The organism is Atlanticothrix silvestris CENA357, from assembly GCF_016056295.1.
GTDB classification, from domain to species: Bacteria; Cyanobacteriota; Cyanobacteriia; order Cyanobacteriales; family Nostocaceae; genus Atlanticothrix; species Atlanticothrix silvestris.
Window position 1 is genome coordinate 1 of record NZ_JAECZB010000067.1, and the last position, 57,671, is coordinate 57,671.

General features: G+C 41.7%; 41 protein-coding genes and 1 pseudogene (1 of these 42 running past the window's edge). 19 read left to right on the top strand and 23 right to left on the bottom strand.

Annotated features, from left to right (window positions below; all coding sequences use genetic code 11):
• Positions 1–43 precede the first annotated feature (43 nt).
• The gene (locus I8751_RS17760; RefSeq protein WP_214440448.1) at positions 44–898 is read right to left on the bottom strand and encodes a phosphate/phosphite/phosphonate ABC transporter substrate-binding protein; all 855 of its coding nucleotides are present in this window, start codon (positions 896–898) and stop codon (positions 44–46) included.
• A 188-nt stretch (positions 899–1,086) separates the two neighbouring features.
• Here I8751_RS17760 and I8751_RS17765 point away from each other — a divergent pair, with 188 nt between their 5' ends.
• Positions 1,087–1,989, top strand: a complete 903-nt coding sequence (locus I8751_RS17765) for a c-type heme family protein (RefSeq protein ID WP_214440449.1) — start codon at positions 1,087–1,089, stop codon at positions 1,987–1,989.
• A 17-nt stretch (positions 1,990–2,006) separates the two neighbouring features.
• On the opposite strand, the gene I8751_RS17770 is transcribed toward I8751_RS17765, so the two are convergent.
• Together I8751_RS17770 and I8751_RS17775 are read right to left on the bottom strand one after the other, a co-directional pair.
• Positions 2,007–3,356 carry a serine/threonine-protein kinase gene (locus tag I8751_RS17770; RefSeq protein ID WP_214440450.1) on the bottom strand — a complete coding sequence of 450 codons (1,350 nt, stop codon included), beginning with the start codon at positions 3,354–3,356 and terminating at the stop codon, positions 2,007–2,009.
• Positions 3,357–3,507: 151 nt separating this feature from the next.
• Positions 3,508–4,356, bottom strand: a complete 849-nt coding sequence (locus I8751_RS17775; protein ID WP_214440451.1) for a helix-turn-helix domain-containing protein — start codon at positions 4,354–4,356, stop codon at positions 3,508–3,510.
• A gap of 199 nt (positions 4,357–4,555) precedes the next feature.
• Here I8751_RS17775 and I8751_RS17780 point away from each other — a divergent pair, with 199 nt between their 5' ends.
• Entirely contained in the window at positions 4,556–5,449 is an 894-nt protein-coding gene (locus I8751_RS17780) for an alpha/beta hydrolase (RefSeq protein ID WP_225894225.1), read from the top strand.
• A gap of 7 nt (positions 5,450–5,456) precedes the next feature.
• Here the strand turns inward: I8751_RS17780 and I8751_RS17785 are convergent, their stop codons facing one another.
• The 3 genes from I8751_RS17785 to I8751_RS17795 form a co-directional block, all read right to left on the bottom strand.
• The gene (locus tag I8751_RS17785; protein ID WP_214440453.1) at positions 5,457–6,095 is read right to left on the bottom strand and encodes an antibiotic biosynthesis monooxygenase family protein; all 639 of its coding nucleotides are present in this window, start codon (positions 6,093–6,095) and stop codon (positions 5,457–5,459) included.
• Positions 6,096–6,293: 198 nt separating this feature from the next.
• The gene (locus I8751_RS17790) at positions 6,294–8,405 is read right to left on the bottom strand and encodes a M3 family metallopeptidase (RefSeq protein ID WP_214440454.1); all 2,112 of its coding nucleotides are present in this window, start codon (positions 8,403–8,405) and stop codon (positions 6,294–6,296) included.
• A 254-nt stretch (positions 8,406–8,659) separates the two neighbouring features.
• Positions 8,660–11,263: a M1 family metallopeptidase gene (locus tag I8751_RS17795; protein WP_214440455.1), complete on the bottom strand. Its 2,604-nt coding sequence runs from the start codon at positions 11,261–11,263 to the stop codon at positions 8,660–8,662.
• Positions 11,264–11,620: 357 nt separating this feature from the next.
• Between I8751_RS17795 and I8751_RS17800 the strand changes: the two genes are divergently transcribed.
• Positions 11,621–13,309 carry a DUF3352 domain-containing protein gene (locus I8751_RS17800; RefSeq protein WP_214440456.1) on the top strand — a complete coding sequence of 563 codons (1,689 nt, stop codon included), beginning with the start codon at positions 11,621–11,623 and terminating at the stop codon, positions 13,307–13,309.
• A 117-nt stretch (positions 13,310–13,426) separates the two neighbouring features.
• Here I8751_RS17800 and mscL read toward each other — a convergent pair whose 3' ends face one another.
• A complete protein-coding gene (mscL, locus tag I8751_RS17805) occupies positions 13,427–13,855 on the bottom strand; it encodes a large conductance mechanosensitive channel protein MscL (RefSeq protein WP_214440457.1) in 429 nt (142 codons plus the stop codon).
• A gap of 289 nt (positions 13,856–14,144) precedes the next feature.
• Here mscL and I8751_RS17810 point away from each other — a divergent pair, with 289 nt between their 5' ends.
• Together I8751_RS17810 and I8751_RS17815 are read left to right on the top strand one after the other, a co-directional pair.
• A complete protein-coding gene (locus I8751_RS17810) occupies positions 14,145–15,065 on the top strand; it encodes a class I SAM-dependent methyltransferase (protein ID WP_214440458.1) in 921 nt (306 codons plus the stop codon).
• On the top strand, positions 15,058–16,026 hold the full coding sequence (locus I8751_RS17815; RefSeq protein WP_214440459.1) for a PrsW family intramembrane metalloprotease: 969 nt from the start codon (positions 15,058–15,060) through the stop codon (positions 16,024–16,026). The genes I8751_RS17810 and I8751_RS17815 overlap by 8 nt, the downstream gene beginning before the upstream one ends.
• A gap of 120 nt (positions 16,027–16,146) precedes the next feature.
• On the opposite strand, the gene I8751_RS17820 is transcribed toward I8751_RS17815, so the two are convergent.
• Positions 16,147–17,508, bottom strand: a complete 1,362-nt coding sequence (locus I8751_RS17820; protein WP_214440460.1) for a sensor histidine kinase — start codon at positions 17,506–17,508, stop codon at positions 16,147–16,149.
• Between the two features lie 1,218 nt (positions 17,509–18,726).
• Here I8751_RS17820 and I8751_RS17825 point away from each other — a divergent pair.
• The 4 genes from I8751_RS17825 to I8751_RS17840 all read left to right on the top strand — a co-directional run bounded on the left by I8751_RS17825 (position 18,727) and on the right by I8751_RS17840 (position 24,441).
• Positions 18,727–19,782 carry a permease gene (locus I8751_RS17825; RefSeq protein ID WP_214440461.1) on the top strand — a complete coding sequence of 352 codons (1,056 nt, stop codon included), beginning with the start codon at positions 18,727–18,729 and terminating at the stop codon, positions 19,780–19,782.
• 137 nt (positions 19,783–19,919) lie between these two features.
• Entirely contained in the window at positions 19,920–20,696 is a 777-nt protein-coding gene (locus tag I8751_RS17830; protein ID WP_214440462.1) for a TIGR03943 family putative permease subunit, read from the top strand.
• A gap of 136 nt (positions 20,697–20,832) precedes the next feature.
• Positions 20,833–22,326, top strand: a complete 1,494-nt coding sequence (locus I8751_RS17835) for an Ig-like domain-containing protein (protein ID WP_214440463.1) — start codon at positions 20,833–20,835, stop codon at positions 22,324–22,326.
• 522 nt (positions 22,327–22,848) lie between these two features.
• A complete protein-coding gene (locus I8751_RS17840; RefSeq protein WP_214440464.1) occupies positions 22,849–24,441 on the top strand; it encodes a hypothetical protein in 1,593 nt (530 codons plus the stop codon).
• Between the two features lie 231 nt (positions 24,442–24,672).
• Here I8751_RS17840 and I8751_RS17845 read toward each other — a convergent pair whose 3' ends face one another.
• Both I8751_RS17845 and I8751_RS17850 read right to left on the bottom strand, forming a co-directional pair.
• Positions 24,673–25,482: a DUF1194 domain-containing protein gene (locus tag I8751_RS17845; RefSeq protein WP_214440465.1), complete on the bottom strand. Its 810-nt coding sequence runs from the start codon at positions 25,480–25,482 to the stop codon at positions 24,673–24,675.
• 635 nt (positions 25,483–26,117) lie between these two features.
• Positions 26,118–28,190, bottom strand: a complete 2,073-nt coding sequence (locus I8751_RS17850) for an NAD(P)/FAD-dependent oxidoreductase (protein WP_214440466.1) — start codon at positions 28,188–28,190, stop codon at positions 26,118–26,120.
• 160 nt (positions 28,191–28,350) lie between these two features.
• Between I8751_RS17850 and I8751_RS17855 the strand changes: the two genes are divergently transcribed.
• Positions 28,351–28,584: a hypothetical protein gene (locus tag I8751_RS17855; protein ID WP_214440467.1), complete on the top strand. Its 234-nt coding sequence runs from the start codon at positions 28,351–28,353 to the stop codon at positions 28,582–28,584.
• A 314-nt stretch (positions 28,585–28,898) separates the two neighbouring features.
• On the opposite strand, the gene I8751_RS17860 is transcribed toward I8751_RS17855, so the two are convergent.
• The 3 genes from I8751_RS17860 to pheT all read right to left on the bottom strand — a co-directional run bounded on the left by I8751_RS17860 (position 28,899) and on the right by pheT (position 32,301).
• Positions 28,899–29,297, bottom strand: coding sequence for a hypothetical protein (locus tag I8751_RS17860; protein WP_214440468.1), 399 nt, complete (start codon positions 29,295–29,297; stop codon positions 28,899–28,901).
• A gap of 231 nt (positions 29,298–29,528) precedes the next feature.
• Positions 29,529–29,798, bottom strand: a complete 270-nt coding sequence (locus I8751_RS17865) for a YciI family protein (protein WP_214440469.1) — start codon at positions 29,796–29,798, stop codon at positions 29,529–29,531.
• 67 nt (positions 29,799–29,865) lie between these two features.
• Positions 29,866–32,301, bottom strand: a complete 2,436-nt coding sequence (gene pheT, locus I8751_RS17870) for a phenylalanine--tRNA ligase subunit beta (protein WP_214440470.1) — start codon at positions 32,299–32,301, stop codon at positions 29,866–29,868.
• Positions 32,302–32,635: 334 nt separating this feature from the next.
• On the opposite strand from pheT, the gene I8751_RS17875 reads away from it, so the two are divergent.
• Both I8751_RS17875 and I8751_RS17880 read left to right on the top strand, forming a co-directional pair.
• The gene (locus tag I8751_RS17875) at positions 32,636–37,621 is read left to right on the top strand and encodes a beta strand repeat-containing protein (RefSeq protein WP_214440471.1); all 4,986 of its coding nucleotides are present in this window, start codon (positions 32,636–32,638) and stop codon (positions 37,619–37,621) included.
• Positions 37,622–37,631: 10 nt separating this feature from the next.
• The gene (locus I8751_RS17880) at positions 37,632–40,211 is read left to right on the top strand and encodes a CHAT domain-containing protein (protein ID WP_214440472.1); all 2,580 of its coding nucleotides are present in this window, start codon (positions 37,632–37,634) and stop codon (positions 40,209–40,211) included.
• Positions 40,212–40,284: 73 nt separating this feature from the next.
• Here I8751_RS17880 and I8751_RS17885 read toward each other — a convergent pair whose 3' ends face one another.
• Both I8751_RS17885 and infC read right to left on the bottom strand, forming a co-directional pair.
• A complete protein-coding gene (locus tag I8751_RS17885; protein WP_214440473.1) occupies positions 40,285–41,820 on the bottom strand; it encodes a phytoene desaturase family protein in 1,536 nt (511 codons plus the stop codon).
• Between the two features lie 482 nt (positions 41,821–42,302).
• Positions 42,303–42,791 carry a translation initiation factor IF-3 gene (infC, locus tag I8751_RS17890; RefSeq protein ID WP_214440526.1) on the bottom strand — a complete coding sequence of 163 codons (489 nt, stop codon included), beginning with the start codon at positions 42,789–42,791 and terminating at the stop codon, positions 42,303–42,305.
• Positions 42,792–43,231: 440 nt separating this feature from the next.
• Here infC and rpaB point away from each other — a divergent pair, with 440 nt between their 5' ends.
• The gene (gene rpaB / locus I8751_RS17895; protein WP_214440527.1) at positions 43,232–43,960 is read left to right on the top strand and encodes a response regulator transcription factor RpaB; all 729 of its coding nucleotides are present in this window, start codon (positions 43,232–43,234) and stop codon (positions 43,958–43,960) included.
• Positions 43,961–44,059: 99 nt separating this feature from the next.
• Here rpaB and I8751_RS17900 read toward each other — a convergent pair whose 3' ends face one another.
• Positions 44,060–45,424 (bottom strand): MATE family efflux transporter, encoded by a 1,365-nt coding sequence (locus tag I8751_RS17900; protein WP_225894227.1) that lies wholly within the window; start codon positions 45,422–45,424, stop codon positions 44,060–44,062.
• Positions 45,425–45,914: 490 nt separating this feature from the next.
• Complete coding sequence (locus I8751_RS17905) at positions 45,915–47,870, bottom strand: amylosucrase (protein ID WP_214440475.1); 1,956 nt, start codon at positions 47,868–47,870, stop codon at positions 45,915–45,917.
• Between the two features lie 441 nt (positions 47,871–48,311).
• On the opposite strand from I8751_RS17905, the gene I8751_RS17910 reads away from it, so the two are divergent.
• Complete coding sequence (locus I8751_RS17910; protein WP_214440476.1) at positions 48,312–48,701, top strand: hypothetical protein; 390 nt, start codon at positions 48,312–48,314, stop codon at positions 48,699–48,701.
• Here I8751_RS17910 and I8751_RS17915 read toward each other — a convergent pair.
• The 3 genes from I8751_RS17915 to I8751_RS17925 all read right to left on the bottom strand — a co-directional run bounded on the left by I8751_RS17915 (position 48,698) and on the right by I8751_RS17925 (position 49,739).
• The gene (locus tag I8751_RS17915) at positions 48,698–49,102 is read right to left on the bottom strand and encodes a DUF4112 domain-containing protein (RefSeq protein WP_214440477.1); all 405 of its coding nucleotides are present in this window, start codon (positions 49,100–49,102) and stop codon (positions 48,698–48,700) included. The two genes, I8751_RS17910 and I8751_RS17915, sit on opposite strands and share 4 nt — an antisense overlap.
• A 23-nt stretch (positions 49,103–49,125) precedes the next feature.
• On the bottom strand, positions 49,126–49,290 hold the full coding sequence (locus I8751_RS17920; RefSeq protein ID WP_214440478.1) for a hypothetical protein: 165 nt from the start codon (positions 49,288–49,290) through the stop codon (positions 49,126–49,128).
• A gap of 218 nt (positions 49,291–49,508) precedes the next feature.
• A complete protein-coding gene (locus I8751_RS17925; protein ID WP_214440479.1) occupies positions 49,509–49,739 on the bottom strand; it encodes an EF-hand domain-containing protein in 231 nt (76 codons plus the stop codon).
• A 137-nt stretch (positions 49,740–49,876) separates the two neighbouring features.
• On the opposite strand from I8751_RS17925, the gene I8751_RS17930 reads away from it, so the two are divergent.
• From I8751_RS17930 to I8751_RS17940, 3 genes and pseudogenes are all read left to right on the top strand, one after another.
• Positions 49,877–51,469 (top strand): alkaline phosphatase D family protein, encoded by a 1,593-nt coding sequence (locus I8751_RS17930; RefSeq protein ID WP_214440480.1) that lies wholly within the window; start codon positions 49,877–49,879, stop codon positions 51,467–51,469.
• A gap of 413 nt (positions 51,470–51,882) precedes the next feature.
• Positions 51,883–52,584 carry a serine/threonine-protein kinase gene (locus I8751_RS17935; protein ID WP_214440481.1) on the top strand — a complete coding sequence of 234 codons (702 nt, stop codon included), beginning with the start codon at positions 51,883–51,885 and terminating at the stop codon, positions 52,582–52,584.
• A gap of 45 nt (positions 52,585–52,629) precedes the next feature.
• Positions 52,630–52,892 (top strand): annotated as a pseudogene (locus I8751_RS17940) (HU family DNA-binding protein); the annotation flags it as partial.
• A 13-nt stretch (positions 52,893–52,905) separates the two neighbouring features.
• Here the strand turns inward: I8751_RS17940 and I8751_RS17945 are convergent.
• On the bottom strand, positions 52,906–53,292 hold the full coding sequence (locus I8751_RS17945) for a DUF2795 domain-containing protein (protein WP_214440482.1): 387 nt from the start codon (positions 53,290–53,292) through the stop codon (positions 52,906–52,908).
• 360 nt (positions 53,293–53,652) lie between these two features.
• Here I8751_RS17945 and I8751_RS17950 point away from each other — a divergent pair, with 360 nt between their 5' ends.
• Entirely contained in the window at positions 53,653–53,874 is a 222-nt protein-coding gene (locus I8751_RS17950; RefSeq protein ID WP_214440483.1) for a hypothetical protein, read from the top strand.
• 128 nt (positions 53,875–54,002) lie between these two features.
• Here the strand turns inward: I8751_RS17950 and I8751_RS17955 are convergent, their stop codons facing one another.
• Positions 54,003–54,905 (bottom strand): LysR family transcriptional regulator, encoded by a 903-nt coding sequence (locus I8751_RS17955; protein ID WP_214440484.1) that lies wholly within the window; start codon positions 54,903–54,905, stop codon positions 54,003–54,005.
• 105 nt (positions 54,906–55,010) lie between these two features.
• On the opposite strand from I8751_RS17955, the gene ilvD reads away from it, so the two are divergent.
• On the top strand, positions 55,011–56,723 hold the full coding sequence (gene ilvD, locus I8751_RS17960; RefSeq protein WP_214440529.1) for a dihydroxy-acid dehydratase: 1,713 nt from the start codon (positions 55,011–55,013) through the stop codon (positions 56,721–56,723).
• Positions 56,724–56,733: 10 nt separating this feature from the next.
• Here ilvD and I8751_RS17965 read toward each other — a convergent pair whose 3' ends face one another.
• A protein-coding gene (locus I8751_RS17965; RefSeq protein WP_214440485.1) for a transketolase crosses the window boundary here: on the bottom strand, positions 56,734–57,671 show its final stretch. It continues 952 nt past the right edge of the window; the window shows 938 of its 1,890 coding nt (coding positions 953–1,890); its start codon lies beyond the right edge, outside the window; its stop codon occupies positions 56,734–56,736.

Consider the following 57,671-nt stretch of genomic DNA (forward strand, 5'->3'; position numbering starts at 1 on the left):
CCCTTTCCCCCTTACCCCTTCTTTCCCATGCCCCATGCCCACTTCAAAATAAGCGAACAGGCTTGTTTTGCAATTGGGGAGCAATTAGTTTTACGCGTTCCACTACATCCATCATGTATTTATAATCTGGTACTTGCCCATTGGGTACGTACCCGATTTCTTGAGCTAAAACCGCAGGAAATTCACTCATGACTTTGCGGATATATTTTTGACGGTTAGGTTCAACAGTAGATCCAATTAAAACTACACCAGGTGGAACATAATGAGGATCTGTGTAGAGGATACGGAACTGAGCCTGCTGTAACTGTGGACTGTAGAGATCCAACTCTGCTACAGAGACAGCTCCAGCAGTGGCTTTGCCTTCAGCTACCAATTCCAAAACGGTTTTAGGTGTAGGTGCAGATAATATCTCAGCTAGTGTTAACCCATAAAGGTTGTAAAGAGGTAAGTAATATCCTGTGACTGAACCTTGTTGACCTAAAGCAACTGTTTGATCTTGTAGTTGTTTTAATTCCTGAATTGGATTATCTTGGCGAACAACTAATACTGAGCGCAAATTACTGACACCTACTAAAGGAAACACAGGTATATATTTGTAACGAGCGATCGCCACAGCTGCTAACCCCGGCGGCGCAAATACTAATGACCACGCTTGAGACTCCAAGCGCTCAATCGCTTTATTTTCATTAAAAGCAGGCTCTAGCCGAACGCGTGCTTTTGTTTTTTCAGCCAAGTAATTATTAAATTTAGCATATCGATTAATTATTTCTTCGTCCCCACCATAATTGAGGACACCAATGGTTAATACGCCTTCAGATTTTGGTGTTGGTTTGCAGCTAGCAACTGTCCAATATAACAACTGTAAAATAAACAAACGACGTGAAAATTTCCAAGACATCACTAAATTTTGGTTAAATAAATAATCCTGTGATCAGGGTTAATCTAGATAGGCTAAACTGAATTAAAGCCTAATTATCTTACCCTAAGAAATTAATATTTCTTAATTTTTTGAACAGTATCTATAAACATTTTTTAAATACAGTATAGATGCTAATTTCGTATGTAAACTTTTATTATCACAATAATATGTTAAAAAACTTAAAAATAGGTACTAAATTTAACTTAATTTTGATGTTAGTTTTTTTAGTTAGCATTTTTGTGAGTGGTGCTATTCTATCTAGAGTACTTGAACAAAGAGCGCAAAATGAAGTAACCTCTCAAGCGCAAATTCTGATTAAAACGATGAATTCAGTCAGAAATTATACCCAAAATAAGGTGAACCCCTTATTAGCACCTAGGTTAGAAACCGAATCAGTGTTCATTCCAGAGACAGTACCAGCCTTTTCAGCAACAGAAGTATTTGAAACTTTTCGTAAGAACGAAGAATATCAAAATTTTCTTTATAAAGAAGCAACTCTTAATCCCACTAATTTGCGGGATAAAGCTGACAGTTTTGAAACTAAACTTGTAGAGCGCTTTCGTAACGAACCCAAGACTAAAGAACTTTCTGGCTTTCGCACATTGCCTGAAGGCGAAGTATTTTACATCGCGCGCCCACTAGCCATTACAGAACAAAAATGTCTGCGATGCCATTCCACACCAGATCAAGCTCCCAAGAGTCAATTAACAACTTATGGCACAAAAAATGGTTTTGGTTGGCAACTCAATGAAATTATTGCTGCCCAAACCATTTCTGTTCCTTCCGAAGATGTTTTTCAGAATGCCCACCAAAGTTGGCTGTTGATTATGGGGCTATTAATTACTATCTTTGCTATAGTCATTCTTTTAATTAACTTTTTGATTAAAAAAACTGTGATTCAACGGATTAGAAAAATAGAAAAGATAGCTCAAAAAGTAAGTACTGGTGATATGAGTGCTGATTTTGATGAAAAATCTCATGATGAGATAGGTGGGTTAGCAGCAGCTTTTAATCGGATGAAATCTAGTTTAAAAATAGCTATGGATATACTTAATCAACAAAATAATTGATTTTATAAATTTAAATTCTAACCAAGTAAGCGCTGCTGAAACTGCCCGGCTTGTTGAGGGTCACTAATATGGCCAGCCAAAGTTCGCACAAGTTCGGTGCGAGAAGTTTGTGGAGAATTTTTTATAGCTTTTTGGACAAGAAAAGTAGCTATAGGCCCGATAACATTAGCTAATTCTTGCTCACACTGATGTACAAAACTATCATTGATAATTGTGATTTCTGTTATTGGTAAATTGCTTATATTTATTGATTGCTCTGTAGATTCTTCAAATAATAAAGTTGCTTGTTTCTTAAACTTAGTTTGTTGATATTCTGTCAGGTGAATGGCCAAATTATTTATTAATTCTTCATAACTGTATGCTGATGCTTTAACTTTTCGTAATAATGTTGGGGCTACGGGACCAACAAATTCCAAAAGCATTTTTTCGAGTTTATTGTATTGTGTTGGCGACAGAATATAACCAGGCGAATATACAGTTGCATTCTGTGGAAAAAACTGTGTCGGAGGTAATTCTACTTGAGTGAATGCCCTATTCGCAACAGCATCAATTTGCCCAAGTTCCTCTAAAACTTCAGTTGCAGATTGATAGCGTTCCCTGAAGTGATGTAACACCATCTTAGAGAGTATAGATGCTAGATCAGAACTTATACTAGTAGCCAAATGCTGCCAGAGAATTTCTCCTGTATTCTGGTCTTCCTCAAGCTGCCTGGGATGTAATCCTGTCAGTGCCTGGATACTAATAACACCTAAAGAATAAATATCGCTGTTAGGACGCGGTTTGCCTCGTCCCTGTTCTGTGGACATATATCCTGGTGTACCAATCGCAATGGTAGTTTCTGTGCGTCCTGGAGCTGAGAGTAATTGAGTTTGGACTTGCTTGACTGCGCCAAAGTCAATTAGCACTAACTTCCCATCTTGCTGCCGTCTGATAATATTTTCTGGCTTGATATCTCGATGGATGACTTTGTGACTGTGAATAAACTCCAGGATTCCCAAAACCTGTTGCAGAAGTTGAATTACTTGGTCTTCTGTCCAAGGCCGATTTGGTAACAGTTCTGCTGTCAGAGCATACCCTTTAATAAACTCTTGTACTAAAAAGAACTCTTGGTTATCCTCGAAATAGGCTAAAAGCCGAGGAATTTGGTCATGGTGTCCCAGTTCTTCTAGAGTTTCTGCTTCACTAGTGAATAGCCGTCTAGAGGTTTGGAGAAATTCCGGGTTGTGAGTAACAGGTTTAAGGTGCTTGACAACACACTTAGGGAAACCAGGCCGATGGGTGTCTTGAGCAATGTATGTTTGACCAAATCCTCCTCCACCTAAGACCTGGAGGACTTGGTAACGCCCGTCTAGTAATTTTCCTAACATTGTATTATTTGCCTAAGTCCTCATCTTAATCTTGACATAACCACCAGTGTTGGTAGTACCAATCTAAGAGGAAAATAGGATACCGCACTTTATACCCTGGCTTGTGTGATTTAAGTCCTCTGGCTATTGACTATTAACAGTTGATTATTGATTAATTATTCACTTCTGGAGTAAATGTAACTTCTTTAATAGCGCCAGCATCCCCGAAAGGTATTGCTGGTTGATTGTTAACAGAAATCAACACAGCACCAGCATTACCAGAGCGTATAATCAACTGTTCTTTTGCCGTCCAAGTTCTCCGTTCTCCCTTTGTTAATTCGCCGACAAATTCAGTCTTGCCATCCACTTGCACTCTCAGCCATGATTTACCTTGAAGTTCTAAAGTGACTTCGACATTTTGATTTGTTGTGCTTATAAAAGGTTCTAAAGCCAATGGAGATTCGGGTGATGGCGCTGTTATCTGTCTAGGGGTGGGTATTGAATTTTGTTGCTGAGTCTGGGATTCAAGCTCAGACAACGAAGATTCAGATGACGGTGCTGTTTTTTGAGTAGAAGTAGCGATTGAATTTTGTTGCTTGGTTACAAAATCGACTATCAGTCGAGGATTGAGTATGTAGATGAGTCCGATGGCGGCAATTATTAGTAATAAAGCGTAGGGTATGAAAAGAGGTATATGGATCTTTGCTCTTTTATCTAAATTTTGACTATTATTAGGACTGGTGTTGGTATATGGAGGTACAACATTAATTGTGAAAGTGTTTGCTAAAGCAGTACCATCCAGCCCTAAGGCATCTGCGTAGCGACGAATAAATCCTTGGACATAAACAGGTTCAGGTAGTTCTTCAAAGTGACCTGTTTCTAAAGCTTGTAAGCAATTTTTTTGAATATGTGTTTTTGCTGCTACTTCTTCTATACGTATAGATTTTTCTTGTCTAACTCGCAGTAAATATTGACTTATTTCCTTTAATTGCTCGGTTTGAGCCTCATTTAAGAGATTCACGTTCTTCTCCCGGTAGTTATTATTTTTACTATATGCTAGTTAAATTGTTTAAGTAATGTAAATATTTCTACTATCTTGCTAAATCGTTTGAATAGTCTAATTTTAATTTGAAAACACCAATATTGCTTGACTAATTAATAATTACTGTCCTTAACAATACTTATAAAAGTATAAAATGTTGTGCATGATCATCAACAAAATGAAAATTATAATACAATTATGGTTCCAGCTACTACTATGGGTCAGTATAGTTGCAGCGATCGCTTATTTTGCTATCTGTCTATTTCTTTTTGTGCAGCAACCGAGATTTATCTTCTTTCCCTCCAGTGTGATTGAAAAAACACCAGAGTTTTTCAATATCCCCTACGAAGAGGTTTGGTTGCCTGTACCAGTGGATTCAGGTAAAGTGGAGCGTATGCACGGTTGGTGGCTTAAGTCCAACCAACCCGATGCCAAGGTTTTGTTATATCTGCACGGTAACGGGATCAATATTGGCGCTAATTTAGCTCATGCCAATCGGTTTCATCAATTAGGATTTTCGGTTTTGCTGATTGATTATCGGGGGTATGGTCGCAGTGAAGGTGATTTTCCTAATGAAATGCGCGTTTATCAGGATGCATTTACAGCTTGGAACTACCTAGTAAAACAGCAGCAGATTCCACCAAGCCAAATTGTGATTTACGGACATTCTCTAGGGGGTGCAATAGGCATTGATTTGGCGCTCAAACACCCAGAAGCAGCCGGATTGATTGTAGAAAGTTCTTTTACTTCTATCCGTGATTTAATCTCTTATCGAAATTTATTTCAGATATTTCCCGTCGATTTAATTCTTAATCAGCGGTTTGAGTCGATTCAAAAAGTACCACATTTGAAAGTGCCAGTTTTATTTATTCATGGTACTGTCGATTCTACTGTCCCATCTTTCATGAGCCAAAAACTATATGCTGCTGCTCCTGAACCAAAGACACTGATTTTGGTTCCGGGTGCAGAACATAATAATACAGCTGTAGTTGCCAACATGGAATATCTGCAATGGATTGAGTCTTTTGTCCATCAAATATATGCTCGTATATTGTTCAATACTAGACAATAAAGCATTACTAATCATTGGGTACAGTCAAAACAACTTCGTAGAGATGATGTTCGTTTTCGGCAATACCTTCCCAATATTCAAAGTCTTTGCCAAATCCTGGCTGTTTTTTGAGGTTTTCGATACTTTCTCTGTCCAGCCATTGCCCATAATTGATTACACGAGTGCCATCAAGACTGCGATGAAAATTTGCTGAAATCAGGCTTGGTAACTCCATTGCTTTGCCAACGTTTTCTTTTGCCAGTTCTATCATGCGCGGTTGATTCTCTAGCGGCATCCGAAATTCCGCAAAATGAGTTATGTATTGCCCTTGTCGAATTTTTGGTATGCCTTGTTTAGACTCAGAAATAACCACTTCATAAATATGAATATCTGGTGGATTAAATTCTCTCAGTTTGGCTGCTTTTGCTTGTAATTCAGTATTATTAATAAAGCTATTGTAGTCTGCTTGGTTTTGCCATTGGGCATAGTTAGCGACTTTTAAGCCATCAATACTTTTATGAATATTGGCAGAAACAAAACCAGGTTGTTGCTTGACTATCTCTACAAATTCAGCGATCGCATCTATTAATTCTTGCTGTTGTTCTGGCTTGACTGAGAAAATGATGATTACGGTAATAACTTCATTCTTGGTAGCAATTGTCGCCATAATTCTATATATTTTTTGATGAATTGTGGTTAGACTATAATTGAATCATCTTTTTGTCAATCATCAAAAGTCGTACTTTCTGATTTTAGTTTGTAATTAAGCGATCGCTTCCTCCTTTGATTGTTAATGTATAGTCAAGACTTTAGTGCTTGCAAAATAATAACTAAAGTCCTGACTACAAATAGACTACTACAGTTATCAGTTGCTGTTTGCTAATAAGCCATTGTGTTTAAGCAAAGAAACCGTACTTGGTTCACGACCCCGGAAGGATTGAAACACCTCCATTGGATGCTTGCTACCGCCGAGAGCCAGTACTGTATCTCGATAGCGCTTACCTGTAGTTTTGATTGCCTCTTCATCTTCTAACCCAGCTTCTTCAAAAGCTGCAAAAGCATCAGCACTCAATACTTCTGCCCACTTGTAACTGTAGTAACCTGCGGCATAACCACCACCAAATATGTGTCCGAAAGCACATAAAAAAGCATCTTCTGGTAGTGGTGGCAAAACAGTAGTAGTTTTAGCAATGCGATGGCGCACATCTGCGGGAGTTTCATCACTATCTGGGCGATAACGGCAATGCAGTTCCAAATCAACGCTACTAAAGTGGATTTGCCGCAATGTGCTGCTACCACTCATATAATTACGTGCCGCTAGCAATTTTTGGTAATAATGTTCTGGTAAAGGTTCACCAGTTTCATAGTGCTTAGCCATGCCAAACAAAGTAGGTCGGTCATAGCACCAGTTTTCCATGAACTGGCTGGGTAGTTCTACCGCGTCCCATTCTACATTGTTGATGCCTGCTGCTCCAGGGTAGTCTACCTTAGTTAGCATGTGATGCAAACCGTGACCAAACTCGTGGAACAAAGTTTCTACTTCATAGAAAGTCATCAAACTTGGCTTATCGTCTACTGGGGGAGTTTGGTTACAGACCAAATATGCCACAGGTAAACGGGTACTAGGTACACCATTCTCAGTCATTTTTCTGCGATTGATGCACACATCCATCCAAGCACCACCGCGTTTTTCGGCTGGTCGGCTGTAAGGATCTAAATAGAAGTAGGCTATGGGGCTACCAGTTTCATCAGCAATTTGGAAATAACGCACATCTTTATGCCAGACTGGGGCTTGGCCATCGGCAGAAGTCACAGTAACACCAAATAGCCGCTGCACAAGTCCAAATAAACCATCCAGAACTTGAGGGAGGGGGAAGTAAGGACGTAATTCTTCGGCGGTGAAGGCAAATTTTTCTTCTCGTTGACGTTCTGCCCAAAAACTAATATCCCAGTGTTGTAAATCTTCAGTTTCTGCTGCTTTTTTGGTAGCTGCAAAAGCTTTGAGTTCTTTTAAATCTTTGGTAGCTGCATCGTAACTGGCGCGACGTAATTCTTCTAACAGTGCCTCGACCGCCTCAACGTTGGGAGCCATTTTACTAGCTAAGCTCAACTCAGCGAAATTCTCAAAACCTAATAAATCATGGGCTAATTCTTGCCGTAACTCCAAAATGCGTTGAATTAGCGGATTATTATCTAACTCACCAGATGAGGCACGAGTTATATAAGCTTTGTAAAGCTGTTCGCGCAAATCACGACGGGTGCTGTGCTGCATGAAAGGCCCATAACTGGGAATATCTAAAGTGATGCGCCAAGGGCCATTTTCGGGTGTGGCATTTTCTGACCCAGCAGCACGGGCAGCTTGTGCCGCCAGACTGAGTAGGCTATCGGGTAAACCCTCAATTTCTGCTTTGGTTGTGAGAGTTAGGCTAAAAGCTTTGGTGGCATCTAATACATGATTAGAGAACTTGGTAGAAAGTTCTGCCAATTCCATTTGAATAGCGTTAAAACGTTCCCGTGCCTCTCCTTGTAAGCCAACACCAGCAAGTTCAGCATCACGGATGGCAGCTTCCACAATTCGCTGTTGGGCAGATTCTAAAGTATCCCATTGTTCACTGGCGCGCAGTTTCTTGAAAGTATCATAAATGGGTTGACTTTGACCAAGCCTATTGACAAAATGCACTACTTCTGGCTGGACTGTTTCGTAAGCTTCGCGTAGTTCTGGGCTATTTTTCACACCCATTAAATGGTTGACTACGCCCCAACTCCAAGTTAATCGTTCTGTTAGTTCTTCTAGAGGTTCTACTAGACCACTCCAAGTAGGTTGGAGATTAGCCTCCAAGCTGGTTAATTGTTGGTCGAGTTCCGCCAATAATTCTTTAAAGGCTGGTACTACTTGCTCTGGCTGAATCTCTGTGAAGGGAGGTAAGCCGGAGCCTTTGAGTAAGGGGTTTTGAGAAATGTTGACAGTTGTACTCATAGTTTTTTAGAAGTCACAAATAAATATTTGCAATGGTATTGTTATGATTAGGGGCTGGTTTGACTCACGCAGAGACGCAGAGGCGCAGAGAGTATTAGGAGTTTTTCTATATCTCTAATGTAGCGATCGCTGCGTAATTTTGCTTTGTCACAATGCCAAAGCTGTCAAAGAAGTCAAATTTAACCATTAAATCACCAATAGGGCGGGATAAAACACCCCACCCTGGATGGTAGATTGATTTACGCCGTAATGCACTAAGATGTAGTAGTTTTAGATTTAGCTTCTAAATTTTCTAAGCGGCTGACCAATTCTTGGTTTTGTTGTTTGAGTTGATTGAGTTCCTCGCGCAACAAACGCAAGGCGCTTTCTGTACCCACGTTCTTTTGCACGTTCGCAATTGATTCATCAGCATAGCGCCGGACACGCCCGTCTGGCGTTTGGTCAGCTAGCGACCGCAAAATCCCCATTGCTTTGGGAGTTTCCATTTGTCCCAAGGCTGCAACTACTGCTATTTGGGTTAAAAAGAAGGTTTCTTTGGCTAATTCGGCTAATTTCTCTAAAATTCGTTCTAAATTGACTGGACTTTGACCTACAGAAATCTTGCCTAAAGCTCGGATTGTAGATAGACGCAGCGGTTGCGGGACACCAAGTCTGGTGTATTCGAGTAGCAAATTTAAAGCTGCTTCAGAGGTTTTGAGTTCAGCTAAACCTGCAACTGCACCACTCCGCACCACTTCATTCCAACCTGCCTTTTCTTCTAAAACAGATTTCAGCAGTTTGAGAACTTTTTCTTCTTTGGACTTTTCGTCTAAATTAGCAGCCGCAATACACCCAATGGTACGAGCAGCCATTGATTCTACGTAGTAGCTGGGATCACCGTCCTGCAACAGTCCTTTTACAGCTTTATAACTTTCATGAGTTTTGATTTGAGCTAGTGCTTCCACTACAGCGCGCCGCACCAGAGCATTTTGATCTTTCAGCCCAGTAACTAATCCATCAAAGGCTTGATCCAATTTAACTTGAGCTAATTGTTTCGCTACTTCAATCCGTACACCCCAAAATAATTCGTTTTTCAGCGATGCTGATAAGGCTTTAGTTGCTTCTAACCCACCTTTTTTTGCTAAAGCTTCTGCTGCATAGATGCGAGAAATTGGGTTAGGGTCAAATTCTAACTGTGCTTTCAACTCTGGTACTGGGTATTCCAAAGACACAGTTTTTAAGAAATGATTCCCCACATCAAAGCTAATAAACTGGGGCTTTTCTGCTAGGGGGAAGTAAAAGCTTTGTTCTTTTTCATGTACCCGTACAGTAAAAGTTTGGAGTGGCGCTGCTTGTCCCTGTTGGGTGTAGCCAAAACCAATGGGAATTTTTAAGTCAAATAACTCCTTACTACCATTTTTGTCTGCTGGGACTTGGGTTTGAGTTACTGTCACTTTTGCTAACTTAGCATCTGCATCCCAAGAGTAGGCAACTTTAAAATCAGGATGACCGCCACGATAAACGTACTGGTCAAAAAGGAAGGTGAGATTACGCCCAGTTGCTTTTTCAATTGCCCGTAATAAGTCTATTGTTTCGACGGTTTTGTGGGCATTATCCTGCACAAATGTGTGAATTGTCTGCCAAAACAACTCTTCTCCTAATTCTGCCCGGATCATGTGATAGACACAAGACCCTTTTTCATAGATGTGGCGATCATAAAGTTCAATGGCTTCTCGGTAAACGTGCGTTACCATTGGCCGACGGTAGCGGCTGCTATCTTCGTTCAAATAACTACGAGCTTCTAATAACCGATAATATGCGGCTTCTTGTTGCCCATACTCATGTTCTGTCCACATCACTTCAGAATAGGAAGCCATTCCTTCTTTTATCCAAGCATGTGACCAGTGCTTAATCACCAACAAATCACCAAACCACTGATGCGCTAATTCGTGAACAACTAAACTTTCGGTGTTGCGATTATCTAAAGCGGCGCGTTCATCTAGCAAACATCTATCGGTTAATAGAGTTGTGGAAGTGTTTTCCATTCCTCCAAAGATAAAGTCATCAACACAAACTTGGGCATATTTGGGAAAAGGGTATGGATAGCCATACTTTTCACTCAAAAATTCCATCATGCGGGGAGTTTTGCCCATGCTGCGTTTAGCATCTTCCTCCCTTCCCTTTTCTACGTAGTAGGTGACTGGTTTTCCTTGCCATTCATCACGAATTTCCGCAAAGTCACCTACTGCTAAAGTCATTAAATAAGTAGGATGAATTTGCTGTTGTGACCAGTGATAGATTTTGCGATCGCCATCTTTTTGAGTATCAATTAGTTCGCCGTTAGAAATGGCAACTAAGTGTTTGGGAACACTAACGCGAATTTCAGAAGTAGATAGTTGTCCTGGGTAGTCAAAGCAGGGAAACCAAAAACGCGAGTCTTCGTCTTCTCCTTGAGTCCAGACTTGGGTGGGTTTATGGGGATAGTGTTTGTCTGGTTGAATAAAGTAAATACCGCGCTGGGGTTTTTCGACCGAGTAGGCGATCGCAATCAACAATCTTTTACCAATTTGAGTTGGTTGAGCAAGTTGAATCGTCAGCTGTTCGCCATCGTAATCAAAGTTTTGCGCCACCTCGTCTACTTGTACAGACTGGATATTCAAATTGACAGCATCCAAAGTTAAGCGGTCAATACCATTACGGACAGGTAATAGGCGGATACTGCAAGTACCGTGGTAACTCTGGTTAGGAATATCCAAGCTGAGGTCAAGAAAAATATGCTCTACCTGTCCGGGGCGATCGGGATTGTAGTGTGGTTTCGCTCCTGGTAGTTCAAAAGATTTGTGTCCGTTATTCTCTGTATCAAAATAAGAGTGCGACATTGATGTTTACTGACCTTTTTAATCCGTGAAAAATCTTGCTGGATGTATTTAAAAAAAATAACGCTATCTGGTTTATCTGAATTTATCTATGGAATTTCTGCCCTAATTTTTCTACGCTTTTTTTGACCTTAAATATCCTAGGATAGCTTGCCAGCTCCAAGCACGCTACTTTTTTGGTCTATCATTTACGGATTTACTCCTAACCGCATTGAAGTACTTTTTGAGTCATCTTGTGTATAACTACTAAATTTCTCAGTAAATACCAGTAAATGAGTAGCGATTGAGAATAATTCCGAGAATTCTATAATGACGTTTTTACTAACCTCGGTGACAATTTGAGGAAAAGAGGACACAACCATGCCTGAACGTAAATCAAAGTTTTTAATTCCTGTGATCGGTACTGCTGTCTTGGTGACAGGAGGTGTAGTTGCTTACATGTATTTGAAAGGGCCTGCTGGTGATATCTCAGACGCTCTCGGCAGTGCTAAATTAGTACCTTCAACAGCAATCATGGCAACTTACATCACAACTGACCAGCAAGCTTGGTCAAATTTGCAGCAGTTTGGCACTCCAGAAGCCCAAAAGTTACTGACAAAAGGTCTAGAAGACTTGAATCAGGATATGTTTAAGGGTAGTGATATTTCTTATGAAAAAGATATAAAACCTTGGGTTGGTGGTTTGATGTTTGCAATGCTACCGCCAAACCCAACTAAACCCGCACAATTAAATGAGTCTTCTAAGGAAGCGAATCCTGTTATCCCATCACAGCCAGAACCGAAGATCCTTATGGTAGTGGGGATTAAGGACAAAATTAGCGCTTTGAATTTTGCTAAAAAACTCAAAGAACAGAAAAACGTCAAAAGCCAGGAATCTGACTATAAAGGCGAAAAAATTACAGAAACCATAGAAAATGGTAAACCAACATATAGCGTAGTTTTAAATAATAGTCATTTGGTATTGGCTCCCGAAAAGCAAGCTGTAGAAAATGCCATTGACACCTTTAAAGGACAGCCCTCTTTTGCTAGTAAAGAAGGTGCAAATAGTATTTTGAGTAAAAATGTAGATGTAAAAAATACTCTTGCCCAAATTTACGTACCAGATTATGCCGGCATGGTACAGCAATTAATCGCCGCCAGTCCCCAAGCCAAGCAGCTGCCTCCACAAACCTTGTCACAGTTGAAACAAATCAAATCTGTGGTTGCAGGTGTTGGCGTGGATGATGCCGGAGTGCGGCTAAAAGCGATCGCCAATTTAGATCCGCAACTCAATAAATTTCAGTATCAAACAACTCCCGCCAATATTGTCGGCCAGTTTCCTGTAGATACCTTTGCTTTGATTAGCGGCAATGGCATCAGCCGTGGCTGGACATCCTTAGTAGAACAATCAAAAGATTATCCAGAATTTAAACAAGCACTCGAACAGGTGCGAGGACAACTAAAATTTGTCAATCTTGACTTGGATAAAGATATTTTTGGGTGGATGGATGGGGAATTTGCCTTTGGTGCTGTTCCATCTAATCAAGGTGTATTAGCAAGTTTGGGTTTTGGGGGAGCATTAGTATTTGATACAGGCGATCGCAAAACTGCGGAAGCCACTTTTACTAAACTGGATAATCTGGCCAAAACACAAAATATCAACGTTGCTCAAAGAAATATCGGCGGCAAAAATGTTACTGAATGGCAAATACCCCAACAAGGAGCCTTATTAGCCCACGGTTGGCTAGATCAAGACACCATCTTTTTGGCAATTGGAGGCCCCGTTGCTGAGTCCCTAACAGTTGCCAAAAAATCATCTCTTGACAATAGCGACACCTTCAAAGCTGTAACTAGTTCTTTACAAAAACCCAACGGTGGCTACTTCTACCTAGACATGGATAAAACCGTATCTTTAGTAACCCGTTTTGCAGCACAAGGGCAACCTATTTCACCTGAAGCCAGCGCTGTCTTAAGTTCGATTCGTGGTTTTAGTGCTACTGCCACTAGCCCCGATAAGTCTATCAGTCAATTGGAAATGTTGTTGGCTCTTAAACCGACTACTGCAAAGTAGGGCATGGGGAAGAAGGGTAAAGAGAAAGGGGTAAGGGGGAAAGGATTTGTTTCCTCATCCTTTACCCTTTACCCTTTAACCTTTTCCCAAGATTGTTCATCCCCTGCTCCCCAGTCCCTAAACTTGGGTATTGCGAGATTCCAACGTGCACGTCAGCCTATCTAATGCGTTAGTCAGTCTTTCTTGAGCTACAAGGTTAGGCTCTGGTGGGGGTTCGTCGACGACTTCTTCTTGCCTTTTGAATTTTTGTAAAGCTTGGATTGCCAAAAATAAGATCAGGGCAATGATCACAAAATCAACTATAGCCCCGAAAAACTGACCAATAGCAATTCCTGGGCCAATTGTGATTGTTCTCCAGTCTTTGCCTCCTACAGCAATCAAAGGGTTAACCAATGGCATAATCACATCTTCAACCAAAGAAGTGACAATCCTGCCAAAAGCAGTACCAATGATGACAGCGATCGCTAAATCGACTACATTACCTTTGAGGGCAAATTCCTGAAAGTCTCTGAGAAATCCACTCGCTCTTCTTCTTGCTCTTGCCATAATTGACTATAAAAGAAGTTAGTTGTAATTTTTTTTTAAATGGCACTCAACTTTTTACCAACTCCTATGAGATAGATATTGCTGAGTAACCAAATCTTATCAGTCTAGGATGAATCCCTTTGATGAAGATGTATTGAGACAATAGTGTGATTAGCCTCTCCTGAAACTCAAAAACCTTCACATTTTCTAGGTGGAAGCAGATGCAAGCTGCCATTAAGCAATTTAATTTGCTTCTAGACTAGCTTGCAGAAATTATGTCATAAGTAAAAAAGACTGTTCACGCAAACTTATGACCGCTGCTGTACAAACCTCTCCTAACTTAGCTTCTCGCTTAGTAAATGGCATTTTGGCAATCAAACCCTTAGCCAACCTAGCCAAGCACCAAGCCCGACAAATGATGATTAAACGCGCCGAAAAAATTGGCGTACCTTGGACGAAAGAAGTACAGAAATTACAAGCACTAGATTGGGCAAATGATTTAGCTCAAGTCCAAAATCCTGAGATTTCCTACCCAGATTACTATCTCACTTCGTTTCACGCCTATGAAACCGGAAATCTCAGCTGGCAAGCTGCTTTTGAGGTAGAACCTGCTGCTCATGCTGTTCACGCTAAAATTTGGCAAGGTGCTAACGCCCAAGGTGATGCCAAACTACGCCAAAGTTACCACGATATCCTCAAAAGCTCTCTTCTTCATACACCACAAGATATCTTGGATTTGGGTTGTAGTGTAGGGTTAAGTACCTTTGCTCTGCAAGAAGTTTATCCCCACGCCAAAATTACAGGCTTAGACTTATCTCCCTATTTCTTAGCCGTTGCTAACTACCGCGCCCAACAGCGTCAAACTAAAATCGACTGGGTTCATGCTACGGCTGAATCTACTGGGCTACCAAACGCCTCATTTGATTTAGTCTCCATTTTTCTGGTTTGTCACGAATTACCACAATTAGCAACCCAAAAAATTTTTGCTGAAGCACGGCGTGTATTACGTCCGGGTGGTTCTTTGGCAATCATGGATATGAATCCTCAGGCTGAAGCGTACACAAAAATGCCGCCTTACATTTTGACACTGCTCAAAAGTACGGAACCTTATTTAGACCAGTATTTTGCTTTGGACATTGAGCAAACTATGATTGAGGCAGGTTTTCAGACCCCCACGATTACCAGCAATAGCCCTCGTCATCGCACTGTAATTGCTCAAGTGAGTGGCTGATGTCTCTTTAGTCCTGTGGGCAGCAATTCCACCACTGTTGTTTTTAGGCTTTTATTATTGCCGTGTTCAGTTTGCCCCCTCCTGGTTGAGGTTGGTTTTGTTATTTATTTTTGGGGCTATATCTGGTTTTGCTGCCCTCGGCTTAGAATGGGTGTTTGAAACTGTAGCCAACTGGGTTGTTAATTGGCAAAATACCAAATATTCGCTTTCTGGTATTATTTTGCGGCAGCTTGTGGAAGTAGGGCCGATTGAAGAAGGCTGCAAATTGGTAGCGGTTGTTGTTCCTACCTGTGTTCTTCAACGCAAATATCGACTACGTTCTAGTAGTATCTTCTTATTTACCATAGCCGTTGCTCTGGGATTCACCGCCGAAGAAAACTGGATTTACCTTTTCCACGGAACAGCATCAGTTCTTGATCGGATTATCGGTACGCCAGTCCACGCCATGTTCTCTGCCCCTTGGGGATATGCTTTAGGAATATATATTTCTTCGACAATGCGGTTACACCAAGATAGGAAATTGATTCCTAAAGCTTGGATAAATTCAGTAATTTGCCATGCTTTAGTGAACGTTCTCTCTAGTGCTTGGGGTTATTCGACACCAATACGTTTTCTTAGTTATGGTTTATTTCCATTTTTGTTGTGGATGTTTTGGCGAATGGAGCAGTTATTGCGAAAAGTGCAAGGCAAACGTCCTACTATCTTAATCTCTGGGTATACGTCACAGCACCGTTATTGGCAGCGGGGTTTAGTCATATTTGCTTTAATTCTGGGGGGAAATGCTATTTTTGGGTTGTTTCTTTTAGCACAAACCCTCAGCCCTTTGAGTCCGTCGCAGCTTTTTTACCCTGATATTTTATGGTTTATACTTAGCCGCTTGCTGATAAATTTGGGTTTTGCAATTTTAGCATGGTTAATTTATCGCTATTTACGACATTCAGCCCGTCGTCATTATCTTTAAAATAGCTAGCAATTTATTTATAGGACTTTACGCACTATTTATGGAATAACGAACCGCAGAGGCACAGATGACACTGAGAAATGAGAGTTTGAGAGATATTTTGCGTAAGTCCTGATTTAATTAAACTAAGGGTAATAATATTTCAAATTCAGTACCTTTACCAACTTGCGATCGCAAATTAAATTTACCGCCATGTCTTGCGGTAATAATTCGATAACTAACCGCTAAACTAGTTTCTTTGTCAGCCCGTTTTTCTACCGAAAAAGATTCTTGAATTTGCTGCTGTAACTCCTCAGATATTCCCGAACCATTATCAGCAATGCAAATTGAAACCCAGCGTGAATCTGGTGCATTTGGTTTAGTTGCTTCTTGAGATATGACTTTTGTCGTCACCTCAATTTGCGGTTTTGTAAGAGTTTTATTGGACTCGGAATTAACTTGTTGTCGTGCAGCTTCATCAAGCAAATCATCTACGGCTTGACCAAAAAGATTCATTAATACTTGATTGAGTTGACCCATGAAGCAAGAAACGGGTGGTAGTTTGCCGTAGTTTTTGATGATTTCAATTTCTCCTTTTAAACGGCTTTTAATTAATAAAACAATATTATCTAAACAAGCATGTAAATCTACTGGTTTGGGATAAATTTCGTCGATATGACAAAAATTTTGTAAACTGGCGACAAGTTTTTTTAATCTTTCTGCTCCGGTGCGGATACTAGTAAGTGCCTTTGACAAATCTTGTTCTAAAAAATCAAATTCAATCTGTTCTTTAAGATTTTCAATTTCTTCTGATCTATGAGCTAAATTTTGCTCGTAAGCAGCTATTAGCTTCAGTAAGTCTTGACTATAGTTGGAGACGTAAGTTAAGTTACCCCAAATAAATCCAACTGGGTCTAAAATTTCGTGTGCTACTCCATCAACTAAGCGCCCCAGACTTGCCATTTTATCATTTTGAATCATTTGCGCTTGGCTGCGTTCATACCGCACCTGGGTTTCTATTCCTTGAATTTGCCACGAAGCAAGATTCAAGTCATGCATATCTAATAATCTGTAGTTATTGGCAGATGTTTGCACTACAATTGGTTCTGCTAAAAGTTCGGGCGATCGCCTCCTCAAAGTATGTTGCATCGCTGTCAAAATTGAGGTTGTTTCAGGAAGCAACACAATAGCTGTACGCGCATAACTGTAGAGGACACCCAAATTTTCTTGAGTAAATAACTCTTGTCCACGAGGGCGAATTAAAAACTCCAGCAATCGCCGCCGGGAAATCATCCCGATGAATTGTCCCTGTTCTAGCAATATTGCTCCCGGTAGCATGGAATATTTTTCCAAATAATGAGCAACTTCGGTGCCTGTACAACTTATTTCCACCTCAAAGGTGTACATTGGCAATTCTTGGAGAGTTGATTCTAAACCGAGATCGCGATCGCTACCCAGAGATAAAAATGGCGGTGATATGAGGGAATTAAATTCTTGTGGCACTGGAGACCCTGATTTATACAAACACTGGTAAGCAATAACCTAATATTTTAACTTCTGCCATGAGACTCATATTTGATTTTGGAAAAAAACTCAGTACACTTTAGTTGCTCTCAAGGGCAGCCACTGCGTTGGGCCGTGAGTTTCCTTATATCTTGCACTAGTAGTACGCCAAGGGAACTTGGCGGGGTAAAGGGTAAGGGGGAAGGGGGAAAGGGTTTAAATCCCTTACCCTTTTCCCTTTCCCCTTTCCCCAGCCCTCACAAGCGCATTTTTGGGTTGGCAGACTACTAGACAGTCGCGGCTACACAGACAGGACGCGTAGCGGCTTCCCGGAGGGAAGGCTACCTCCGCAGGTTGAAAAGCTTTGATTTTGTCTTAGTCCGCGTAGGCGGTGAGTCCAGCGCTGCGGGAGGGTTCCCCTCCGCAGGCGACTGGCGAACCCAAAGGGACTTCGTTTGTATAGCCGCGATTTCTAATCGCTAGGGCTAGGTGCAAGATGTAAGTTTCCCGCCCCTGGCAACTGGCGATCTTCGCAGCGGTAGCGACGTTAGGAGCGTCGCTACCGCTGCGATAGGAGAAGGGTTCTGCCGACTTGAAGCATCAGGTGTGAAACCTTAGACACTCGCAGACTCGCGCTTGGCTGTGCGATCGCGCATCATCTCCCCAGGGGAGAAAACCATACTTCTCTCCTGTTGTCCATTCCCTGTTCCCTTTTATTGTATTTATTTCGTTTTATACTTGCAGTTTGAGAAATTATGTAGTACAAAAATCAACCAAAGCTCATATTCAATTTTGCTAAAAAATAGTTAAAATCACAATTGCTAGTAGACCAAAAACGATCCCCCAATGTTTAATAACTATGAATAGTTTATGAAAATACGTGGAAGATAACATCCTAAATACTCAGTCCAAAGTCAGTATAAATCAGTATAAATATTAAGCAATTAACGTTACGCTGACAAATGTTTAATTCCCATAACTAGGAACTATTTCGGAAATGAGACAATCTTAGAAATAATGATCATCAGTAAATGCACTCAGGTAAAATGACTATCCATGACTTACTGTCGCTCATTAGCGCTAAAGCATAACTACAAATTTCATACCGATTTAATGTTTAAATGATGCTGTGCTGTCCATACATGCTTTTGATCCCCATTTCGATAGAATGACTAGGCATAACTTAAAAACTTCAAACCGCTTTTGACTGCGACACCCATGAATCAACTGAAAAATGGTTTCACGATATTTCTGAGTCTGCTAGTCGAGGCGATGCCGTTTTTGCTGCTTGGGGTTTTATTCTCTAGTGTGCTGCTGTTTTTTGTTGATGAGCGCAAATTAGTAGAAAGAATGCCTAGAAATCCGCTGTTGGGCGCTTTAGTCGGTAGTATGATCGGCTTTTTATTTCCGGTGTGTGAGTGTGGTAACGTGCCAGTAGCGCGGCGATTTTTAATGCAGGGAGTACCTACGCCTGTGGCAATTGGTTTTTTACTAGCAGCACCAACAATTAACCCAATTGTAATTTGGGCAACTTGGACGGCATTTCGAGATCAGCCAGAAATAGTAGTTTTAAGAGTGGTATTTTCCCTATCAATCGCCACAATCATCGGTTTTGTTTTCAGTTTTCAAAAAGACTTAAATCCCATCGTTCAACCTGCGATCGCTCGCTATCTAAAATTTAATCCCCCAGCGCAACCTACAACTAAAGGACGCGGTAGACGTTACCAAGTACAACAGGCAGCAACTGAACCTAGTTTATTGCAATCTGGGACTTATATTTTAGGAGGAAAAGCAGGCTTTCCCACGCGAATTGAAACTAATTTAATCGAGGCAAATACCTCAAACTCTAATCCTCGTAAACCATTGGCCGATAAACTGCGTTTACTGGTGGATAACAGTATCCAAGAATTACGAGAATTGGGAGCAGTAATGATTATAGGAAGTGCGATCGCTGCTGCTATTCAAGTGCTAGCTCCTCGTGATTTGATCCTGAGTTTAGGTGCTGGCCCTATTAGCTCAATCGTAACTATGCTGATATTAGCTGTAGTAGTATCAATTTGCTCTACAGTCGATTCATTCTTTGCTTTATCTTTTGCCTCAACTTTTAGCACTGGTTCCTTGTTGGCGTTTCTGGTATTTGGGCCAATGATTGACATCAAAAGTGTTGGTTTGATGTTATCCATTTTTAAACCCAGAACTATTTTTTACTTATTTGCTTTAGCAGCACAATTGACATTTTTGTTCACTCTTTTCATCAACTTGCACGTCCTTTAAAAATTAGTCAACATTCCAATGTCTAAATTATTGACTTCTGACTATGGCGGTTTTCACATCAATAGAGTAAGTAAATCTTTCTAGCCCCTAGTCCCTAACCTCTGTTCCCTACAAAGCGCTATATTGATTTTTGACTAATGGCTAACCCAAATCCCAAATCTACAATAATCCCAAATCTCTTACTCCCTTGGCTGGATGTGCTAGCAATTACAGCTTGGGGAATTTTGATGTTGAGATACTGGCTGACTGGCAAACTAAACTTATTGATTCACCCAAATTATTTTGGGTTAGTCATAGTGTGTGGTATTAGCTTGCTAATTATTAGTGGCTTTAAAGCGCAAGAACTTTGGCGACGGCGACGGCGTAACACTGTACAAAACGTTCAACATATTACTTTGTTTGCCCCTGGCTGGGGTGGTGGTTTGCTGCTAACCGCAGCAATTTTGGGTTTCATTATTACACCGCAAGTTTTTGCCAGCGACAAAGCCCTGCAACGGGGTGTGACTACTGATTTATTAGGAACTAGCCGCATTAAACCTCAAGCCTTTCGGGCGACTGTTAACCCAGAGGAGCGATCGCTTGTAGACTGGGTACGCACGCTTAACGTCTATCCAGAACCAGATTCATATACAGGACAAAAAGTTAAAGTACAGGGATTCGTCATCCACCCACCAGATTTAGGTAAAGAATATTTATTCTTGGCGCGATTTGTCTTATCTTGCTGTGCAGCAGATGCCTACCCTGTAGGATTACCTGTCAAACTAGAAAATAATCAAGATCGTTATTCTCCAGATACTTGGCTGGAAGTAGAAGGACAAATGACGACCGAAGAACTGGGAGGTAAACGCCAACTTACCATTGCTGCCAGCTCTCTCAAAAAAATTCCTCAACCGCAGAATCCTTATAGTTATTAGTCAGTAGTCAATGGTTAACAGTCAGTAGCAAAACACAACTGACGACTGACCCTTACGGGTTCGCCAGTTACTCATGGGGGAAACCCCCAAGACCATACTGGCTCACAACTGACAATTAACAACTAACAACTAACCAATGACTAAAAAAGTACTTATCCAACCATTGGATCGCATAGCGATCGCCTTAATGCTGCTGCTGAGTCTGCTGATTGGATTTATGATTTTGCAAGGTGATGTAGTGGCAGCTCGTGTCCGAGATTTTACTTGGCAAAATCAACAAATTGGCTCAGAGGATATTTCTTTTACCCTCACCTTTAGCCGGCCAATGGATACAAAAAGCGTAGAGGATAATTTGAAAATTGAGCCGCCTTTAGCAGGTAAATTCAGTTGGGCAGGGCGGCGAATGGTTTATACACTAGTAACACCAGCACCTTATGGCACAAACTATAAAGTGCAATTGCAGGGAGCTAAGGATAGTTTTGCTAAGCAAGAAGACAAAAATCTGCTAATGCAGCCCTTTGCAGGTAACTTTCGTACACGCGATCGCGTTATTAGTTACATAGGAGCAGACCCAGAAAACCAAGGGCAGTTAATTCTCTACAACTTGACTGAAGAACAAAAAAGAACACTTACCCCTAAAGACTTGGTTGTGATGGATTTTAAGCCATTTCCAGATGGGGAAAAAATCTTATTTTCTGCTCGCGCTGCTAATAACCAAGACTTGCTTTCAGCTCAGTTGTACACAGTGACAACAGGTATTCCTGGAAAATCGGAAAAACAAGCAGAACCAGCTGGGAAAGTTGACCTGATTTTAGATAATAAAACTTATCAAAACCTGAAATTTGACTTATCCCCAGACGGTGAAACACTCGTAGTTCAGCGAGGAAGCAGAGCTAATCCCGGCGACTTTGGGCTGTGGTTTATGCCAGTAATCAGCGATGAATCAGCTCCAAAACCCACTCCTCAACGCCTGCAAAGCCAGCCTGGAGGAGATTTTATGATCACACCCGATAGTAAAGCCGTAGCAGTTGCCCAAGGGCAAGGGGCAGCTATCTTACCACTACAAACCGATGCCAATAAACCCTTAGATTTTTTACCACAGTTTGGACTGGTGCAAGCGTTCTCTAAAGACGGCTCCCAAGCGGCGATGGTAAAATTTAACACAGATTACACACGAGATTTGTTTTTGGTAACAAACCAAGGTATCCAGAAACCACTATTAAAAACCACAGGCTCCATTATCGATTGTCAATTTGATCCTGCTTCACCCACCCTTTACTGCTTACTGACTCAGCTAGTATCGAAGGCAGAATATGTAGAACAGCCCTATGTAGTAGCAATCCACCTCAAAACAGGAGATCAAAAACCTTTGCTGGTACTACCCATCGAACAGCGGAATGTGCAAATGAGCTTATCGCCTGATGGTTTGGGCTTGTTATTTGATCAAGTGATGCCACAGACAGATTCTAATGCTTCATCTGCAAGCGTTTTGAAAACTGACGATGGAGAAGCGATCGCTAGTAGTAGTTTGTGGTTAATGCCTCTATTACCCATCGCTGATGCTGCAATTACTACAATCAGACCTGAAAAACTGCCTTTAGTGGGCTTTCATCCCCGTTGGTTGCCATAATAGAGCAATCCGATTTGATTCTTGAATCACTCATAGAGGTAGAGAATAAACAAAAAGAGAAATTCCTGCCCCCTGTAGGCTGAGCGAAGTCGAAGCCTGCCTCTTGATACTCTTGGTAAATCTTAGTATCAAATTAGTTTCTTTTCCAAGCCCAGTGTTTGCTAAATTGTATACAGCGCTAATGTTTATCTAGCGTGTAAATTTCTGCCAATAAATTATTACCAGACAAGTATTTACCAACGCTAAGCGGGATAAAACCTTTGCTAAGCATTTGTACTGAAGCCGATATATTGGTAGCATTTAAACTAAAAAACCCCATGATTCCGAAGGTTGACGGACTATAAGCTCATAATGTTATAACGGCATCAGTTATAGATGCAAAATAGGGAATACTAACTAATGACTAATTCTTCATGGTAAGAGAGAGTCAAACTTGGCTTCTAAAGTAACCCCTAATTGAACGTATTAAGTGATGCTAAGGCTAGCACTGCTAAATACTATGATGCGGGCGGGTCAAGAGTGATGAATGAAGCTGACACCTCAACCAACAGGGCTGTGATGGAATCCCCAAATTCTGCTAATTCGCTACAACCAGAGCAGGCGAGCTGTCCCTTTTACTCAGTGATGCCTTCTGAAAATACGGCAATGACAAACTTGCCACTTCTAAAACCGGCAGAAGAAGGACAGCACGAGACGCGAGCTAACCAATCCCCGCCAGATGCAAACCAGAAGGACTGGGTTGCAGAGCCTGACAATGAGCAGCAAAGCCTCATGAATGCTGAATTTCAAAAACTACTGGCATTGAATGAGGAGTTACGTGCTGCTAACAATGACTTGTATGAGCAAGTAGAGCATCTTAAAGATGACCTAGCTGAGTCGGAAAAAGCTTTGCAGTGGCAAAAAAGACGCTCCAACGTTACTGAGTCAATGCTTAATCAACAAACTCAAGAACTTGCTGCCGCGCAAGAACAAATTAAATCCCTATTTCAACAGTTAGAAACTGCTGTACAAACTGTACAGCGTCAAGAAATCTTTATTGAAAGTCATAAAGCACAACTACAAATTAGTCAACAACGTCTTGCCCAGTTAGAACGGGAATGTGCGCTACTGCAAACGAACTATAGTGAACAGTCTCAGCAGGTGTTGCAATCAGAAAATGCTTGTCGGGAGCTACGTACTAGGCTGATGCGACAACAACGCCAAACTCTGCAATTTAAGGCGGCTTTAGAAAAATGTTTAGAAACACCAGTTCCTAGCGATGAGTCTCTAGACGAAACAAGCAATAATTCCCAGCACACAGCCAGCCCCCAAACGAGATTTTCTAAAAAAGCTCGGTCTTTGTTTCCCAATGTGCAACCAATTAGACCGTGGTCAGTAGAACCAGAATCCTTGACTAATAATCAAGATCATCCTTGGGATCGGTCTTCCTCAACACCCCCAAGAAACGATAATCCTCCTCCCCACCCATCATCTCCTTGGAACTGGCCAATAAAAGAACAGACACCCACCCCTTTTCAGCCAGATATATCTTCAGAAACAGAAACTGATGACTCTCCAAATACACCAGAAATAACTTCATCTCTGGGTTCATCGAAATTAGATGAGCAATTGGATAGCCTAATTCAAATGTTCTTCAACTCTCAGTCTGCATCGCCAGAGTCGTCATCGGCTACCTTTGACACAACTGTAGACATCAGCCAGTCTGAAACACCTTTGTGGGAGACGTGGGCAACTACTCTTGAGGAGGATGATGAACCAGAAGTTTTATCAAAAGAGTCGTTGGAAGCATCGGCAGAAGAAATAAATCCCCCTAAAACTATCTCCACTCCTTTAGCTGCGGAAGAATCTACACTTTCATCAACAAATTACTCACCAGTCTCATTCACCTTACCTGTTACCAAAACGACTATTGAAGAACCGGACAATGATTATTCAGCAACTTCACAACCAAATCAGGTAGACCTGTCAGAAACTGATTTGCCTCAAGAGTCATCTGAGGAATTGACGAATGAAACACAATCATTGTCGCCGGTGGTGTATCCGGAGCGTCCGCCCAAGGGACGCAAGTCTTTAGCATGGGTAGAACTGCCGAATTTTCGTCCCAATAGTGAATAATAAAAACTCCACCCATAAAGGAATGGAGTTTTGTCAGTGGTTAGTGGTCAGTGGTTAGTAGTAAAAATGTTTTAACAGTGAACAGTGAACGGTAAACAATTATCAGTTATTGCGGTTTATAACTGATAACTGATTTAAGACCACTCACTAGGGGATGGGGTATTAAACCAGATCCAAAACAACTGACAACTGACAACTAACAAATGACACACGCAGTGGAATAAATTTAGATCAGCACTTAACTGACTGCTTTTGAATACGCTTGAGCTTGGTGGTTACACCGAAAGCGCCTAGACCTAGTAAGCCAATTAGAGAAGCTGGTTCGGGAACTGATCGAGGATTAGTAGGAACACTAATCTCTGTCTGAATTTTCTGTTCAATTGTACTAGCAAAATCTTCAAAGCTATTGGCTGACAAAACAAAAGCACCCGTACCGCCCTTCACGTTATTGTCATAGAAGTTGAACAGTGCAGATCCCCCGCCAATTACTATACCGTTGATGGCATCAACACCCGATGCTAGGGCATTATCCCTGGCAGCTGCTGTATTAGCACCCACATTTTGAACACCATCACCAGATACGTCAATAACTAGGCGTGTACCATCGAAGTCATTATTAAAGAAGCGGGGTGTAGCAAAATTAATTGCAGAACCAGGAGCAGTGCTACCACTAAAGGGACGAGTAGTCGCATTAATAGCATCAGAAAAACTCTGTAATGATGCCACGCTATCGATTAAAGTCCAACCTACAACTTCTTGTTGCTGATTTGCTCCAGACCAGTAGATTAAGTTAGCAGCAATCTTTCCAAGATTTCCTTTGGAGATGAAATCATTGAAAAGACTACTGTTGGCGAAAGCATCTACATAACCTTGTTTTTGGAGGTTGAACTCAGTAGTACTTATACTTCCAGATACATCAACTAACAAAGATAGTTCTAAATCGACAAGGGTCGCAGCTTTAGCACTTGCGGATATAGCTAAAGCTGACAGGGTACCAGCTACTGTTATAAGTGTTGCCTGAAAAACGTAAGAAGTCTTCATTGATTGATGTAGTTACACTAAAAAACGTAGATTTTGGCTGTTGTAATAAATAGCCCATTGGAAAATTTAGGATAAAGTTGCTCATAAGACCAATCTCTGCAAAAAACTCTGGTGTTTTTGCAGCGATCGCACATAAAACTAAGATAAAAAATGATTTACATTAGAAACTTTTCTTATCTTTATAGTTGTTGTATAAGCGAAACTTTACCCCGTGTTTTCTCTAGATTAAACATTTAATAAAATACAGTGAATCTACTTAATTTTTCTAGTAGTAGCCCTACACCTTAACCAAAAAAAAATATTGTAAAATTTTCTATAACAACAGCTATAAATCCTAATATTTAAGGTTTATAGAGGTTTTTTGAATTTAAATTTAAAACTAAAATCATGAACTTTCTATGTGGTTATAACTTATGCCTTAACAAATTAGACACTAAAATTCTATAAGACATTAAAACCAAGCACTTCTTATCAAGCAATTAAAATACTCAAAATATTCTTGAAATACATTTTATTACTTGTTGAAAGATTTTTACCTATAGAAAGAAGTGGCGTGTTTTCCACGCCACCTGATGGTACTTTCTAGCGCTACGCTAACTCACTACGAACATTTTTTATTAACGGGCAACTCTTGACTAATTCAAAATTATTGCTTCTGGTTTGACTGTTGTTACTTGATTTCGCGATCGCGGTTTACCAGTGGCGATCGCATAACGAATCACCAGCAGCCGCAACCACAACGCCGGATAGCGGGGTTCCAGCCAAGGTCTAATTCGCAGCAGAAACCGTGGGAACCATGTACTCAGCAGGGTACTAACTAGAGCATGAATGCCAAAGTTGAAATAATTACCCAGCCAGCGCACTAGATCTTTAAACCCAGCTAGTTGCCAAATCCACAGCAACAAGGCAGGATTTTTACGAGCTGCTTTGAGTGCTAAGCGGTTAAAGGTGAACCAGTCGCACCGATCTTTGATAAAGTTATCTGCGACTTCTGGGGGTTCGTCTGCTAATAATCCAAAGAAGGTATTCAGCATCGAGTTAATCCGCTGGGGTGGTAAAAATTTCCCAGTCGGTACCATCATGCCTTTGGAGAATAGCCAAGTTACGGAAACATTGCTTTGGTAGGCACGAATGCGGTTTAAGTTGCGGACACTTAACAAATTATGCTTGAGGGCTGTATCCAACAGCGTAGTTAAACGATCTAAATTACGTACCAGTGAACCAAACCCTGTAAAGACTAGGGGCGACTGGAGAGATGCAGCATCACCGATCGCAATCAATCTATCAAAGGCAACTGTGCGATCGCTACTCCCCACACTAAAGTGACCAGGTATATAACCAAATGTCGGTTTTTTCCACACTAGTTCATCCAAGTTGCAACGGCGATACTCTGGCAAAATCGCAAAAAAGTCTTCATACATCTCTAGCAATGAGCCGGGATTTTCTCGATTGACTTCATGGTAGTGAAATAAGTAAATCGTTAGTTCTTCACCTTCTGCGGGAAATAATTCCCAAATCAGCTGTCTTCCGCGGGAAATATCTCCGTGGCTGTACAGCACATCTCCATAATGAGAGTCCCAAACTCCCGGCTCAAATCCCCTTTCGACTACTGCTCCTACTGTCGGACATACACTATCAAAGGCACGACCACCATTTAATTGCCAAGCGATAGGAGAAGCAGTTCCCATCGCATCTACCAACAGCCGTCCACTGACTTGCTGCTCATTTTGACTAGGTAAGTGCTTGACTTTAACTACAACTTGTGTTTTATTAGTATCCGCACGGATAAACTCTGTTTCATCCCAGATTTCACCACCTGCTGCCCGCAGTTTTTGCCCACACATTTGCAACCATTTGTCTGAGTCTAAGGCTACATTTAACACGGTGGGTGTGTGTAAGACAGGCGATCGCAATTTTGGTGGATTATTGCCGTCAAAAAATTTATTGAATCCGTCTTTGTAATCTCTGACAATTACGGTTTCTAACTCGGCAGCTGTCACCAAACCCAGATTAATTAAGCTTTGAATTTCATCGCGGGAAATATTCCATTCCCGGTTCATCCGCCCAAAGGGCAAACGCTCGATGAGTAGGACTTTATATCCTAGTTTGGCCATAACTGCCGCATGAATTGCCCCTAATGCACCACCGATATAAATTAAGTCGTATTGGGCATCAGAATTTCCTGTTGTCCTGTCTCCTTTAAAAATTACCTGCCTTGGCTGTTTAGGGTTACGTACCCCTTCGCGCCATCTTTGCTCCCACCAATAGGCACGCTTTAGGTCATATTCCCCGTTGGGCATTCGCTGAAAGTACTTGACTGTGAGGGGGTAATAGGGCGCTAGCGCTTCAAAAATTGATTGTTGGGAATCAATCTTTGGTGGTTCGGGGTAGTGATACGGAAAACGCTTTCTAATTTCAGCGGTCAAACGTTGTAGAATCTCCCTCTCTCCAGGAAAGGGTTTATCTGCCCAACGGAATACTTTTAAATAAGTGGTGCGCTGTACTGACCAGACAAATACAGAAAGTTCAGTCGGTAATTTTTCGGAAATAGCCGTGTCAACAGTTGTAGTTTCAGCAGGTATTTTTAAGCGAAAGCCATCTGGGGTCAAAACCTTTTCCCCATTTCCTGGCTCAAAATCTGTTTGTAACCAACTACACACAGCTGCTATGTCCGAAATTGGAACTTCTAGATAAAGTATTTCTTTCATGTTTTCCTGACATCTCCGAGCAATCTATTCATTAAGACGGATTTTAAAAAGGCAGAAATTACGCTAAACTCCGCCCTATTACTTGAATAAAGATTCAGTAAAGAATTTTTAATAATTTGTCAAATTTATTGTTCATTTTGAATTTCTGTAAACCCACGCCATGAATTATCCCATCCCAGACAGTCCTCAAGACATTTTTGCTCTACAACAAAAACCGATTGATGAAGAACTAGTCGCCTCAGCGATCGCCGGAGTCATTAAAATTGTTAGTTCTCAAGGTCAATCCTTGGAAGAATTAACCGCCCAAGTACTAGCCGATGATACTGTGCTAGATCAGCAGCAACGACGCTGGCTTAGCAAATTGGTTAGTCAAGCTTGGGAAAATTTTTCTTAAACCAACTTTTTCGATTTTCGTATTTTCCCAGATTGCATCCCAGTACGTCCATAAAACTTGCAAAGGGCTAGACGTATACTGAGGAAAATATAAAACGAATATGTTCAGGGTCAAATGAGGATGTCGTTCTCAGGGTTAGTGAAAACCCTAGCCTGCCTGACGGCTAAGACTAGGGTAGTTTATGGAAAAGTCTAGACCTGTTTATGTGACGTCTGTGACGATATCCAAAAATTCAACTAACTTATATGTGTTCCCACCCTTTGAACGACTAGAAACACAACCATTTACAGATGTTTGGGTACAGCAAATACGAATTATTTTCTATTGTTATAGATGTGGATCACTGTACCCGCCGCTGCACCATTGATTGCATTATTCAAAGGTCTTCTGCAACCACCAGTAACAGCACCAGTTGCTGTACCAGCAGCAGCCCCAACTGCGACATCTTGTCCCAAGTTACGGTTTCTGCGATTTTGTCTTAAACCATTAGCGCCATTGACCGCAGCACCAGCAGCAGCACCCTTGGCTGCATTGTCTACAACAGAACCGCATCTTGTGATAAATCCAGAGACTACACCACTAGCGGCTCCAAGACCTATATCTCGTAGTACTTCGTCATCAGCAGCAGCAGGTTTAGCAGGAACTAAGCTAACAGTAGCTAAACTTGCAGCCATCAAGCTGGATAGAAATGTGCGTTTTAAGATTCTGTTCATGGTGATACACTCTCGGAAAATCAAATAAGTTGGGAAAAACCGAAGTTGCGGTTGTAAAGGATTTTAATAATAATCTAGACAACAACAACATTTTTTAGGTAATAACATTCTTATGATTACATTAAAAAAACGCCAATTTCACCTATTAAAAGTGAGAATTTGGCGTTTGAGTCTTCAGAAATTTTGTTAATTTAGTAGACAATTATAGAACTGGCACATTGACAGAAAGAATCAAAAAGCCTGAATCCATTCTTTGATAAAATACTCTGTCCAGATGTTATTTTTCCAGTAAGGATCATTCTCTATCAATTGACGTACGGTGGCTTCGTCTTCGGCTTCGTAAATGCCAAAAACTTGGGTGATATCTTTAGTAGGGCCAATAGTAATCAGCACACCGGATTCTTTTTGTTTTGCTAAACCGTCTAAATGAGCTTGACGATAAGGGGAGCGTTTTTCGAGAACGTCTTCGCAGTAAGTTCCCCACATAATGTATTTAGGCATGGCAATCAATTAAAAATGATAAAGATGAGGGAGTGGCAACTAACAACTGACAACTAACAACTAACAACTAACTTCTGAGATTAACGCCGAATTTTTCCACTAAGGCTTCGCGGACTTTATTGTGAACGGGTTCAACTTCTGTATCGGTGAGGGTGCGATCGCTTGCCCGATAAACAAGGCGAAAAGCTAAACTTCGCTGCCCTTCGGGTACATTTTCGCCGCGATATTCATCAAACAATTCCACCGATTCCAGCAAGCCTTTACCAGCTTTGGTAATAGATTTTTCAATATCGGCGACTGAGACTTTCATCGGTGCGAAAAAGGCGATATCGCGATCGCTAGCTGGGTAAGTCGAATAAGGTTGGAATGCAGGAGTGAGGATTTCGTCTTCTTCTAGGGAATCTAACAGCACATCTACATCTAGCTGGAACAGATAAACGGAATCTGGTAAACCTTTTTCTAGGCGCAATTGGGGATGCAATTGCCCAAAAATCCCCAGTCTATTGCCCCTAACCCATAGAGAAGCAGTGCGTCCTGGATGCAACCGAGGATCGCGGCGATCGGGTTGATATTCTACTTGCAAGCCTAGTTGCCCAAAGACGCTTTCTAAAATGCCTTTGGCTTCAAACCAGGTCATAAGCTGCTCACGAGTGCCTTTTGACCATTTACCAACGGTGCGATTCCCTCCCATAATTCCAGCCAGGGCTTCTGCTTCTTGCAAACCGTCTTCTTCTTGCCAAAAAATTCGCCCCATGTCAAAACCGTTCAGCGAACCATTACCTTGCTCTAAGTTATATTGAAAGGCATCAATCAACCCAGAGATTAAATCGGTTCTTAAGGCCGAATATTCTGCAAATAATGGGTTACTTAATACTACTTGTCTGTCGTCTCCTGGCTTCACCAAAGAATAGTGAATTAATTCTGTTAATCCTTCCGCCCGCAGGTGAGCGCGTAACTTGCGAATCAATTCCTGATCTAAAGGTAAATAGCCAGCTTCCGATTTTTCTGGTAGAGTATCGCAAAAATTATCATAACCATAAAGACGGGCGATTTCTTCAATTAAATCAATTTCCCGTTCTAAGTCACGGTAGCGATAAGGTGGTACAGCAACAGTCCAACAACCTGCTCCGGAAGCAGTTAGCTGACATCCTAATGCAGTTAAAATGCGCTCTACATCTTGTTCTTTGAGTTCTCCTGTTTCTTCACCCAAATCGACTGGCCCCAAAACTTGATTGACTCGTTCTAAACGCAAAGCAATAGAACGACTCCAAGTAGCAGGATCAGGGCGAGTGTCGGCAATTTCTTGCTGAACAATTACTCCCTCGGCTAGTTCACTCATTAGCGACAAAGCACGACGATTGGCTATTTCCAACTCAGCCCGGTTAACGCCTCGTTCGTATCTTCCAGAAGCTTCACTCCGCAGTCCCACACTCCGGGAAGAACGACGAATTGCCACAGAATCAAATAATGCTGCTTCTAAAACTAAGCTTTGAGTATTTTCATGAACTTCGGTTTCTTCTCCACCCATGACTCCCGCCAGCGCTACAGGTTTGTCTTTAGCAGTGATCAACAAATTTTGGGTTGTGAGGGTGCGAGTTTGCCCATCCAAAGTTTTAAGTGTTTCCCCAGCATTGGCAAAGCGAACACCAATGGTTAAACTTGCGTCATCTGCAACAGATTGTAAACGTTCTTTGTCAAAGGCGTGTAGAGGTTGTCCCCATTCTAATAATACATAGTTAGTTATATCCACCACATTATTAATTGGTCGTACCCCAGCTGAGCGCAAGCGCTGTTGCAACCAATCAGGAGATGGAGCAATTTTGAGATGTGTAACTACTGTGCCAATATAGGCAGGACAAGCTTGTTGATCAGCAATTTTTAAAGTTAAGTTTCTAGCATCTTGAGTCAGCGATACTTCATCAGGCTCAGGGATGTTCAATTTTCCACCCGTTAAAGCTGCGACTTCCCGTGCTATGCCTACCATACTGAGGGCATCAGCGCGGTTGGCTGTGGCTGTGACATCTAAAATCACGTCATCTAAATTTAATAGGGGACGGACATCACTACCCAATGGCAGATTTTCTTGGGAAAAAATATGAATTCCATCAACATCAGTAGGCAAACCGAGTTCCTTTAGAGAACAGATCATGCCTTGAGATGGGACTCCACGCAGTTTTGCAGGTTTAATTTTTAAATCGATATTTGGTAAATAAGTACCTGTAGTTGCCACTGGCACATAAATATCTGCTCGGACATTGGCAGCACCACAGACAATATTTAAAGTCTCTGCTGCACCGATATCTACTTGGCAAACACTTAATTTATCAGCATTGGGGTGGGGTTGACGCTCAAGCACTCTCCCCACAACAACACCATTAGCCCAAGTGCGGCGATCTTCAATATCTTCTACTTCAAACCCAGCCATTGTCAGGGTTTCGGCTAATTCTTCTGGGCCAAGTTTTATTTCTACTAGTTCCCGCAGCCAATTGAGAGAAATACGCATCTTGTTTGAGGAATCGTCTTTTGCTTCAATTTTAGGGTGTCTGCTAGCGAGCGATCGCTACTTTGCAAGGTCTACCCGTTCACTTGAATAATCCTACCGGGTTCTTCGCCGCAGTGCCCCTAAATTTTATTTATGAAGGTTTGCGCTAGGCGAAAAATCTGTTCTCCACCCACGCAAGTAAGTTCTCCAAATCAAAGCGATATAAGTCTATTTACTTGATTCATCAGTACCGATTTGCTAATATGCTCGCCTGTGTATAAGTTGATTTTTTTTCACACTTATAACTTTTAATTGAGCATTTTAAGCTAAATTTCCTTTTTTATAGGAGAGTGCAATGTCTTTTAAAACTATACGTCTAGACTGGTTGCAAGGTCTAGGAATTGCAATTGTCAGTGCGATCGCTTTGTATGCAAATACTTCAGTTGCCCAAATCACTCCAGACAGCACTCTCCCCAATAATTCTAATGTCAGATTAGAAGGTAATACCAGGGTGATTGAGGGTGGAACCACAAGAGGTGCTAATCTGTTCCACAGCTTTCAAGAGTTATCTGTTCCCAATAGCAGTACTGCTTTCTTCAATAATGCACCAAATATTCAAAACATTCTGACACGAGTCACTGGTAATTCAATTTCTAATATTGATGGCTTAATTCGCGCTAACGGCACAGCCAACTTATTTCTGCTCAATCCCAATGGTATTGTTTTTGGGCCAAATGCCCGGTTAAATATTGGCGGCTCATTTTCTGCAACTACCGCAAACAGTTTTAAGTTTCTTAATGGTAGTGAATTTAGTGCTACTAATCCCCAAGCTCTGCCATTATTAACACTAAATCTTACACCAGGGTTGCAGTATGGAGCAAGTCAGCCAGGGGCGACTATTATCAACACCGGAAATTTAGCACCCCGGCAAGACTTGACACTAGTAGCAGACAAACTTGATTTGCAGGGACAGTTAACAGCAGGCAGAGATTTAACACTGCAAGCTACTGATATAGTGCGAGTGCGAGACAGTGTGAAGACTCCGTTTTTAGCTCAAGCAGGTGATAATTTCACAATTGAGGGAAATCAAGGAATTGATATTCTGGCCCTAAATCATCCAACGCAGACACCGTTTGTGAGTGGAGGCGATTTTAGTTTAATCAGTGATGGAATTATTTCTGGTGATGCTCGTTTTGCTAGTGGTGGGAATTTTTTCCTCAGGAGTGTATCGGGGAAGGTGGCAAACTTCGTTAGCCTTTACGATCCAATAATCAGCAGTAATGGCGATGTGGATGTTGCAGCCAGCTACACAGGATCATCTTTATTAGTTGAAAGCAAGGGTAATATTCGCTTTGGTGGTGATATAAATATCACTACACCGGATACTAGTGTTTTACCAGCAGGACAAGATACTGCAACTTTAAGCAATAGTACGGCGTTAATTATGCGTTCTGGGCAGAATACTCTAGCTTATGGGGGTGTCAATTCTGGTTCGTTACCTGCGTTGCAGAATGGAACTGTGCCGCAGGGAATTACGCTAGATGGAGATGTTTCCTTACAGCCGTTTAATGGTGCTGGGGGAATAGTTGACTTGTCGGCGGCATTGGGGAATATCAGTACTCAGAGGATTGATACTAATGGGGGCGCGATCGCTATTAACAGTGCTGGGGCGATCACTACCAATGGACAAGACCTAATTACAATTAATGCCGCGAATAATGGAGGTGACATTAGCTTAAAAGCAACCAACGGTAGTATTAACACTGGCAATTTGTTCTCTTACTCATACAGTGATTCTGGCAATACGGCAAATGGAGGCAACATCAGCCTTGAAGCTGCTAACGGCAGCATTACCAGTACTGGTTTGTACCCTTACTCGTACTCTACATCTGGCAGTACAGGAAATGGGGGCGCGATTAGCCTAAAAGCCGCTAATGGCATTACTACGGGTGATTTGTACTCTTCCTCATACTCTACATCTAGCACTGCGGCAAATGGAGGCGTAATTAACCTTGAAGCCAACAACGGCAATATCACCATTAGCGATTTGTCCGCTTTTTCATACTCTCCTGTTGACAGTGGGGGAAATGGTGGCACAATAATTTTCACTGCCAATGGTAACATTACCACGGGCGGTATGAACTCAGAAGCAGGGGGTACTAGCAATAGCGGGGACATTACCCTCACAAGTATTGCAGGAGCTATTGATACAACTAAAGGAACTATCACATCCCAAATTCGGGACAATTCAGATGGAGCAGGGAATGCAGGTGCGATCGCATTCAGTGCCCAAGGAGATATTCAAACCGCTACAGTTAATGCTAGTGCGGAAAAGGGAAATGGTGGAAGTATCAAACTCATTAGTAAAAGTGGGACGATTAACACCACCGCAGGAGATTTGGCTACTGATTCTCGTAGTGGGGATGGTAGTGCAATTTTTCTCTCTGCCTTTAACAATGTTACAACGGGTCGCATCATCTCAGAAGCCGGGAGTAATGGTGGTGACATAATTATCAGTGCTGTTCATGGCAATATTGCCACTACTGGCGATTTGCTCTCTGACTCCCAGAACACGATATCAAAAAGTACAGGGGGAGCGATAACACTGAGCGCTGGAGCGGACATCATTACACAAAACCTGAACTCTGGCTCTTCCGCCTCTGCCTTCAGTACAGCAGGTAAGGGAGGAGCAATAACACTGAGCGCTGGAGCGGATATCATTACACAAAACCTAAATTCTTTGTCCAGCTCATTTACGGATGTAGCAGGTGCAGGGGGAGCAATAACATTAAAGGCTGGAGCTAATATTAATACACAAGATCTGAACTCCTACTCCAATTCAATCACCAGTTTAGGAGATACAGGGGGAGCGATAACATTGAGCGCTGGAGCTAATATTACTACAGGAATTTTGGAATCCTTCTCCAGTGGTCGTGCAGGAGACACAGGAGGAGCGATAACACTGAGCGCTGGAGCGGATATTATTACACAATCTGTCAGATCCGCTTCCATTTCCTTTCAATACGTTCCTGGAGGTTACCCAGCAGGTGATGGAGGAGCGATAACACTGAGCAGTGGAGCGAATATTATTACAGGAGCATTGGATTCCTCGTCCAGCTCCTCGAACGGTGCCGCAGGTACAGGGGGAGTGATAACATTGAGCGCTGGTGATACTGTCGATCTGAATTCAAGTGGTTCAATTAACTCCTCTGGAACAACAGGTTCAGGAAATATTACTATCAACAGCAATGCTCCTTTTGTTTTCAATAATGGAGCAATAGCAAACGATACATTTGGTTCCGGCAACGCGGGAAACATTCAAATCAACGCGCCTGCAATTTCCCTCATTAACGGTGCACAATTATCCGCCTCCACCCACAGCACAGGAGCAGGCGGAAACATCACTTTAGTTGCTACTGATAGAGTAGAACTGATTGGCGAAACAACCAGCACACCCCGCGGTACTTTTGTTGAAGAAGATTCTAGTAACACTATTGGACTTCCACCTGGTACATACCTTGGTGGTTATATTCCAAATGGAAATACTAACCGCCCGCCTGATGGAACTGTATTTCCTTCCGGTGTGTTTTCTCAAACAACCGTTGGTTCTACTGGCAACGCTGGTAACTTAAAAATAGAAACCGGAAAGCTTATTATTAATAATGGCGCTGCGATCGCCACAACCAGCTTTGGACAAAATAGTAATGCAGGCAACATTTCAATCAATGCTCGTGATTCGATATCAATCAACAATGGCTCAATATTGAGCGGGGTGGCTCCAGGAGCAATTGGTAACAGCGGTAAAGTTGAAATGAGTACCCCGAAAGTTTCCATAACCAATTCTGGAATTGTACAAACTCAGACTTTAGGAGATGGAATAGCAGGAAATATAGTGGTGGATGCTGATACAGTCAGCATTTCTAATCAGGGAAGTGCTTTACGCTCTGCCAGTGGTGGTACTAATGAACTATTACCAGGGACATCCGGTAGTAGTCAAATTGGACGGGGTGGTAATATCAGCGTTACAGCTAACAATCTACAGGTAACTGATGGAGCGGTTTTAGATGCCACAACTGTAACTAACTCAACAGGAGGCGATATTACAGTCAGCGCTAACACTTTGAGTGTTGATAAAGGTGGACAGATTCTTACCTCAACTTCCGGCACTGGGGATGCTGGTGACATAACAGTGAATGCAACACAAATACAACTATCCGACTTAGAGAGTGGTTTGTTGGCTCAAACAACCAGTGCAGGGAAAGCAGGGAACTTAACTATTCAACCGCGTGGTGATGGACAAAGTTTAAGGGTTTTATTCCAAAAAGGAGCGCAGATATCTGCATCCACAAGTAGTAGCGGTCAAGGTGGAACCTTAAGAATAACTGCCCCTGAATCTATTACTATCACTGGCGATGGCTCTATTATATCCGCTGAAACTACAGGTGCTGGCAATGGTGGAGACTTAACTTTGAGTACAGGAAAATTAGTAGCACAAGATGGGGCGCAAGTTACAGTTAGTAGCGCAAATTCTGGGAAAGCTGGCATTTTAACAGTAGATGCTAACTCTATTCTGCTGGACAGCGCAGCCAAAATTAATGCTAATACTACGGGAGGAGGTGGAGATATCTTTCTCAATTCGCCTCTACTATCATTGCGCCGTGGTAGCAGTATAACCACTAACGCCAGTGGTAATAATATCACTGGCGGTAATATTACCATTGATGCCAAAAATGGCTTTATCATCGCTGTTCCTAATGAAAATAGTGACATTAGAGCCGATTCCGCTAACTTCCGTGGCGGGAATGTCATCATTAAAAATACTGCTGGTATCTTTGGCATTCAATCCAGGAACGAGCCTACGCCAACTACAAGCGACATTACCGCAAAAGGAGCAACTCCTAATTTAAGTGGCAATATAGAAATTACTCCACCTGATGTAGACCCCAATAACGGCTTAGTCGAACTTCCAACTAATTTAGTTGATGCTTCTAACCAAATTTCCAATGCCTGTACGCCTGGAACTCAGCAATTCCAGAATACATTTGTGGCAACAGGACGCGGTGGATTACCCATCAGTCCCACGGAACCATTACAAGATTCCAGTACTATATCTGCGTGGGTGAAATTAAGACCAAACACAGAAAACACAGCTAAAACAAATATTGAGCCACAACCAACAGTAGTTTCAACTACTCCCAAAATTGCTGCTGCAACTCCAATTGTAGAAGCTTCTAGCTGGGTAGTTAATAGCAATGGAAACATCCAATTAGTAGCACAAGCTCCTCAAATTAAGCCTCACAGCCCTTGGCAGACCAGTACTTCTTGTCCTGTATCTCAGTAAGGTGTGAAATATGCAAAAACTTCAGCTGGCAAAGCGAGTAGTTAGATTTGCGGTGATTCATGTAATCCTATTTACCCTTGCTTTGTCCTTAACTATTATTCCCAGCACATTCGCCAAACAACCCCCAACCACAACAGCAAAGCAACTTTTTGAGCAAGGAGAAGCGCTTTATCAAGCTGGACGCTTTACTGAAGCGGTAACTACTCTACAACAAGCTGTCCGTAGCTATCAACGAGAAAGCAATAATCTTGCACAAGCCGCAGCGCTGACTAATCTTTCTCTTGTATACCAGCAACTCGGCTCGTGGAAAGAAGCTGATGTAACTATTAACAACAGCTTAAATTTACTTGGCTGGAATGAAAAAAATCAAAAATTAAATGTCAACAATCCAAAATCTGAATTGTTAGAAATTCTTGCACAAACTCTCAATATTCAGGGCGAATTACAACTGACACAGGGACAAGCTGATACATCTGTGAAAACATCACAACAAGCAGAGCAAATCTGGAAAAAATTAGGTGACAATGCTGGAGTCACGCGCAGCCGCATCAACCAAGCACAGGCTCTACGAGTTGCTGGTTTTTATCGCCGTAGTTTGGATATATTGGAGGAAGTATCCCAACAATTACAAGCTCAACCTGACTCACTTGTAAAAGTAACAGCTTTGCGATCGCTTGGTAATGTACTACAACAATTAGGCGAACTTGAGTTATCCCAAAACACCTTACAAAAAAGCTTAAAAATTGCTCAACGTCTGCAATTGCCTCTAGAAATTAGTTTGGCGGAATTTAGTCTCGGTAATACTGCAAGGTCGTTAAGTAATATTAAAGATACAATAACCCATTATGAAAATGCTGCCAAAATAGCGCCCAATCCACTTACTAAAGTGCAAGCTCAAATCAATCAACTCAGCTTGCTGGTTGAGAGTGAACAAATAGCAGAAGTCCAAAAATTAATACCCACAATTCAATCTCAATTAGCTATTCTGCCTACCACTCAAGTTGGTATCTATGCACGGATCAATTTTGCTCATACCATTATCAAAATTGGTAACAAAAAAGACATTGCAGAGATTCTGGCAAGCAGCATTAAACAAGCCAAAACAATAGGTGACGAACGCGCCGAATCCTATGCGCTAGGCAGTTTAGGGGAAGTTTACGAGCAGAACAATCAATGGCAAGAAGCGCAGGATTTGACAGAGCAAGCATTGTTTATAGCCCAAAAAATCGATGCTTCAGACATAGCTTATCGTTGGGAGTGGCAGTTAGGACGCTTGCTCAAAGCACAGGGAAATATCCCGGCAGCCATAGGTGCTTATGATAGCGCGGTAGCAACACTTGAGTCTCTGCGTAGCGATTTAGTTGCAGTCAACCGAGACGTACAATTTAATTTTCGTGATGGCGTAGAACCTATTTATCGAGAGTCAGTAGAGTTGCTTTTGCAAGAGCAAGGACAAGACAAACCTGATTTAGATAAGGTTCGCAAGCGAATAGAAGCTTTGCAACTAGCAGAATTAGACAATTTTTTCCGAGAAGCTTGCTTAAGTAACCAATTTGTGGTTCTGGATAATGTAGTAGACAAGGATAACCAAAATACTGCTATTTTCTACCCGATTATCCTAGACAACCATTTAGAAATTATTGTCAAACTTCCCAAGCAACCATTGATACATAAAACTTCTGTGGTGAGTCGTGAGGAAGTAGAGCAACTCGTTACAAAAATGCGGCAAACGATAGTTGCACCATCTGCTATTAAAGAATTTCAAGCAGTTTCTCAGCAGCTTTATGACTGGTTAATAAAACCCGTTGAAACAGACCTCAAAAATGATGGAGTGAATACTCTAGTATTTATCCCTGACGGATCACTGCGAAATATCCCAATGTCTGCATTGTATGATGGCGAAGAGTATGTAGTCCAGAAGTATGCGATCGCTGTTAGCCCAGGACTGCAACTATTTACCCCCAAACCCCTAGCACAGAGAAGATTAAACGCTCTTGCTGGAGGACTTTCGCAATCACCGAAAAATGAAGATTTTGAACCGCTTCCCAATGTCAAAGTTGAACTGAAATTCATTCAGCAATTAGGCGTATCAACAACTACATTATTAGATGATAACTTTACGACTAAGATTTTAGAAAAAACCATTAATGATCAACCCTTTAGAGTTGTTCACTTGGCAACTCATGGGCAATTTAGCTCTAAAGCAAAAGACACTTTTATCCTAACAGTTGATGGACGCATCAATGTAAGTGAATTAGACAGCCTGCTCAAAAGTAGAGAGCAGAAACGAACAGAGCCAATAGAATTACTTGTTTTGAGTGCTTGCGAAACAGCAGCTGGAGATAACAGAGCCGCATTGGGATTAGCAGGAATTGCGATTCGCTCCGGTGCAAGAAGTACTTTGGCATCCTTATGGCAAATTGGTGATGATTCTACAGCTTCATTTATTCGTGAATTTTACAGTGAGTTAATCACTGGTAAAACTACAGCAGAGGCTTTACGCTTATCTCAATTAAAACTACTCGCAGATCAAAAATACAACCGTCCAATGTACTGGGCACCCTATGTCTTAGTGGGTAACTGGTTGTAGAGAGGGAAATCTGACAAGATGCCTGCCTCATACTGGAAATGCGATCGCTTGTTGAAGACAACCTAATTTTGCCCTAACTTATCTCCTTCAATATAGCCAAATGCTTACTCACAGGAGCCAGGGTATTAGCAACAATCATCCCACTGGCGGCGACGGCTGGTAAACCGATGCCAGGGAATGTGGAGTCACCGCAACACATCAATCCCGTTAAGGGCGTGCGGTGACCGGGAAACAAACCAGATGCGGCAGAAATTGCTGGGCCGTAGGAACCACGATGGCGGCGTAGAAAACGTTCGTGGGTGAGGGGTGTACCTACCAGTGTAATTTCACAGCGGGTGCGGATATCGCTGATGATTCTTTCTAAAGCTTGCCACATGACCTCGGCACGTAATCGCTTTTGTCGCTCATATTCCTGACTTTTCCTATCTAACCCTTGCCAGAGTGCATAGGGTTCATTACCAGGGGTATATACATGAATTACATGCTTACCTGGGGGTGCAAGAGAGGGGTCGAGAATTGAGGGAATTGATACCAGCACGACATTCTGTGGTGCAGTAATACCCGATTGCCAATCATTAACCACAATATAATGACAGAGCAAATTTGCGGGTAAACCTTGGGCATCAATACCTAAATGCAGGTGCATGAAACTATCACATTCCGGTGTTGCTTGGCGTTGGCTACGGAATTTTGGCGGTAATGCTCCTTGAGGCACTAACTTCAGCGTATCCCACACTGAAGCATTAGATACAACCGCGCGCCGCGCCCGAATTTCTCGACCATCACGTAAACTTACACCAACTGCCTTGTTACCCTCTACTAAAATTTGCTCAACATGACTACCTAAAAATAATTTTCCACCATGTTTTTCTAACCCTTGTACAAGGACATTGACTAAAGCACCACTACCACCGACAGGGTAATCCAAAACTACTCCAGGTCGATACCAATCAGCAAACATAAAGGCTACCTCTGCGGCGTTAGTACCAGCAGCAGGGAGTCCAGAAAGGAGAAAACATAGCAGGTTTAGCCAGTTGCTAATAAAGGGATCACGGACAACATCATCCATGATGCGAGAAAAAGGCCCTGTTAATTTAAAGATGTTGGCAGCGTGTTTAACTAGAGACGGAGCAAATCTGCCGATGGTTAAAGCTACGCCTATATCATTGCGTAACGCAGCTGGGGGGAGAGCGATCGCAGCTTGGGCTAGTGGTGTCATAACCTCTTGCAAGTGTCGCCATTGAGCCACTGCATCTTTACCCCGCAACTTCGCTAGCACTTCACAAAACTGTTCTGCACCCACAGATGCATCAAAATCACCTTCTGGTAAGCGACAGCCCCAAGTATTATATGTAACACATGGTAAATCAACACCTATTACATCTAGCACTTGCCGTAAAGGATTAACTGAAGGACTGTAAGACAACCCAGAGTAAAGAGAAGGCCCTGAATCAAACTTAAATCCTTGATGTGCAAAACTATGCGCCGCCCCACCAGCGATTGTATGACTTTCACAAACAGTCACATCAAAGCCGTAGCGCGCTAAAACAGCAGCACAACTCAACCCCCCTACACCACTACCAATTACAACTACATCTGTTTGGTTCATAGTCATTAGTCATTACTGTTTCGAGGGGATTAAGCTTTATCCAATGGTGAAACCAATTGCTAAGTTTTTTAATAAGCATCAGTTACACGTTGCCGTAAATCAATTGAGCAGAGATCAGGCATTAGTATGGGTAATATAAGTGTTTTTGTTGCTTATACTACTCATAATTAATTTGGTGCAGATATGAGATTACAAGCGATCGCCAAAAAATCACACGAGGGAAAATTTTGCGTTTTTTTTGCGTAAAGCACAGATTTTGAGGTGAATAGTATTATATACTGAACCCACTATATGTAAAGCCAGGGACAACAGTCAAAAAGAAAAGTCCCTTATATAAACTCCCCTACTCAAAGCTGCCCTGGCACATGTCCAGGGCAGCTTTTGATTACTTATGCTTACCCAGCCTGAATTTCTCACAATCAGAAATCCGGGCATGATGTATTTGCATTACTCTATATGTAAAAAATTGCTGAGAAAATAATTTAAGCAGGAATGATTTGAGCAGTAAGTGAACGTTTATCTAGTGATTGGATTTTACCTACTTCGCTTAAGGCGTTTGCAACCCGTTCTAACAATTCTCCAGCTTGTTCACGATATTGGTTTTCTCTACCTCGTAACCGAATAGCAAACTTAACTGAATCGCCCTTACTCAACCATCCAATTGCTTGCTCGATCCGTAAGTTATAATCAGCTACAGCAATATTGGGACGCAGCCGAACTTCTTTCACTGTCGGTCTAGCACTCTGTCCCTGACGTTTTTTCTTTTGATACTGAAGCTTGCCATAGTTGAGAATTTTCGCTATTGGAGCATCTTTGCCTTCAGAGACTACAACTAAGTCGAGCTCTAAGCTTTCGGCTAACTGTAGAGCTTCATAAGTGTCTATTAAACCACGATTGTTATTTTCGTGATCAATCAAGAAAACTTGGGGTGACTTGATTTGCGAGTTAATTAGTTGCTTTTGGATTACGATAAGTTTTTCCTCTCAATTGTTCAATACTTAGTGGATACAAGTGATGCTTTGCTTAACACAATGCTCTTCTAAATACATGGTAACGTAATCTGTCGTTTCTCCCTATTCGCAAAACCCGTCTTCTGATATTCGGCTCTTCCCTAATTGTTATGCGGAATCTTTAATAAAGCATCAGAATTGACTATAAAATCCAGGTTAAAGGCCTAAATTTCACGCATAAGTATAAAATACTAGGAACCCAACTTTTATGAGCGATCGCTTGGGAGCAGTCAAGCAATCAAATGCCCTCTTGTAGAGCATTTAGGGTACTTTATATTAAATAAAGTTTCGAGCAAGCAAAGATTTAAATAAGATATGTTTCAGCAAGAGTTTGAAGATTGACTTGCTCGAACATGATAGTGATGATTCAGAGTTACCACCGCAAAGGAGGATTGAGAAACTTGGAAAGTCACAAAGAAAAAATCCTGGTGGTAGATGACGAAGCTAGCATTTGTCGGATTTTAGAAACGCGCCTTTCCATGATTGGCTATGATGTAGTCACCGCTGGTGATGGAGAAGAGGCGTTGTCAACTTTTCGCTCATCTGAGCCAGACTTAGTAGTTTTAGATGTGATGATGCCAAAGTTAGATGGCTATGGTGTGTGTCAAGAATTACGTAAAGAGTCGGATGTACCGATTATTATGCTGACAGCCTTGGCAGATGTAGCAGATCGGATCACTGGATTGGAATTAGGGGCTGATGACTATATGACGAAGCCTTTCTCTCCCAAGGAATTAGAGTCAAGAATTCGCTCGGTACTGCGACGGAGAAACGATAGAACAAGCGCTGCTGCTATTTCTAGTTTGGGAGTGATTGAAGTAGACGATCTCAAAATTGATACGAATAAGCGACAAGTGTACAAAGCAGGTGGGCGGATTAGATTAACGGGTGTGGAGTATAGCTTGCTAGAGTTATTGATGCGCCATTCAGGAAAATCTTTTTCTCGTGGAGAAATATTGCAGCAAGTCTGGGGTTATAACGCAGAACAACATGCAGATACTCGTGTGGTGGATGTGCATATCTCGCGTTTGCGCTCGAAGTTAGAAGATGACCCAGAACATCCAGAATATATCTTGACAGCAAGAGGAACTGGTTATCTTTTTCAACGAATTAGTGAACTGGAGCATTAACCGTTACCAAGAGGGGGTAAAGGGTAATACCAATTCGCAATTCGCAATTCACAATTAAAGAACTTAGATGCAGCAAAGTTTTTAGGGTTTACATCTGTATCATATTTTTCGTGAAATGGTATTAGTTGTTTTGTTTCTAAACCGCCAAGTCATAATTATTGCAGCGATTGCTAAACCAATAGCTAGTCCCCACCAAAGACCAATAGCTCCAGAACCCGACGAGATTCCGAAAGTGTAACCAGTGAATAGACCAACACACCAATAAGCAAAAATACCAATCAACATCGGAATCCGAGTGTCTTTTAGTCCGCGTAATGCTCCTGCGGCAGTAACTTGTACACCGTCAACTATTTGAAAAATCGCTGCTACTCCCAGCAATTTCACTGCGAGGACAACTACATCTGCATTGTTTGGATCGCTAATGTCAATATAAAGAGAAATAATCGACTTTGGCACTAACCAGAATGTAATGCCTATTGCACCCATAGATAGAGCTGCAATGGCAATGCCTACATATCCAGCCATACGAGTGGCAAGGAGGTCATTCTGTCCTACTAACTGCCCAACACGTACTGTTATCGCTAAAGAAACACCTAGTGCAATCTGGAATGACATCGAAATTGTTTGTAAAGCGATTTGATGGGCAGCAAGAGCGTTTGTTCCTAATTGTCCTATTAAGAAAGTAACAACGGTGAACAGTCCTGCTTCCACTGCAATCAGTCCCCCAATGGGCAATCCAACCTGAAAAATCTCGCTAATGATACGGCGATGCTCTAGGGAAAAAGCTTCGTGAGGCGAAGGTCGAAAAATACCGTAAACTACAAAGTGAGGCTGATTATATATATAAACTGTCAAAGCAATAAACATACTCCAAATTGAGAGTGTGCTTGCCCAACCGATACCAGCTAAACCCAGCTCAGGGAATCCCAGTTTACCAAACATCAGCACATAATTAGCTGTGATGTTGAACAGAGTACCCAAAACCACAGTCACCATCACTAATTGCGGTTGCAACAGAGCAGAAAGAAAGCTTTTAAGTACTGCAAAGCCCAAACCAGGAATAAAACCCAGTGCGATCGCTCTTAAATAAATCTCTGTTAATGCTACTGTGTTAGCATCCTGGCCTAGTAGAAGTAGTAAAGTACCTCCATTGTAAAGTAGCAATGTAATTGGTATTCCTAGTACCAGAGATATCCCAAGTCCAAGCCGGACAATTGTGCCAACTTTTTCTTTATTTCCGGCTCCGTATGCTTGGGCAGCTAACGGGCTGACAGCAGAAACGATACCAGCAACAATCAACAGACAAAAACTAAAGATAACAGCTCCCAAACCTCCAGATGCAATGGTTTGACTTCCCAGCCAGCCCATCATTACCGTATCCACAAAAGCGGTTGCAGATTGAGCCAATTGTGCTGCTACTAAAGGTATGGCTAACACGAGACATTTTTTAACTTCAGAAAACATATACATGTAACCCGATGTAAAGAACAAAGGGTTTTTCAAAATCTAAACCCATGTTCAGGAGATGTTGCTCTTGTGAACTTAAATCTATTTTCTAGCTCTCATCTCCCAGTAGAGCGAAATATAGATTGTACAGCAAGTGATTGCCTGAGCCCGAATTTTTAATCGCGAACTTGGTGTTGATCGCCTCGCCACTCGTTATACCATTTAACGAAAAATTTGATACAGATTTAACCATTGAAAGGTTTGCTGTATCTAGGTTTTTTAATTGCGAATTGCGAATTGCGATCTTCGCAGCGTAAAGCCTGCGGCATAGCTACGCTTAGAGCGACGAAGGAGCGTCATTGTGAATTGGTATTAGAGCTTCTCTTCCAAGCGTTTGGGCTGGAGTTAAATAAGACTGATTATGTCTCCCTAACAATTGTCAATTCGCAATATTTCGGGTGCGCTCAGTACAAGTTCGCCCTTATTTTGGCAAAAATATTGAAGCTTTTTATGTCTCTGTCAGCCAATAAAATTGATATCCTTCTAGAGTAATGCAACTATCACATTGCTCTGGCTTTGTACCACTATATAAATCAACAAACCTACTATAAACGTTAAAGCCTGTATTTCTAAGTGACTCTAAATACAAATATTGCGGATTTGCATCAAAGTTGGCGATGACCAGCACTTTTTCTGATGGACGTTGATGATTGAAACGAATAAAACATAGCAAGTGTTCATTCTCTAGGTGCAGCAATTCACGGTTATTAAAATCAGCAAATGCAGAAATTTCTTTACGGATAGCAATCATTTTTTTCATAGCACTGAATACTGTGTATTCCACCGTGCCTTGTTTTTTGCGTAAATCAGCTTTTTCCCAATTGATTTTAGGGCGGTGTACCCAGCGATTGTCATTGGTTTTGCTTAGATCATCAATATAACTGTAATCATTGAGTACAGCGATCGCATCGCCATTATAAATTAGAGGGATTCCTCCAAAAGATAGAATAATTGCGTGCATTAATAGAATTCTATTAATTGCAAGAGCAATCAAATCCTCATCAGCAATTTCCAGTGCAGATTCTAATCCAACCAAAGAAGCTAATGAACCACAAATACGCGCATCTCCTGTCGCTTCATTAGGCATGAACACCAGTCCCCTAGATGATGATGCCTCAAATTTACCGCTTAAGTAATCAACTAAAAATTTTCTATGCGCTCTTGGTTCATAACCAGCTACGCGAATATCGTGATCGTCAAAACCAAAACCAATGTCATCATGACAGCGCACATAATTTAGCCAAGTAGCGCGTTCTAATTTGTTAGGCAAACTTTTGATGCCTTGGTAAAGTAGCTTAGTGTTTTTAGTTGCGACTCCATCCCATAATAATGCCATTAAAGTAGCGTTATAAGCAATCTCGCATTCTTTGGCGGCGATCGCATCTTCGCCGAAATACTTAATTACTTCCACAGGGGCAACGATCGCTTCAGCGATAAACAACACGCCAGGCGCAGTCACTTGACAACAATCTTTCATTAACTGCAAGATTAAATGTGCATTGCGCTCGTTTTGGCAAGAACTACCGATCTTTTTCCATAAAAAAGCAACTGCATCGAGTCGGAGAACATCCACGCCTTGATTTGCCCAAAAAAGAATAATGTCGAGCATTTCAATAAAAACCCTGGGATTGCTGTAATTTAAATCCCACTGATAATTATGGAAAACCGTCATCACCCATTTTTCCATCTCGGCATTCCAAGTAAAATTGCCCGGATCTGTTTCAGGAAAAACTTCTGGCATGTTTTGCTCAAACATATCAGGGATTTCTCTGTTTTCAAAAATAAAATAGTAATCTTGAAAACTGCGATCGCCCATCTTCGCTTTTTGCGCCCATTCGTGTTCGTCAGAAGTATGGTTAAGCACAATGTCCAGAACCAGCAAAATATCACGCTTTCTGAACCCCTTAGCAATGCGACGAATATCTTCTAAATCACCAACGCGATCATCAATTTGTCTAAAATCACTGATGGCATAGCCCCCATCACTTTGACCATTAGGACACATCAAAATCGGCATAATATGCACCATATTGATGCCTAGCTCTTGAAAATAGCCTATTTTGTTCTCTAAATCTGCAAGGTTTTCTGCAAAACCGTTGGAATAAAGAGCCATCCCTACCCATTTTTGCGACAAAAACCAATTGTGATCTTGCTCACGTTGAATATCCAACCGCTCTAGCTCTGGAGAGCGATCAATATAGCCTTTCGCCATTGTTTCAACTAGCCGTAACATTTGTAGTTTAAAATCATCACGATGTCCGTATAGTGTAAAAAACAGCGAATGAATCGCGTAAAAATTCGCACCAAGACGGGTATAAAAATGCCGCAAATCTTGCCGACGAATTTCCGGCTTTAAATCATCCAGTATGGAATTTAACAGTGAGTGAGAAATTTGTTCGTACATCGTATTGATCTTAAATTATCCTAAAATCCTCTAGTTATTTATATTGTTGACTAAAATTGACCGAGCGTTGGGACGATTATGCTTATTTTCCATTTGAAAACAGCGTTAGACAGCTAAGAGGCATCTTAAGATGTTGGGATCCCCAGTTTTGAGAATAGTTAATAGAATACCCTGCTGTATCGGCAATTTGTGTATAGGTTTTATTCTGCCAAGCACCTTGAAGGATAACCGTCTCAATATCACTGATACCATTTCACGAAAAATTTGATACAGATTTAACCATTGAAAGGTTTACTTTATCTAGGTTTTTTAATTGCGAATTGCGTTAGCGCAGCGTAAAGCCTGCGGCATAGCTTCTCTACGAGACGCTAACGCGAACGCTTAGAGCGACGAAGGAGCGTCATTGCGTTAGCGCAGCGTTAGCGACGAAGGAGCGTCATTGTGAATTGGTATGAGTTGCCGTCCCAGTTTGTACTGCATAACAGCGTTAATAATTGCGATCGCGTAAGTAAAGCTCAAAAAACATACTCTGCGTTTTTATCAAGAAATGATAGTAAAAATATTCGAGAAGACCCCACCACCGAATTAGTAGAACTATGGCAACCGGAGGGAGCAAGTTACTATAACGGCAAATTGATTTTACAGCCCCAGCAACGCTGGACACCAGAGCAAGAACTAGAGTTACTTGAATGGCATCCGATGTTTACTAGTAGGTGTCCTCAGTGTGGGTATGAATTTGACCGCGACTACACATCACTGGTGCATTGGGATCGCGCGGAGTGTGGATGGATGATACCGTTTAGGGAAATTTCTTTAAATATGCCTTCTTAAACTTGGCTGAACTCACGAGAGTAAAGTTCATCAGAAATTTCTTTAAGTTCTGGTTCAACCACTGTCAAATGTTGCTCTAAAATTGCCAAATTACGAATATTGGATTTATAGAAAGCATCAAATAAATCACCCACAAAAGGCACAGTACCCACTACTGTTTCTAAACCAACATTAAAAATCATTTTGGTTAAGTCTTGACGTGGAATGCCGAGGCGGGTAGCTAAAAATATAATGTAAGCTGAAAACGCTGTACTGATTAAATCACCAGCACCTGGAACTAAACCGATAATTGGGTCTATTCCAATATGAAAACCTGTTAGAGGGATGCGTATAGATGTATCCATCAAACGGCTGAGTTTGCGAATGCGATTTAGAGTAGCAAGGCGTTTAGCAGCGTCCATAATTTCCGATATTTGCACTACTTTTAAATTGCACTATTTTGAATTATTTGTCTTATATCGTTAGAAATAACAACTATGAATAAAAGCATCACCATATTTGAGGAAATTTCCAGATTTTGACCATAAGAGCGATCGCCTACTTTCCTCAGATTTACTAAAAGATAGGCTTTTGCCCAAATAAACACCATATATTTTGTATGAATTTTGACATTCTAAAAAGGCACAGAGCTAACACCCTAGGAAAGCTTAAAATTTGTCTTTTTTATTCAAATTCAGCCAAATTGTGGAAAGCCCTTCCATCACAACGCAAAATTGCCCCCTAATGCTTCAGAGGACGGCAGCACTGTAGTGATCGTTTGGGTGGGGATGGGGAGATGGGTTTAGGTTGGGGATGGATGGGGTACAGCTAGTTTAAGTTTCCAGCTGATTTGACAACTTGTTTCAACTCTTCAAAGGTGATACTACCGTCTTTATCTCCATGCATAGCTAGCAATTCCTGGGGACTACTGACACCTGTTTCGGCTGAGATGATTGCGCTTAAGCCAGGGCTGAAAAAAAGCTCATTTATAGAAACTTTGCCATCAAGATCGGTATCCAAGGTATTAAAAAGAGATTGAAGCTCCTGTTCGGTTGCCATAATTTTTTCAATTTTTTTAGATTGCTCTGCTTAAAGAATTATAGTTGTTTTGGAATAATCAACACTTAACCTGATTGCAAAGAAGTATTAAAGTTGCGATGTTACATTGCGCTGTGGTTCAAAAACAAGGGGAGTGTATGCAAAAGTTCAACTTTGATCGTTTGCTATCAAGTCGCCTGAAACGGCGACAACTTTTGATTGGGACTGGAGCCTTAACTGGTTTGGCGATCGCCAATCAATGGTCTAACAAAGTTCTCGCCCAGCCCCGATTTTCTGATTATCTCTTTAGTCTAGGTGTCGCTTCTGGTGAACCACTTCCAGATAATGTAGTGTTGTGGACGCGCCTAGCCCCCGATCCACTCAATGGTGGTGGAATGCCACCATATAATGTTCCAGTGCAGTGGCAGATTGCTACTGACGAAAAGATGCGGCGAGTTGTCCGCAGTGGCGTAAAAATGGCTACTCCGGAATTTGGACACTCTGTGCATGTCGAAGTGCAAGGATTACAACCAGCCCGTTGGTATTGGTATCGCTTCAGAGTTGGTAATCAAGTCAGTCCTATTGGACGAACTCGCACTGCTCCTAACCCGCGCGATCGCGTTGAGCGCTTCCGCTTTGCCTTCGCTTCTTGTCAAAACTGGCAAAGTGGTTATTATGCTGCCTACAAAAATATGGCTCAAGAGGATTTAGATTTAGTAATTCATCTCGGTGATTATATTTATGAAGGCGCACCGAGTACAACTGCACTGCGATCGCACGATGGCAATGGTGAGCCATTTACCTTGGAGGAGTACCGTAACCGCCATGCTCTGTACAAAACTGACCCACACTTACAAGCAACTCATGCTGCATTTCCTTGGCTAGTCACTTGGGATGACCACGAAGTTGACAATAACTGGGCAGACGAAATTCCTCAAGATCCCGAAGTACAATCACGCTCGGTGTTCCTTGCCCGTCGTGCTGCTGCTTTCCAAGCATACTATGAACACATGCCACTGCGGGACTTCTCAAAGCCTAGAGGCCTTGATTTACAGCTCTATCGACGGTTGACTTTTGGTGATCTCGTTGAATTCAACGTCCTAGATACCCGCCAGTATCGTACCAATCAACCCTGTGGTGACGGGCGTAAGCCGCGATGCGCTGAAGCTACTGACCCAACTGCCACCATGACTGGTTCCGAGCAAGAGCGATGGCTGTTTCAAGGACTCTCGCGCTCTGGCGCTCGCTGGAACGTCATGGCTCAACAAACTATCATGGCTCAGTTTGACTACAATACTGGAACTGAAGAAGTCTTCAACCTTGACCAGTGGGATGGTTATGTTGCCTCTCGCAATCGCATTCTCGGTTTCATCGAGCAGCGCCGCCCCTCGAACCCCGTAGTTATTACTGGGGACTGGCATTCTAGCTGGGTTAATGACCTTAAGGTTAACTTCGACGACCCCAATTCAAAAACAGTAGCGACTGAGTTTGTTGGTACTTCAATCAGTTCAGGTTGTCCTTGGACATTTGATGTAGAAGCAGCATTGCCGGAAAACCCGTGGGTGAAATATTTCAATGGTAGACTGCGCGGTTATGTCCGCTGCGATCTTAACCGCGATCGCTGGCGTACTGACTACCGATTGCTGCCTCAGTCTCAACCTACCGGAATTACAGTGTCCGATCCTAATGCATCTGTCATTACAGCGGCTTCCTTCGAGTTGCCAAATCAGGGAATTGTAGTGCAAGTCTAGTAGTCTGGCAATGCAACACAACCCTCAAAATGCGTTGTGATTTAACGTAAGTTCGACAAGTCTTATTTGACCTCTCCCCCAGCCCCTCTCCGACACGAAGAGGGGAGCAAAAAGCTAAATTTTTCGTTGCTCCTCCTTTTTCGTTTCGGAGAGGGAGGGAGTGAGTGAGAGGTTCATCGAACTCACGTTGATTTAATTACCAGTTTTTGAATAAGATTAATCTACTATAGATGTTAGCCCTCGGTTATGAACCGAGGGTTTCTGTTGGTGGCTGGAGCCAAAACTGCAAAGCTAAAGGCATACACGAAACCTATAGAACCAGCCCCTTTAAGCGATTAGATAAAAAATCAGGCGTAATCTCAACTGTTACCGTAATATTTGAGTTGTTGGTTGGGATCAGATCGTGAGCCAATATGAACAAATCACATTTATTGCATTTGATCAAGGACATTTATCAAGATTTATTACCTAGTTTACAAATAGAAAGTGTCAATCCCCGCGATCCCATCAAAGTCAAATATCTTCCACAACCCTGGGGATTGCTGGGCAAAGGAAATTATGCAGCAGTTGTTGATCACCCTGACTACCCTGATTGTGTAGTGAAGATTTATGCTCCAGGACGACCAGGATATGAAGAAGAAGTAGAAGTTTACCGTTGTTTAGGTTCTCATCCGGCATTCTCGGAGTGTTTGTATGCCGCAGATGGTTTTTTAGTTTTGAAACGGCTTGATGGAACAACGCTTTACGATTGTATGCACTTGGGTTTACCAATTCCTCAGCAGGTAATACAGGACATCGATGAAGCTTTGGACTATGCTAGAAGTCGCGGACTCCACCCTCATGATGTCCACGGTCGCAATGTCATGATGCACCAGGGCAAAGGGTTAGTTGTAGACATTTCAGATTTTCTACATCAAGAAGCCTGTTCAAAGTGGAATGATTTAAAAAAGGCTTATTACTGGTTATATCGTCCCGTGTTGCGCCCACTTCGATTGCGTGTGCCATACTCTGCTTTAAATATGCTCCGCAAAAGTTATCGTCTGGCAACTTCACTCAAAACTTTTTGTTGTCAATTAGTTTTAAAATTATCTTATTTTAAATATTTAAAACAGTAGTTAATATACCGTGAAAGTGTGGGATGGCGAATATACTGTTGGGCTGAAGCTGTAGCGAATGGAGATAAAGTAACGCTGGTGGGGTTTGGGTCATTCGAGCGACGCGTTCACGAAGTGTGCCGAAGGTATCGCTCAGAGCGTGAGGGGCGTAATCCTAAAACCAATAAGGTAATGACTATTCCAGCTACTAGAAGGCCTGGATTGTTCATGGGAAGCTGTTTAAAGAAAAAGCAGCGTCAACTCAAAACTTATCTTTATATAGTTTGGTTTTTCCATGCCTACTTACTTATGTTCGGTTAGTTAATTGAGCTTCTCTTCCCCTTACGCATGTTGATTGATTGTATTGTCTACATCAGCTAATGTTTCATACTGTTTAGAAGGCAACTTCTTCAAAACTCGCAGGACTTTCTCATCAACGCCTGTTTCCTCAGCATACTTAACTAAGTCTTTTTTGCTGAGTGGATAGTTAACTGCAATCAAGTTTTTCTCTAATTGTACTAGACTGATCTTAGTAATGAATATTTCGTCAACTAATTTGACCACATCAGCCAGGGTTTCATATTGTTGAGAAGGCAACTTTTTCAAAACTCGCAAGACTTTCTCATCAATACCTTTTTCTTCAGCATACTTAACCAAGCTTTTCTTGCTAAGGGGATAGTTAACTTGGTTCAAATTTTTTTGTAGCTGCACTGGATTCAATTTAGTCATAATAAATCTCCTTGTGATCTGACGCTGTGGAGTCGGTGAAGAGAGTGAAAAAAATCAGTAAAAGTCAGCTTGCCCAATTATACAGAGTAGTTGGTTGAGGAAGATGTAGCCCATACACACCTGTCTCTGTTAGCTTTTGTAGATTAATTTGATTCGAGTAGTACCGGATTTGCAAGCGAGTTTTCCTATCTTCAAATAAATATTTTAGATATATGCAATCAGTTATATTAATCTTTTTTCAGTTTGTTCAGCTTCAGTAATAGTTTGTCCTAAAAAAAATTTTGCATCATCGACTTGCCCAGTATTTAAGCAAACATAAACAATTTCTCACCATTATAGTAAATCTATAAACTGTTTTTTGTGACTGACTATGGCAAATCATCGAGAGGTAAGAAAAATACTCAGCCTACGACAAAACGATCGCCAGTACAACAATGCGACAAAGCTTACCCCAATATTTGCATTTCACCCAACTCAGCAGATTTGAATTGCTCTGATATTCCCTACCGCAGATTTAAAGTGATTCCACCAGATCCGCATGGATGTGATAGAGATAGGGATGGCATAGGTTGCGAACGGTGACTATGCCAAAACATAGCTTTTGTTGATGGGCTAATAAGACTATTCAACTAATCCAAGTAATAATCGAATCGTCCTCATCTTTTAAAAATTAAGCTCTTAATGCTAGGTTGTTTAACCTAATTTTATTTTCATTGTCTCTGTTGAAACTTACTAATAGCTTTTTGAGTAAATTGTAAAAAATTTTCTACAATAGGTGTTAAACCATTGTGCTGCCAAATTACAGCAGTTTCTATTACAGGTGCCTGTTCAAAGATAGGACGATAAACTATACCAGACCTTTGAAGATTTTGTAGAGAAGATGGTATAACTGCCACACCCATTCCAGCCGATACTAGCCCAATAATTGTTTGCATTTGAATTGCTTCTTGAGTAATGTTGGGTTTGAAATTTTCCTGCTGAAAAAGACTCATGATGCGCTCATAAAGTCCTGGCGCTAGATAGCGAGGAAACATAATCAAAGGTTCACTTAAGAGCGATCGCACACAGATATGTTCTTCTTGAGCTAATAGATGAGTTGATGACAAAGCCACAACTAAGGTTTGCTTGTGAATACAGTGATAAGATAGTGTGTCATCTTCCAAAGGTGGATGAGCAAAACCCACATGAATTAGGGAATCCCTTAGTGCTTGCTCTTGTTGACTTGTAGTTAACTCTCGTAAGACTAGTTCTACTTCCAGAAATTGCTCGTGAAATTGTCGCAAAATCAAAGGTAATAAATCATAAATTACCAAACTAGTAAATCCTATTCGCAGTTGACCTGTTTCACCTCTGCCAATTTTTTGAGTCAGTGCTATTGCTGTTTCTAGTTGCACCAATAGTTGATAAGCCTCTTGTAAAAAAACCTTACCAGCTTCTGTTAGCTGTATTTGTCGCTTAGTTTTGCGATGAAAAAGTTTTACTCCTAGTTCTGCTTCTAACTGCTGAATTTGTTGGCTGAGAGGCGGTTGCGCTATATGCAGTTTTTCTGCGGCTTTACTGAAATGTAATTCTTCAGCTACAGCAATAAAGTAGCGTAGGTGTCGTAGTTCCATATTTTTGATATTTTATAAGTCTCAATTTTAAATAAATATATATTGGACATCTCAAATAAGTCTATTTATGATACTCCTACAGAGATTTGAATGGATGAAAAAACAATGTCAGAGAATTTGAGAAGTAAACTTGTCACGCAAGGAGTACAGCGATCGCCAAATCGGGCTATGCTGCGTGCAGTAGGTTTTCAAGATGAAGACTTTAACAAGGCAATTGTCGGTGTGGCTAATGCCTACAGCACCATCACTCCCTGTAATATGGGGATTAATCAACTAGCACTCATAGCGGAAGCGGGAATTAAACGAGCCGGGGCAATGCCGCAAATGTTCGGCACAATTACTATTAGTGATGGAATTTCTATGGGAACTGAGGGGATGAAATATTCCCTAGTGTCACGAGAAGTGATTGCTGACTCCATTGAAACTGTTTGTAATGGGCAAAGTATGGATGGCGTGATTGCCATTGGTGGCTGTGATAAAAATATGCCAGGGGCAATGATTGCAATGGCACGGATGAATATTCCGGCTATCTTTGTTTATGGTGGGACAATTAAACCCGGACACTACGAGGGTAAAGATTTAACAGTTGTCAGTTCTTTTGAAGCTGTAGGTCAATATAGCGCTGGCAAAATTGACCAAGAAGAACTATTAGAAGTTGAAAGCCGTGCTTGTCTTGGTGCTGGTTCATGTGGTGGAATGTTCACAGCTAACACCATGTCTTCAGCATTTGAAGCGATGGGGATGAGTTTGCCTTATTCTTCTACAATGGCGGCAGAAGATGAAGAAAAAGCCAATAGCACCGAAGAATCAGCCAAGGTATTGGTAGAAGCAATTCGTAATCAACTGTTACCCCGGCAAATTATCACACGCAAATCTATAGAAAATGCTATTTCTGTAATTATGGCTGTGGGTGGTTCAACTAATGCCGTGTTACATTTTCTAGCGATCGCTCATGCGGCGGGTGTAGAACTTAATTTAGATGATTTTGAAACTATCCGTGGTCGTGTCCCTGTTTTATGTGATTTAAAACCGAGTGGTAGATATGTTGCCACAAACTTACATCAAGCTGGTGGTATTCCCCAAGTGATGAAAATGCTATTGGTGCATGGGTTACTTCACGGTGACTGTATCACCATCACAGGTAAAACTATTGCCGAAATTTTAGCAGATATTCCCAATGAACCACCAAGCAATCAAGATGTGATTCGTCCTTGGAATAACCCGATGTATGCTCAAGGTCACTTAGCTATCCTCAAAGGAAATCTTGCTACAGAGGGAGCAGTAGCAAAAATTACCGGGATAAAAAATCCCAGTATTACTGGGCCTGCCAGGGTATTTGATTCTGAGGAAGAATGCTTAGATGCCATCCTTGCAGGTAAAATTAAAGCTGGTGATGTAATTATCGTTCGCTATGAAGGCCCTATTGGTGGCCCTGGTATGCGGGAAATGCTAGCACCCACCTCAGCAATTATTGGTGCGGGTTTAGGTAATGCAGTCGGGTTAATTACTGATGGACGCTTTTCAGGTGGTACTTACGGGATGGTAGTCGGACACGTTGCTCCCGAAGCTGCTGTTGGTGGTGCGATCGCTCTGGTCGAAGAAGGTGATAGCATTACTATTGATGCTAATTCTCGCTTGTTACAAATAAACATTGACAATGCAGAATTAATCAGTCGTCGCGCTAAATGGCAACCCCGTCTACCCCGTTATACAAAAGGCATTTTAGCAAAATATGCTAAGTTAGTTTCCTCTAGCAGTGTTGGTGCTGTCACAGACTTGGATTTATTTAAATTACCTCCTACCAAAGGAATGAGTTAGACCTTAATGCTCATACCCCTATCGGCTGTCTGACTTGCATTTTCACTGCCTCAACAATGGCATCAGCGTCTATTTTGGCGGCATGAATTAATTCTTCTGGTGTGCCTGAACCTGGCATTTCAGTTACGGCCAGCTTAATTAGTTGTAGTTGCGATCCATCATAAGCAGGAGTGCTGCTTGTGCCAGCAAAGGCATCAAGCACAGCTGCACCTAAACCGCCTTCTATCCAGTGGTCTTCAACGACTACTAAGTTACCCTCTGTATCATGTGCAGCTTGATGAAGAGTCTGTATATCAATGGGTTTGACAGAATAAGCATCAATTACACGTACCATGATGCCTTCGTTTTTTAGGCGCTCATAAGCTTTGAGAGCCTCATGCAAGGTAATACCTGCACCAATTACAGCCGCTTGATCTTGATCAGAACTGCGGATTGTCTTGCTACCACCAATAGGGAACTCTAACTCAGAGCCATAGATGACAGGTGTACTTTCTCGTGTAGTGCGGAGGTAGACAATGCCATCGCGATCGCTCATTTGCTCTACTAGTTTTGCGGTCTGATTAGCATCACTGGGATAAAGTACAGTACTACTCCACACTGCGCGGAAGGCTGCTAAGTCCTCCAATGCCATCTGGGAAGGGCCATCCTGACCAATGGATACCCCAGCATGGGAACCTACTAATTTAATGTTGGCACGTGAGACAGCAGCCATCCGTACAAAGTCATAGGCACGACTCAAGAAGGCAGCAAATGTGGAAGCAAAGGGTTTATATTGTCTCACCTGTAAACCCACAGCAGCTGCTACCATTTCTTGTTCTGCAATGTACATTTCAAAGTAGCGCTCAGGATAGGCTTCGGCAAAATCTTCGGCGTAAGTGGAGTTACTTACTTCTGCATCCAGAACAACCACATCGGAACGCGCAGCACCCAATGCTGTTAAAGTGTCGC

Coding starts and splice junctions, on each gene's coding strand:
- I8751_RS17760 (WP_214440448.1), bottom strand. CDS start 898: ATGTCTTGGAAATTTTCACGTCGTTTGTTTATTTTACAGTTGTTATAT.
- I8751_RS17765 (WP_214440449.1), top strand. CDS start 1,087: ATGTTAAAAAACTTAAAAATAGGTACTAAATTTAACTTAATTTTGATG.
- I8751_RS17770 (WP_214440450.1), bottom strand. CDS start 3,356: ATGTTAGGAAAATTACTAGACGGGCGTTACCAAGTCCTCCAGGTCTTA.
- I8751_RS17780 (WP_225894225.1), top strand. CDS start 4,556: ATGAAAATTATAATACAATTATGGTTCCAGCTACTACTATGGGTCAGT.
- I8751_RS17785 (WP_214440453.1), bottom strand. CDS start 6,095: ATGGCGACAATTGCTACCAAGAATGAAGTTATTACCGTAATCATCATT.
- I8751_RS17790 (WP_214440454.1), bottom strand. CDS start 8,405: ATGAGTACAACTGTCAACATTTCTCAAAACCCCTTACTCAAAGGCTCC.
- I8751_RS17795 (WP_214440455.1), bottom strand. CDS start 11,263: ATGTCGCACTCTTATTTTGATACAGAGAATAACGGACACAAATCTTTT.
- I8751_RS17800 (WP_214440456.1), top strand. CDS start 11,621: ATGCCTGAACGTAAATCAAAGTTTTTAATTCCTGTGATCGGTACTGCT.
- mscL (WP_214440457.1), bottom strand. CDS start 13,855: ATGGCAAGAGCAAGAAGAAGAGCGAGTGGATTTCTCAGAGACTTTCAG.
- I8751_RS17810 (WP_214440458.1), top strand. CDS start 14,145: ATGACCGCTGCTGTACAAACCTCTCCTAACTTAGCTTCTCGCTTAGTA.
- I8751_RS17825 (WP_214440461.1), top strand. CDS start 18,727: ATGAATCAACTGAAAAATGGTTTCACGATATTTCTGAGTCTGCTAGTC.
- I8751_RS17830 (WP_214440462.1), top strand. CDS start 19,920: ATGGCTAACCCAAATCCCAAATCTACAATAATCCCAAATCTCTTACTC.
- I8751_RS17835 (WP_214440463.1), top strand. CDS start 20,833: ATGACTAAAAAAGTACTTATCCAACCATTGGATCGCATAGCGATCGCC.
- I8751_RS17840 (WP_214440464.1), top strand. CDS start 22,849: ATGAATGAAGCTGACACCTCAACCAACAGGGCTGTGATGGAATCCCCA.
- I8751_RS17845 (WP_214440465.1), bottom strand. CDS start 25,482: ATGAAGACTTCTTACGTTTTTCAGGCAACACTTATAACAGTAGCTGGT.
- I8751_RS17850 (WP_214440466.1), bottom strand. CDS start 28,190: ATGAAAGAAATACTTTATCTAGAAGTTCCAATTTCGGACATAGCAGCT.
- I8751_RS17855 (WP_214440467.1), top strand. CDS start 28,351: ATGAATTATCCCATCCCAGACAGTCCTCAAGACATTTTTGCTCTACAA.
- I8751_RS17860 (WP_214440468.1), bottom strand. CDS start 29,297: ATGAACAGAATCTTAAAACGCACATTTCTATCCAGCTTGATGGCTGCA.
- I8751_RS17865 (WP_214440469.1), bottom strand. CDS start 29,798: ATGCCTAAATACATTATGTGGGGAACTTACTGCGAAGACGTTCTCGAA.
- pheT (WP_214440470.1), bottom strand. CDS start 32,301: ATGCGTATTTCTCTCAATTGGCTGCGGGAACTAGTAGAAATAAAACTT.
- I8751_RS17875 (WP_214440471.1), top strand. CDS start 32,636: ATGTCTTTTAAAACTATACGTCTAGACTGGTTGCAAGGTCTAGGAATT.
- I8751_RS17880 (WP_214440472.1), top strand. CDS start 37,632: ATGCAAAAACTTCAGCTGGCAAAGCGAGTAGTTAGATTTGCGGTGATT.
- I8751_RS17885 (WP_214440473.1), bottom strand. CDS start 41,820: ATGAACCAAACAGATGTAGTTGTAATTGGTAGTGGTGTAGGGGGGTTG.
- I8751_RS17900 (WP_225894227.1), bottom strand. CDS start 45,424: ATGTTTTCTGAAGTTAAAAAATGTCTCGTGTTAGCCATACCTTTAGTA.
- I8751_RS17905 (WP_214440475.1), bottom strand. CDS start 47,870: ATGTACGAACAAATTTCTCACTCACTGTTAAATTCCATACTGGATGAT.
- I8751_RS17915 (WP_214440477.1), bottom strand. CDS start 49,102: ATGGACGCTGCTAAACGCCTTGCTACTCTAAATCGCATTCGCAAACTC.
- I8751_RS17920 (WP_214440478.1), bottom strand. CDS start 49,290: ATGGTGTTTATTTGGGCAAAAGCCTATCTTTTAGTAAATCTGAGGAAA.
- I8751_RS17925 (WP_214440479.1), bottom strand. CDS start 49,739: ATGGCAACCGAACAGGAGCTTCAATCTCTTTTTAATACCTTGGATACC.
- I8751_RS17930 (WP_214440480.1), top strand. CDS start 49,877: ATGCAAAAGTTCAACTTTGATCGTTTGCTATCAAGTCGCCTGAAACGG.
- I8751_RS17935 (WP_214440481.1), top strand. CDS start 51,883: ATGAACAAATCACATTTATTGCATTTGATCAAGGACATTTATCAAGAT.
- I8751_RS17945 (WP_214440482.1), bottom strand. CDS start 53,292: ATGACTAAATTGAATCCAGTGCAGCTACAAAAAAATTTGAACCAAGTT.
- I8751_RS17955 (WP_214440484.1), bottom strand. CDS start 54,905: ATGGAACTACGACACCTACGCTACTTTATTGCTGTAGCTGAAGAATTA.
- ilvD (WP_214440529.1), top strand. CDS start 55,011: ATGTCAGAGAATTTGAGAAGTAAACTTGTCACGCAAGGAGTACAGCGA.